Consider the following 57,272-nt stretch of genomic DNA (forward strand, 5'->3'; position numbering starts at 1 on the left):
GACGGGCACCTCCCCGAGCGGAGTGAGCGGCACGATGCTGTCCGGGGCGACCGAGTGGCCGGGCGCGCCGATCGGCAGCGCCGCCTCCCAGCCTTCCGGGCTGACCGCCTCCTGTACGTGCTTGCGCCAGCGGTCCGGCAATCCCCTCCGGCGGCCGGCGATGGCATCGGCCAGAATGGCCAGTGCCGTGACCTGTGGTGATACGGCTACCGTCACATGGGGCGTGGAGTCGATGCGCAGTTCGCTCCACACCCCGTTCTGTGTTCGCGTCTGTGTTCGCGGCACACTTCCCCCGGTGTTCTTACCGCCCTGAATCCCCTTTGATGACGTTAACGGCCCACCGTATTACCTCTCCAACATTTCTTGAAGCCTGGAAGTACCTAGAACCTTGCAGGTTCGGTGTAGGTGCCCCATTCCGTCCGGAGTGCGTCGCAGATCTCGCCGAGGGTGGCCTCCGCGCGGGCCGCGTCGAGCATCGGGGGGATCATGTTGCCGCTGCCGCGGGCCGCGGCCACCAGCCCGGCCATGGCGGCGTCGACCGCGGCCTGGTCGCGTCCGGTGCGGCGCTCGGCGAGCACGCGGTTCTGTTCCCGCTCCACCTCGTGGCTGACCCGCAGGATCGGCAGCGGCTCCTCCACCGAGGCGGTGTGGCAGTTGACGCCGACGATCTTCTTCTCGCCCTTCTCCAGCTTGCGCTGGTAGTCGAAGGCGGACTCGGCGATCTCCGACATGAACCAGCCGTCCTCGATGCCGCGCAGGATGCCGGAGGTCATCGTGCCGTCGGTGCCCATCTCGCGGATCCGCTTGAAGATCGCCTCCGCCTCGGCCTCCATCCGGTCGGTCAGCGCCTCGATGTACCAGGACCCGCCGAGAGGATCGGCCACGTTGGCGACCTCGGTCTCCTCCATGATCACCTGCTGGGTGCGCAGCGCGATCTCGGCGGCCTTCTCCGAGGGCAGCGCGAGCACCTCGTCCAAGGCGTTGGTGTGCAGCGAGTTGGTGCCGCCGAGCACGGCGGCCAGGGCCTCGATGGCGGTGCGGACGATGTTGTTGTCGGGCTGCTGCGCGGTCAGCGACACCCCGGCGGTCTGGGTGTGGAAGCGCAGCCATTGGGCCTTCTCGGTGCGCGCGCCGTAGGTGTCGCGCATCCAGCGCGCCCAGATCCGCCGCGCGGCCCGGAACTTGGCGATCTCCTCGAAGAAGTCGATGTGCGCGTCGAAGAAGAATGACAGCCCGGGACCGAACACGTCCACGTCGAGCCCGCGCGACAGCCCCAGCTCCACGTACCCGAACCCGTCGGCCAGCGTGAAGGCCAGCTCCTGGGCGGCGGTCGCGCCCGCCTCGCGGATGTGGTAGCCCGACACCGAGAGCGGCTTGTACGCCGGGATCTCCGCGACACAGAACTCCATCAGGTCGCCGATGAGCCGCAGGTGCGGCTCGGGCGCGAACAGCCACTCCTTCTGCGCGATGTACTCCTTGAAGATGTCGGTCTGGAGCGTGCCGTTGAGCCGCCCGATGGGCACGCCCTGGCGCTCGGCCGCGACGAGGTACATGCAGAAGATCGGCACGGCGGGCCCGCTGATCGTCATCGACGTGGTCACGTCGCCCAGCGGGATGCCGTCGAACAGGACGTCCATGTCCATCGCGGAGTCGACCGCGACGCCGCAGTGCCCGACCTCGCCGAGCGATCTCGCGTCGTCGGAGTCGCGGCCCATCAGGGTCGGCATGTCGAAGGCCACCGACAGCCCGCCGCCGCCCGCGCCGAGGATCATCTTGTAGCGCTCGTTGGTCTGCCGCGCGTTGCCGAACCCGGCGAACTGCCGGATCGTCCATGGCTTGCCCCGATAACCGGTGGGGTGCAGCCCGCGCGTGTAGGGGTACTCTCCCGGCCAGCCGATCCGCTCCATGCGCGGGTCGGCGGTGCCCTCGGGCGGCCCGTAGACGGGCTCGACCTCCAGGCCGGAAAGGGTGCGGAACTCCGCGTCACGCTTGCGCGCCTGGTCGAAACGCTCCTGCCAGCGCCTGCGGCCTTCGGCTGTCTGTTCTGCGTCCATACTGCTGCCTCCATGTTCCGGTACGGCAGTGCGCCTCGCCGAGCGGTCGCTCGGCGATCGACGGGTAAATACTAGGACGTCCTACTATTTTAGCCCAGGGCGGGGAAGTCTCCCGCGGCGACCCGGAGTGTGCGCAAAGCGGCGAACATCTCCTGCAACTCGGCCTCGTCGTACATGGACAGGCCGAAGTCGGCGGCCATCAGGTCGGCGGTGGCCGCGCGTACGACCTCACGTCCGGACGGCGTGATCTCGGCCAGCACGCCCCGGCCGTCCCTGGGGTTGCGCAGCCGGCGGACCAGGCCGGCCGTTTCGAGCCGGGTGACGGTGTTGGTGACGCTCGTCGGATGGACCATCAGCCGCTCGCCGAGCTTGGACAGTGGCAGCGAGCCGGTTTTGCTGAAGGTCAGAAGTACGAGTGCTTCGTACCGGGCGAAGGTCAAGTCATACGGTTTGAGCAGCGCGTCCAGTTGCGACAGCAGGATCTGGTGCGCTCTCATGATCGATGTGACGGCTGCCATCGCCGTGGACGGCCCGAACCGGACACGCCAGGTGGCCGCCGCGCGCTCGATCGGGTCGAACGGCAGGTTGAGAGGCTGACCGGTAGGCACAGCGCATACCGTAGCGCGGCCTCGTCCCATTTCGCCCGCTTACGATGAGTAATCGAATCCACGGAATACCCAAAGGAGCTGTCCACCAAACGTCACGCTCCGTTATGGTTCTCGCATCGGATGGTGAGACGGAAGCCAAAATGGCCAAGCGGCCGGGGCGGGCACAGCCCCACCGGCCGGGCCCGGCCCGGCGAGGGGACGCCGGCCGGCGCGCCACCGGCAGGTCGAGCGGTGGCGCGGGGGGCATCGGGGCTGGGGGGCCGGCTCGCACAGTGCACGGGGGGTGCTTGATGCATGGCAGCTCGACGTCGCCTTCGCGGCGTGAACGCAGGCGCGGCGCAGGCGGGCGGCGCGCCGCCCGCACCGACGACGCCGAAGGAGGCGAAGGCGACACCGGCGACGGACCAACCGCCCACAACGCCGGACCACACCACAAACGCCGACACGCAGACACACGGCCACGACACGAATCAGGTACGCCGGACCACGGGCGCGGAGACAGACGGCCCGTCACCGGAATACGCCTCGGGCGCGGGTGCGCGGGGACGGGGGCGGCGGGCGGTGGGTGTGGGGACAGACGGGCGCGTGCGTAAGCGGCGGCGCAGGCGGGGGTTCTCGCGGGCGGAGCTGACGCAGAGCGCCGCGATCACCGTGGCCCTGCTGCTGGTACTGGGCCTGCTCGCCGCGTGGAGCGTCCTGGTCCCCGGCGTGGACGCCTGGGAGAACATCGTGGTGGCCATCATCGGGTCGCTGCGGCTGACCGGCCCGGTCGCCGCCGCCTTCGCCGGCTGGGTCGCCATGCGCAAGCGCCGGGCGACCGCCAAACGCCCGCTGACTCCGTGGCGGGCGATGAAGGCCCCGCTCGCCATCATGGCCGTGGTGGCGGTGTCCTTCACGGTCACCGCGCTGCTGTTCGCGGTCAGGAGCGTGCTCACCGAGCAGGCCGGGCGGCTGCCGCCGAGCGCGCTCGCCATGGGCATGGCCGGGCTCGGGCTGTACGTCGCGATCGGCTGGGTCACCGGCTGGGCCCTGCCCTGGACGATCACGCCCGCGCTGGCGGCGCTCGGCTGCTACGGGCTGTTCACCTGGCTGATGGAGGGATCGACCTGGGCCGAGCGCCTGGCGCCCGCCACGCGCGAGCCGTACGACGTCTTCCAGGGCCTCAGCGGGGCCGCGTTCGCGGACCAGACGCTGTGGCTGATCGGCGCGAGCACCGCGCTGATGCTCGGCTGGGCGGCCACGGTCACCCGCCAGGGCGCGCTGCTCGGCGCGGCACTGGTCGCGGTGCTGGCGGCCGGGGCGGGGCTGGTCAGGCTGGCCGGCGGCCCGCCGGCGGGCGGCGCGTCACCGCCGGTCGCCTACAGTTGCCAGGAGTGGCCGATCACGATCTGCGTCCATCCCGGGATGCGCAACGGCCTCACCGACCTGGGCGCGACCTTCACCAAGATCGCATCCCGGCTGAGCGGCACGCCCGCCGAGTTCACCAGGGTCGAGCAGCGCCCGCGGCGCGCCGAGGGCGACCCAACGCCCGGCGTGGTCCCGGTCCACGTCGATGACCTGGAGTCGGGGTTCGCCGACAAGGCGGCGGAGGAGTTCCTGGAGACCCTGGCCGGAGACTGTGCCGACCGGCGGCCCGGCGGCTACCGCGAGATCGTGATGTCCTGGCTGCGCGGCGAACCACTGCCGGGCGGGCCGCTGCCCGAGCACCAGTACGCCGCGGCGTGGTTCTCCGGGCTCACCGAGGCCCAGCGCCGGGAGTGGCTGCGCATGTTCTACGCCGACTTCACCGCGTGCGCGCTGCGCGCCGAGCACTTCGGCGGGGGGCCGCAGCGGTTGCGGGCCGACGGCGGGCACGACGGCGGCGCCCGGCCCAAGCCCGCCTTCCCGGCCCCCGCACAGTCGCCGCGCGCCTACCTGGAGCGCCCGTCACCGGGGCCCGCCGGGCCGCCCCGGCCGTCGGGGGCGCCCACCCCACCGCCCGTCGCCGAGGCGAGAGGCGACCACGACCACGACCACGACGAGCGCCGTGATCGCGATGAACACGAGGAGCATGAGGCGCGTCATGATCGGGGCGATCGGGCCAGGCACGGCGAACGCCTCGCGGTGCCCCTGACGGACGAGGACCGAGCGGAGATCGCGGACCCCGCCGATCACCACGAGCTTCGCCAGGACCTGCAAGATCATTACCATGTCGGGCATGACGGTCCGGCCAGGGGAAACCCTCCTGAATGGCGTCCGCCGGCGGTCCGGGTACGGCCCGACGGGGCGGACGTCCGGTGATAAGCCCGCTCCCGGGGGAAGGACAAGCACGTGACTCGCCCCGCACCTCCCCCCGGCGCGCCGCCGCAGTCGCCGGACGCGCCACCGCGTCCCGCCCGCCGCCCCTGGCGGTTCCTGGTCGCCCTGCTCGTGACCGTCGCCCTGCTCGTGGTGGGCGCCCGGCTGGCCTGGGCCTGGCTCGATCCCTTCGGTGAGCGCGGGATCGACCGCAGCGGCCCGGCCATCCTCACCTCGATCCAGGACCTCAGCAGGTTCCAGGCCGCGACCGGCAACTTCCAGGTGGTGGTGGACCTTCAGAGGGACGCCGCGTTCCTGCCCGACGCGATCAAGGGCAGCCGCACGCTGTTCGTCGGAGCGGGCTCGGTCGACGCCTACGTCGACTTCGCCGCGATGCCGGGCGGCGCGCTGACCGTCTCCCCCGACCGCGCGGCGGTGACCGTACGCCTGCCGCGCGCCGCCCTGGCCAAGCCCAACCTGGACAACCGGCGTTCCTACGTCTACCACCAGCAACGCGGCATCCTGGACCGGGTGCAGGAGTTCCTGTCGTCCTCGCCGGGCGACCAGCGGGAGCTCTACGTGCTGGCGGAGCGGAAGATCGACGAGGCCGCCCGCGCGAGCGACCTCGCCCGCCGCGCCGAACAGAACACCCGGCTCATGCTGGAGGGCATGCTCAAGTCGCTCGGCTTCCAGCGCGTCACGGTCAAGTACGCCGACCAGCCGTGACCCCGCCGCGGCACGCGCTCACAGCGCCGCCACCAGCCGGTCGGCGGCGCTGTAGGGGTCGGTGTCCCCCGCGACCACCTGGGCGGCCAGCGACTCCAGGCGGTCGCCGCCGCGCACCCCGGTGAACCCGGCCCGCAGCGCGGTCAGCGCGATCGCCTCGATCTCGTCGCCCGCCCTGGCCAGGCGGCGGCGTTCCAGCTCGCCGGAGGCGGCCATGTGGTCGTGGTGCTTGGTCAGCGCGGCCACGACGTCCTCGCCGCCCTGGCCGCGCGCCGCCACCGTGGTCACGATGGGCGTCTTCCACGGCCGCTCGACCATGGCGATCATGTTGCGCAGCTCACGGACCGTCGCCTGGGCGCCCTCCCGGTCGGCCTTGTTCACCACGAAGACGTCGGCGACCTCCAGGATGCCCGCCTTGGCCGCCTGGACGCCGTCGCCCATCCCCGGGGCGAGCAGCACGATCGTGCTGTCGGCCAGCGAGGCGATGTCCACCTCGGCCTGACCGACCCCGACGGTCTCGATCAGGATCACGTCGCAGCCCGCCGCGTCCAGCACGCGCAGCGCCTGCGGGGTGGCCCAGGCCAGGCCGCCGAGGTGGCCCCGGCTGGCCATCGAGCGGATGAACACCTCGGGGTCGGTGGCGTGGTCCTGCATCCGCACCCGGTCGCCGAGCAGCGCGCCGCCGGTGAAGGGGCTGGAGGGGTCCACCGCGAGCACCCCGACCCGCTTGCCCAGCTCGCGGTAGGCCGCGACGAGCATCGCCGTCGTGGTGGACTTGCCGACCCCGGGCGAGCCGGTCAGGCCGATGACGTGCGCGGGCTCGGGCCTGCGGGCCGCGCACAGCTCGGCGGTGATCTGCCGGACCTCGGGGGCGGCGTTCTCGATGAGGGAGATCAGCCGGGCCACGGCGCGCGGCCCGGCGGAGCGGGCCTGCCGTACCAGGGCGGGGACGTCCACGGCGGCCCGCGGACGCGGCCCCGTCTCGGAGACCGCCATGCGGGCCGTCACGCCCGGGGCACGCGCAGCAGCAGCGCGTCGCCCTGGCCGCCGCCGCCGCACAGGCCGGCCGCGCCGAGGCCGCCGCCGCGGCGGCGCAGCTCGTACGCGAGGGTCAGCGCGATCCGCGCGCCGGAGGCGCCGATCGGGTGGCCCAGCGCGATGCCGCCGCCGTTGACGTTGACGCGGTCCATCGGCACGCCGAGGTCCTTGACGGACTGGAGCACGACGGCGGCGAACGCCTCGTTGATCTCCAGCAGGTCGAGGTCGGCGGCGCTCAGCCCGGCCTTGCCGAGCGCGTGCTTGATGGCGTTGGCGGGCTGCGACTGAAGCGAGTTGTCCGGGCCGGCGACGTTGCCGTGCGCGCCGATCTCGGCGAGCCAGGTCAGGCCCTCGCGCTCGGCGCGCTCGCGGGACATCACCACGACCGCGCAGGCCCCGTCGGAGATCTGCGAGGCGGAACCGGCGGTGATCGTGCCGTCCGGGCTGAACGCGGGCTTGAGCCTGGCCAGCGCCTCGATGGTGGTGTCGGCGCGCACGCCCTCGTCGGTGGTGACCAGCACCGGCTCGCCCCGCCGCTGCGGGACCGGCACCGGGACGATCTCCTCGTCGAAGACGCCGTTCTTGATCGCGGTGGCGGCCAGTTGGTGGGAACGGACGGAGAAGGCGTCCTGGTCCTCGCGGGTGAGCGACAGGCGGCGGTTGTGCCGGTCGGTGGACTCGCCCATCGGGATGTGGTCGTAGGCGTCGGTGAGGCCGTCGAGGGCCATCGAGTCGACCACCTCCGCGCCGCCGTACTTGACGCCCTTGCGCAGGCCCGGCAGCAGGTGCGGGGCGTTGGTCATGGACTCCATGCCGCCGGCCACCACGACCTCGAACTCGCCCGCCCTGATGAGCTGGTCGGCCAGAGCGATCGCGTCCAGACCGGAAAGGCATACCTTGTTGACGGTCAGCGACGGCACGGTCATGGGGATGCCCGCCTTGACGGCGGCCTGGCGGGAGGAGATCTGCCCCGCGCCCGCCTGGAGCACGTGGCCCATGATCACGTACTGCACCGCCTCGGGAGCGACCCCGGCGCGGTCGAGTGCGGCCTTGATCGCGATGGCGCCGAGATCGACGGCGGGCAATACGGACAGGGCTCCGAGGAGGCGACCGATGGGGGTGCGCGCTCCAGCGACGATGACAGAACCCGACATCTCAGACCTCCTGGGCACGATCAGCGAGCGGTTCTGTCACCATACCCACGATGGCCCGGACGCTCGCCATGGAGGTGGCCTATGTTCCTGCGCATCGATCACGTCGGGATCGCCTGTCACGACCTCGAAGCGAAAATCGCCTTTTTCGAGTCCACGTTCGGCATGACCGTGGTGAGCCGTGAGGTGAATGAGGAGCAAGGGGTACGCGAGGCGATGCTGCACGTCGCCGACGGCCCGAACGGCTCGTCATATGTTCAGCTTCTCGAACCGCTGAGCCCCGACACGCCGGTGGGCAAGTTCCTCGCCAAACGCGGCGAGGGCGTCCATCATGTGGCTTTCGGCGTGCCCGACGTCGCCGAGGCGATGACGGAACTCGGCGGAAAGGGAATCCGGCTGCTCGACGAGCGACCGAGGCACGGCTCGATGGGATCCTCGATCGCCTTCCTGCATCCCAAGGACGTGGGCGGGGTGCTGACCGAGCTCGTTCAGGCGCCGGATGCACGGCCTTGACCCGCTCTTCTAACGCAAGAAACGCTCATTCGTAACAAGTCGCGCATAACGCCTGAGGGGGCGGCCAACTCGGCAGTGGCAGAGTACGCTGGCGTATCACCGGACGTGGATTCCTCCGCCGACGCGCCAGCGCGGTCGCGTCGGCACGGGCTCCCGCCTCGGAAAGCCCCGACTCATCCCGTCCGGCCCGTGTAGCCGTCTCGACAACCCAGGATCGAGCCTCCATGCAGTCCGACATCGACGCCCAGCTCAACAATTTCTTCGAGGACGCCCCCGCGCGGGAGTTCGACGTGGTGCTCCGGGGCTATGACCGGCACCAGGTCCACGACCATCTCAAGACGCTCGACACCGAGTTGCGCCAGGCGAGGGAGCAGGCCGGCGCCCTCCAGCGCGAGCTGTCCGACTCCAAGCGGCAGCTCCAGGAGCAGGAACGGCCGACCTACTCCGGGTTGGGGGCCCGGATCGAGCAACTGCTCCGCCTGGCGGAGGAGCAGGCCACGGAGCTGGTGCAGGCGGCCAGGTCCGAGGCCAACGAGATCAAGGCTGCGGCCAAGGTGGAGGCCGCGGAGCTGCGCGCCGCCGCCGAGAACGAAGCCGCCGACAAGCGGGCGGTCGCCACCCGAGAGGCCGAAGAGACCCGTACCACCGCCGAGCGCGAGGCCGAGGAGATCCGCTCGACCGCGCGACGCGAGGCCGACGAACTCACCTCGACCACCGAGCGCGAGGTCTCCAAGCTGCGCGCCACCGCCGACCACGAGGTGGCGGAGAAGCGCGCCGACGCCGAGCGCGAGATCGCCAAGCTGCGCACCACCACCGAGCGCGAGGTCGCCCAGTTGCGCGCCTCCACCAAGCGCGAGCGCGACGAGGTGCTCACCACCGCCAAGCGCCAGGCCGACGAGATGCGCGCCCAGGCGCAGCGGGTGCTGGAGGAGTCCGAGGCCAAGCGCGCCCAGGACGAGGCCGAGTTCGAGATCCAGCTCGCCGCCCGCAGGGAGGAGGCCGAGCGCCAGGAGGCCGAGCGGCACGCCACCGCGCAGGCCGCCACCCAGAAGCTGGTCGCCGAGGCCGAGCAGCGGGCGGCCACCGCCGAGCAGCGGGCCGCCAAGGCCACCCAGCAGGCCGACCAGACCCGCCGCGACGCCGACACCCACGCCAAGCAGCTCCTGGCCAACGCCAAGAAGAACGCCGAGCAGGTCGTCGCCGACGCCAAGTCCAGCGCCGAGTCGATCGTGCACGAGGCCAAGACCGAGGCCAAGCGGTCCCTGTCGGCGGCCCAGCAGCAGGTGGACGAGCTGACCAGGCAGCGCGACAGCATCACCAGCCACCTCGCGCAGCTTCGCCAGTTGCTCGGCGGCGCGGCGCTGCCCGGCATGGAGCCGGCTCCCGAGCCCGCCATCGCGGCGGCTCCGGCCAAGCCGGCCCTGGCGCCCTCCAGCGCCGCCGAGAAGCCCGCCATACCGGCGCAGTCCCCCGCTCCGGCTCCGGCGGCGAGCAAGGACTCCGGCGACGAGTCGGAGTGGTGGCAGGAGTAGGCACCGCCCCGGCGCACGGGGACTGAATCACGGGGCGGCACGACGGCTATCGGGGAGAGCCTGGCGACCTGGGGTCGCTAGGCTCTCCTTTGCCTTTTGCCCGCCTTATGGAGGATCTGTGACCACCGGCCCGGCCCCCGCCGGACACACGCCCACCCCAGCCCCCGTGCCCAGTGCCGCCGAGAAGCCCGTACAGGCGTCCGCCTCCCCCACCGAGCCCGCCGAGCCCGCCGGGCCGAAGCCCGACGAGCGGTTCTTCGGCATTCCGGGCAAGGCCCTGGCCAAGAGCCCCTTCCTGTTCGGCCTGACCGCCGGGCTCGGCGTGCTGGTGGCGATCGGCCTGGCCCAGGCGGTGGTGAACACCCGCAGCGTGATCGTGCTGGTGCTGGTCGCCATGTTCCTGGCGGTGGGTCTCAACCCGGCCGTGGAGTGGCTGGCCAGGCGCGGGCTGAGCCGCCGACCGGCGATCTCGATCGTGTTCCTGGGCGTGATCGCCTTCTTCGCGCTGTTCGGGCTGGCGATCGTGCCACCGGTCGCCGAGCAGGTCAGCGACTTCGTGGCCGCGGTACCCGGGTACATCAACGAACTGCTCGCCAACCCCACGATCAGGCGGCTCGACGCCGACTACGGGCTGCTGGCGCAGCTCAAGGCGTACGTCACCAGCCCCGACCTGCCGCGCGTGATCGCCGGGGGCATCGTCGGCGCGGGCGCCGTGGTGTTCGGAGCGTTCTTCTCCGGGGTAACGCTGCTGGTGCTGACGCTCTACTTCCTGGGGTCGCTGGGCTCGATCAAGGAGTACCTGCTGGGCCTGGTGCCCGCCACCCGCCGGGAGCGCACCCGCGCGATGAGCGACGAGATCCTGGACGGCATCGGCGGCTACGTGGCGGGCAACGTGGTGATCTCGTTGATCGCGGGCGTGCTGTCGTACGCGTTCCTGGGCGTCGCCGGGGTGGAGTACGCGCTCGCGCTCGCGCTGGTGGTCGCGGTGACCGACCTGATCCCGCTGGTCGGCGCGACCATCGGGGCGGTGTTCGTGAGCGCCGTGGCGCTGTTGCAGTCGCTGCCGCTCGGCATCGCCTGCGCGGTGTTCTTCCTGATCTACCAGCAGGTCGAGAACTACGTGATATACCCGCGCGTGATGAAGCGCTCGGTGGACGTCGCCCCGGCGGTGACGGTGATCGCGGCGCTGTTCGGCGGCACGCTCCTCGGCATCGTCGGGGCGCTCATCGCGATTCCGGTGGCCGCGGCGATCGCCCTGGTCATCAGGGAGGTCGTGCTGCCCCGCCAGGCCCGTGTGTGAGGGTCAGGGCCACGAGATCTCGCCCACGAAGGCGGCGACCGCCCGGTTGAACGCCTCGGGCTGCTCCACCGCCGACAGGTGCCCGGCCGCCTCGATCACGGTGAGCCGGGAGTCGGGAACGGCCTCCGCCATCGCCTCGGCGTCGGCCGGGGTCGTCATCTGGTCCTCCTCCCCCACGATCACCAGGGCGGGGACCTTCAGGTCGCGCAGCGTGTCGAAGGAGTCGGCACGGCCGGCCATCGCCCGCTGGGCCCAGGCCACCGCGCCCGGTGGAGCGGCCTGCACCAGCCCGCGCACCCGGCCGAAGACCATGCCGCGGCGCTGCCTGGTGGTGGGCCCCACAAGGCCGGGAAGCACCTCGTCGAGCAGGATCGCGTTGCCGTTGGCGGAGACGGCGGCGGCGATCCGTTCGCGGTTGGCGCGCGCCTGCTCCTGGTCGGCGGCGGCCCTGGTATCGGCCAGGATGACGCCGAGCAGGCGGTCGGGGTGACGGCGGCAGAAGGCCATCGTCACGTAGCCGCCCATCGACAGACCACCGACCACGGCCCGCTCGACGCCCTCGGCGTCGAGCAGCGCGGCGACATCGTCGGCCATCACATCGATGGAGGGGGGCTCGTCGTTGAGCACCGAGCCGCCGAAACCACGGAGATCGGGTGTGATCACCCGGCAGGAGGCGGCGAGACCTTCCCGCTGGGCCAGCCACATGGCCGAGGAGAGCGGGAACGCGTGGAGGAGGACGACCGGCACTCCGCTGCCGGCCGATCGCGAGTACAGGTGCACGGAGAACAACCTAACCTGACGTTCGGCCGCTGCCACCCCTAGCGGGGTTAGCGGTCATACCCAGAGGGTCATCGTGCCGACCGAATACCCCCCGCCCCACTCGGCGGAGCCATGTTTCAGGGCAGCCGCTCCGGCAGCGGGTACGCTCCGGGGGCCACCCTGCGGACGATCTCGTTGAGCACGATCCGCACCGAGGGCTCGCCCACCCACAGGTGCTTGGCGCCCTCCACGCCGATCACCTCGGCCTGCGGCACGAGGGCGAAGCGTTCGGCGGCCTCGTCCGGGCGCAGGTAGTCGTCGAACTCGGGCACCAGCGCCACCAGCGGACGGCCGAACTCGCCCCACGCCGTGAGGTCGGCGTCAGAGGCTCGGCGCAGCGGCGGCGAGAGCAGGATCGCCCCCTCGATCAGCGGGTCGCGCCCCCAGCGCAGCGCCAGCTCGGTGCCGAACGACCAGCCGACCAGCCACGGCCGGGGCAGGTCGTGGAACTCGGCGTACTCCAGCGCGGCGGCCACGTCGAACCGCTCGCCCTCGCCGTCGCCGAACTCGCCCTGCGAGGTGCCGCGGTCGGAGGTGGTGCCCCGCGTGTTGAAGCGCAGCACGGCCAGATCGGCCAGCGCGGGCAGCCGGTAGGCGGCCTTGCGGAAGACATGGCTGTCCATCATGCCGCCGTGGGTGGGCAGCGGGTGCAGGCACACCAGCGTGGCCGCCGGGGGCCGTTCGGCGGGCAGGGCCAGCTCGCCCACGAGCGTCAGCCCGTCCGCGGTGTGCAGCTCGATCGGCTCCCTGCGGGCGGGCAACACCGTGGACGCCCGGATCTCCATCCCTGCGACTCCTTCAGTAACGATTTCTGCCGTGCCCGCGGTCGAGGCGCTTGCGCCAGCACGGAGTGTGCCAGTGCCGCCGCTCCTCCTCGCCCCCCGGCCAGTTGGGCCAGCTCACGATGTGCGGCATGCCGGCGCGGACCTCCTGGTCACAGCCCGGGCAGCGGTAGGCGCGATCGGCCGCGCCGCCGCGCAGGGCGCGGACCTTCCACTCGCCGTCAGGCCACTCCTCGACGCGGTCCATGCCCGCGGGAAAGCCGGTGATCGGCACCGGCGGCGGGCGGGAGGCGGAGTCGCCACGCCGCCCCCGGTCGAAGGGGTCCTTTCTGCGGGCACGTCGGGGGCTCACAACGGTAGGGTAATCGGTCATGCGGCTGGTCATCGCGCGGTGCAGCGTGGATTACGTGGGGCGGCTCACCGCCCATCTGCCCATGGCATCGCGGCTCTTGCTCTTCAAGGCCGACGGCTCGGTGTCGGTACACGCCGACGACCGCGCCTACAAACCGCTCAACTGGATGAATCCACCCTGCAAGCTCCGTGAGGACGAAAAGACCTGGACGGTCACCCACGGCAAGACGGGCGAGAAGCTGATCCTCACCATCGAGGAGATCATGCACGACTCCAGTCACGAGCTGGGCGTCGATCCCGGGCTGCGGAAGGACGGCGTGGAGGCCCACCTACAGGAGCTGCTGGCCGAGCACATCGGCACGCTCGGCGAGGGCTGGTCACTGATCCGCAGGGAGTACCCGACGGCGATCGGCCCGGTGGACATCCTGTGCCGTGACCACACCGGCGCCACGGTCGCCGTGGAGATCAAGCGCAGGGGCGAGATCGACGGGGTGGAGCAGCTGACCCGCTACCTGGAGCTGCTCAACCGCGACCCGCTGATCGCGCCGGTGCGCGGGGTCTTCGCGGCCCAGGAGATCAAGCCGCAGGCGCGGGTGCTGGCCACCGACCGCGGCATCGGCTGCGTCGTGCTCGACTACGACTCCCTGCGCGGCATCGCCCCGGAGAATCCGACGCTGTTCTAGGAGCCCGATGCTCCTCTACCGCGGCGTCCGGTTGTCCCGTGCCGGCGTGTCGGCGCGACCCTCGCGGGTTTATCGTGACGACATGACCGTGAGCGCCGGCAGCCGCAGTTTCGACTCACTCGACCCCGCCACCGGTGAGGTCGTCGGCACCCATCCGGTCCACTCGGCGGCCGACGTGCGCGCCGCCGTCGAGCGGGCCGCCGCGGCGGGGCGGTGGTGGGCGGGCCTCGGCCACGCCGCCCGCAAGACCCGGCTGCTCGACTTCAAGGCCGTGCTCACTCAGAACATCCGGCGGATCGCCGCGCTGGTGAGCGCCGAGACCGGTAAGCCGCGCGGCGATGCCACGCTGGAGATCGTGCTGGCCATCGCGCACACCGACTGGGCGGCCAGGCACGCGGCGAAGGTGCTCGGCCCGCGCCGGGTCTTCCCCGGCCTGCTGGGGGCCAACCTCTCGGCCACGCTGGAGTACCGGCCGCTGGGCGTGGTGGGCGTGATCGGGCCGTGGAACTACCCGGTGTTCACACCGGCCGGTTCGATCGTCTACGCGCTGGCGGCGGGCAACGCGGTGGTGTTCAAGCCCAGCGAGTACACCCCGGGCACGGGGGCGCTGCTCGCCGAGCTGTTCGCCGAATCGGTGCCTGAGCACCCGGTCCTTCAGGTGGTGACCGGGCTCGGCGAGACCGGCGCGGCGCTGGCGGGCGACCCGGGCATCGGCAAGATCGCGTTCACCGGCTCGACCCCGACCGCCAAGCGGGTGATGACGGCCTGCGCCCAAAACCTCACCCCGCTGGTCGCCGAGTGCGGCGGCAAGGACGCCATGATCGTGGCGGCCGACGCGGACCTGCGGGCCGCCGCCGACGCCGCGGTGTGGGGGGCGATGTCCAACGCGGGGCAGACGTGCGTGGGCGTCGAGCGGGTGTACGTGGTGGACACGGTGTACGAGCCGTTCATGCGCGAGCTGACCGAGATCGCCGGCCGGGTGCGCGCCGGGGAGCACTACGGCCCGATCACCATGCCGGGCCAGCTCGACGTGATCGACCGGCACATCGGCGCGGCGGTCGCGTCCGGCACGGCGGTGCTCGGCGGGCCCGGTTCGGTGCGTCGGCCGTACGTCGACCCGGTCGTGGTGGAGGACGTGCCGGCCGACAGTCCCGCGATGCGGGAGGAGACATTCGGGCCGACCGTAACCGTGAGCCGGGTGGCCGACGCCGAGGAGGCGCTGGCGCTGGCCAACGCCTCCGCCTACGGTCTGGGCGGCACGGTCTTCTCCCGCGACAAGAGGCGCGCGATGGACCTGGCGCGGCGGATGCGCGGCGGGATGACGGCGATCAACTCGATCATCTCGTTCGCCGGGGTGCCCGCCCTGCCCTTCGGGGGCGTGGGCGACTCCGGATTCGGCAGGATTCACGGGGCGGACGGGCTGCGGGAGTTCGCGCGGCCGAAGGCGATCTCCCGGCAGCGCTTCCCACTCCCCGGAATGAACCTGACGTCGTTCAGCCGTGGTCAGGCGGAACTTGACCGTCTAGTCAGGTTGGTGACCATCCTCCATGGGCGGCGAAAGCACTAATGTCCTGACTCTTCCCGAAAAAGGATCTTGCGTCCATAATGGTGGGCTCTGGGGGTCCGCGATCACGCTGGACGCGAGGTGAATAGTGACGGGTAGGGCGTACCGGGGACTGTCGGCAGAGCAACGCCTGGCCGACAGACGGGAACGGCTCATGATGGCGGCGTACACGCTGTTCGCCAACCCAGGGTTTCCCGCAACGACGATCGAGCGGCTCTGCACCATGGCCAGGGTGTCCAACCGGGCCTTCTATGAGTGCTTCTCCGGCCGGGAGGCGCTGATGGAGGCGGTCTACGACCGCTGTGTGGACGACACGCTCCAGGCGGTGGCCAAGGCCGTGGCCGCCGCGCCGAACACACTCGACGATCGGATCGAACATGGCATAGCCGAATATGTGGCATTCGCGACAAAGGACCTGCGCAGGGCGCACATCATGCACGTGGAGGTGCGCCGCGCCGGAGACTGCCTGATCACCGCACGGCAGCGGGCGGTGGCCGGTTTCACCCGGATCATGGAGGAGACCGTGGCGGCGTATCCGCAACGGACCCCGCCGAACACCCATCTGCTGATCCTCGGGCTGATCGGGGCCTTACAGGAGTTACTCATCGAATGGGTGCTCGCGGACGTACGGCCCGCCACCGGCGACCTGATCACCACGGCCGTGCACATCTTCCGGCGCTCGTTCAGCCCGGCCGGGGCGTGACCCTTCGCTCAGGCCACCGCCGCCGACGGCGGTAACTCCTCCACACGCAGCACCCGGTTCAGCCGGGTCACCGCCAGCACTCGCATGATCCTGGGCGGCACGCCGCGCAACACCAGGTGACGACCCGCGGAAAGCGCGCGCCGATGGGTGCCCACCAGCACCCCGAGACCGGTGGCGTCGATCATCTCCAGGCCGCTGAGATCGACGACCAGGTCACCATCCCCGGAGTCCACCGCTCGATGCAACCGGGGACGAACCCCCGCCACGGTGCCGACGTCGAGCCGCTGCCCGACGCGCACCACCTGTCCACCGGACCGTTCCCGGACGCGCATGCCACCTCCCCCTGCTGATGCGTACGAACTTCCCTGCCCGGCATTGCTCGATCCATGCCTAATAACCGCCGTTTCGTGCAAGCGGTGTAAATGGCAGCGGTAAAGCGGTGGTCAAGAACGCGCCTCAGAGCCAGCCCATTTCCTGTGCCGCCCGTATCGCGGTGATCCGGTTGGTCGCGTCCAGCTTGGTCATCGCGCTGGAAAGGTAGTTGCGGACGGTGCCCTCCGTGAGGCTGAGCGCCACCGCGATGTCGCCCACCGAAGCGCCGCGCGCGGCCAGCGCGAGCGCGTCGCGCTCCCGTCCGGTCAGCGGGCTGTCCCCCGCCATCATGGCGGAGGCCGCCATCTCCGGGTCCAGGTACCGCCCGCCGGTGTGGACCTTGCGGATCGCGGTCGCCAGTTCCTCCGCCGAGGCGTCCTTCGGGATGAACCCGCGCACTCCCGCGGCGAGCGCCCGCCGCAGATATCCGGGCCGTCCGAAACTGGTGAGGATCAGGATGGCCTGTCCCGGCAGTTCCTCCGCCACCGACAGCCCGTCCATCCCCGGCATCTCGATGTCGAGCACCACGACGTCGGGCCGGTGCTCCTGCACCGCCGCCCGCACCAGGTCGCCCGCCGCCACCTCGGCGACCACCTCGATGTCCGGCTCCAGGCCGAGCAGGGTGGCGATGGCCCGGCGGATCAGATGCTCGTCGTCCGCGAGCAGCACCTTGATCATTCCACTCCCCTCACCGGAACCGTGGCCGTGAGCGCGTACTCCCCCGGCTTGCCCGGCCCCGCGCAGAGCGTGCCGCCGTGCGCGGCCACCCGGTCGGCGAGCCCGGCGAGGCCGCTGCCGTCACCGGCCGGCCGGTCCTCGCCCGGCCGCTCCCCGGCGACCGGCCGCACGCCGTCGTTGGTCATCCGCAGCCGCACCCGGCCGCCGTCCGGTTCGACATCGATCCGGCAGAAGGTGGCCGAACTGTGCCGCAGCACATTGGTGGTGCCCTCCCTGACGACCCAGGCCAGCAGCGTGCTCACCTGGCCGGGCAGCGCGGACTCGGCGGGGGCGCGGACCTCGCAGCGGATGCCGGCCGCCACCAGAACCGCGCGTACGCTGCTCAACTCGGCCGGCAGGTCCACGGTGCGGTAGCCGCGTACCGCCGTACGGATCTCGTGCAGTGACTCCTTGGCCAGGTGGCGCACCTCGCCCATCTCGGCGACGGCGCGATCCAGGTCGGCGTGGGCCAGCTTGAGGGCCACCTCGCTCTTCACCGCGATCGCCGAAAGGCTGTGCCCGACCAGGTCGTGCAGGTCGCGGGAGAACCGCAGCCGCTCCTCGGTGACGGCCAGCCTGGTCTGCGCCTCCTTGCCCGCGATCGCATCCGCGAGCACATACCAAAACCACACCTGGAACCTGTTCCCCCAGGTGGTGACCACAATGACCAGGAGGAGCTGGAGGGCCGCCGGCACCATGCCCTTGTCGCTCGCGGTCAGCGCGGCGGCGGCGGCCGTCGTGCCCAGCGTGATGAGGACCGCCTGCGCGGTGGTCACGTTGAGCGCCGCCACGCCGGCCCAGGCCGCCGCCATGAGCCCCCAGCCCCACGGCGTCGGATCCTGGATCAGCAGCGCCACCACGCTGACCGCCCCCGCCGCCGCGATCTCCCGCCAAGGCGTCCGGCGGGTCATGGCGATCCGGGTGATCCGCAGGTACAAGACCACGAACACGACGAGACAGACCACGCCGGAGATCACCTTGACCGGTGACAGCGTCTCGGCGAGTGAGGAGACGGCGAACCCGTTCAGGGCGCCCGTGCCGGCGATGATCACACCGACCATGAGCGACCATCTGGTCACCCGGCGGACCCGCTCGTACGCGGCCCGTTCCCGCGCGCCCGAATTATCCGACATTTCGCATCACACGCTATCCGTGCCGCGGATCCCATCGGAACAGCCACCGAGCCAGCAGCGCCGACACGGCCACCCAGGCCAGCGCGATCCCGATCGCGGGCAGCGCGGCCACCCACTGCGCGGCCATGCCCAGCGGCTCACCGCCGGTCCCGACGAAGTCCCGTCCCAGGTAGGCCGTCCGCATGATCTCCACCACCGGCGTCACCGGGACCACCTCGGCGAGCACGCCGAGCGGGCCGGGCATCGCCGTGGTCGGGCCGATGATCGGCGCGCCGAGCATCACGACCAGCAACAGCGGCAGCACCGCCACCTGGGCCGTCTCGGCGTTCGGCGTGATCCCGGCGAAGGCCGCGGCGAGCAGCCCCATGATCGCGACGCCGAGCAGCGCGCCGAGCAGCATCAGCGGCAGGTTGGCGGGCGGCCCGCCGTCCTGCCAGCGCATGCTCCACACCACCACGAGCCCCACCTGGAGCGCGAAGACGGCCAGCGCCCCGAGCATCGCCCCGCCGAGGATCGCCGCCGCGGACGGCTGGGCCGCGCGCAGCCGCTTGAGCACCAGTTCCTCGCGCCGCGCGGTGAAGGTGTTGACCATGTTGACGAACACCGCGAACCCGAGCATCAGGCCGGGCAGCCCGGTGATCACGTACAACTGGCCGGGCACCCCCTCGATCTGACGGCCGGCCGCGACGTTGCTGAACAGCCAGCCCATCAGCAGCGGCAACAGCAGGACGTTGACCATGGCCGTCTGGTTGCGCCCGAGCAGCTTCAGGTCCACCCGCGCCAGCCGCACGGCGTGCAGGACATCCGTTCTCATCGCCCCTCCTCCACGACGCGCAGGAAGACGTCCTCAAGCGTCCCCCGGCGTACTTCCAGCCGTTCCAGGGTCAGTTCGTGCTTGTCGGCCCAGTCGAGCAGCGGGCGCAGCGCCGCGTGCGCGCGGCCGGCCTCGGGCGAGGCGGGCAGCACGTAGGTCACCCGCGTGCCGTCGCCGGAACGGGCGGTCGTGGCGGCGGTGCCGTCCAGGAACGGCAGGCCCTCGCGCAGCCGTTCGCGCAGTCCGGCGGGCGGCAGGGCGAGCCGGAAGTGGATCTGGTCGCCCGCCTTGGCCACCACCTCGTCCACCGTCCCGGACGTGGTGATCCGCCCCTGGTGCATGATCGCCAGCCGGTCCGCCAGCTTCTCGGCCTCCTCCAGGTAGTGCGTGGTCAGCAGCACCGTGACCCCCGCCGCCCGCAGATCGTGGATGATCTGCCAGGTGCCGCGGCGCGCCTCGGGGTCCATCCCGGTGCTCGGCTCGTCCAGGAACAGCACCTCCGGCTCGGCCAGTACGGCGAGCGCCAGGTCGAGCCTGCGCCGCTGTCCCCCGGAGAGCTGCCGGACCCTCGTGCGCTCCTTGGCGGCCAGCCCCACCATCTCCAGCGTCCCCGCCATGGAGGAGCGCCCCGCGTCGGCCGCCATTCCGCGCCACAGTCGCACGGTCTCACCGACCGTCAGGTCGCCGAGGAACCCGCCCTCCTGGAGCATCACGCCGATCCGGGGGCGCAGCGCGCGCCCGTCCTTGGCGGGGTCCAGGCCGAGCACCCGGACGCTGCCGGCCCGCGGCCGGGCGAAGCCGAGCAGCGACTCCATCGTGGTGGTCTTGCCCGCGCCGTTCGTGCCGAGCAGGGCGAACAGCTCGCCCCGCCGTACGGTGAACGAGACCCCGCGCACCGCCTCGAAGTCGCCGTACGCCTGCCGGAAGTCGTCCACCTCGATCGCGGTGGCGGCCCGTGCCGGTTCGTCTCTCATGTCGCCCAGCTTGGCCGCCAGGCCGTATCCGCAGGTAGTCGCCGATATCACCGGCTCAAGGTGGATCTCGCGCACGACCGGGATGACAACTGTCATCTACTGTGAAGCCATGACCCGCACTGACAAGGACAAGCCGGTCGTACTCTCCCGGATCTACACCCGGACCGGCGACGACGGCACGACCAACCTCGTCGACATGAGCCGCGCCCGCAAGACCGACACCCGGCTCGCCGCCTACGCCGACGTGGAGGAGGCCAACGCGGCCATCGGCCTGGCCATCGCCGCGGGGCTCGACCCCGCCATCGCCCGGGTCCTCGGCCGGATCCAGAACGAGCTGTTCGACCTCGGCGCCGACCTGGCCACTCCGGTCACCGAGAACCCGGAGTTCCCGCCGCTGCGCGTGGAGGAGTCCTACATCGCCTGGCTGGAACGCCGGTGCGATGAGTTCAACGAGCGCCTGGAGCCGCTGCGCAGTTTCATCCTGCCCGGCGGCACGCCCGCCACCGCGCACCTGCACCTGGCCCGCACGATCGTGCGGCGGGCCGAACGCTCGGCCTGGGCGGCGATCGAGACGTACGACGACGTCAACCCGCTGACCGCGAAGTATCTCAACCGGCTGAGCGACCTGCTGTTCATCTTGTGCCGGGTCGCCGCGGGCGGCCAGGAGATCCTCTGGCGGCCGGGCAACACCCGCGAGGAGTGAACGCTAGGTGAGGTCCAGGTGGGCACCGGGCGGGGCGGACTCCAGCCAGGCCAGGAAGCCGGTGAGCGCGTCCTCGGTCATCGCCAGGGAGATCGTGCCGCAGTCGACCGCCCACAGCTCGCCCTCCCGCCTGCGGGCAGAAACACGAAGGCCGCGCCTCGCGATCGCGTGGCGCGGCCGGAACCGCAGACTCAGGAAGGGGATCCAGTGCAACTCCCCGTCGGCATAGCGGGCCACCCCGTTCTTCCACCCGCTCACGCCGTCGCGCAGCCGACAGAGCACATGGCCCCGGGAGCGGGAGAGCACCACCCCCCGCAGCACGACAAGGGCGACGAGCGCCACGATGCCCCCACACACCACCAGCGTCGCCGACATCGCCCCGCCCCCGCCTTGTCCCAGTTGTACCGAGTCTAGATCATCGCCGCAGGCGCGATCACACGTCCTCGCCCGCCGCGCGGAGCCGTGCCGTGGCCCGCTTGGCCTCCAGAGCCGCCTCCATGTTCTCGGCGTCGGCATCGACCGACGCCAGCGCACGCTCCAGAGCGTCGCGCGCCGCCCGGACGTCCACCTCGGAGCCCAGCTCGGCCATCTCCGCGAGGACCGACACCTCGTTGTCGGCCACCGAGAAGAACCCGCCGTGGACGGCGGCGACCAGCTCGCCCTCGCCACCGGCGCGCTTCACCCGCAGCACGCCGCCCTCGACGAGAATGCCGAGCACGGGAGCGTGATTCGGCATGATACCGATCTCGCCTTCGACGGTCTTGGCGATGACCATATCGGCCTCACCGGACCAGATCTCCCGCTCCGGCGAGACCACTCCTACTCGCAGCTTCGCCACTTCATGGTCCTTTCTGCCGGGTGCCGGTACGGGCAGAGCCGTACCGGCACCGCGAGCGACGATTAGCGGGCGAGTTCCTTGGCCTTGGCCACCGCCTGCTCGATGCCGCCGACCATGAAGAAGGCCTGCTCGGGCAGGTGGTCGTACTCGCCGGCGCAAAGGCCCTTGAACGAGGCGATGGTCTCGTCGAGCGGCACGGTCTCGCCCGGCTGCCCGGTGAACGCCTCGGCGGCGTACATCGGGTGGGACAGGAAGCGCTCGATGCGCCGCGCCCGCTGGACGGTGACCTTGTCCTCTTCGGACAGCTCGTCGATGCCCAGGATCGCGATGATGTCCTGGAGCTCCTTGTACTTCTGCAGGATCCGCTTGGTCTCCTGGGCCACCGCGTAGTGCTCCTCGCCCACGATCTGCGGGTCGAGGATCCGGGAGGAGGAGTCCAGCGGGTCCACCGCCGGGTAGATGCCCTTCTCCGAGATCGGCCGGGACAACACCGTCTGGGCGTCGAGGTGCGCGAACGCGTTGTGCGGCGCCGGGTCGGTGATGTCGTCGGCGGGCACGTAGATCGCCTGCATGGAGGTGATCGAGTGGCCGCGGGTGGAGGTGATGCGCTCCTGCAGCACGCCCATCTCGTCGGCCAGCGTCGGCTGGTAACCCACCGCGGACGGCATACGGCCGAGCAGCGTGGAGACCTCGGATCCGGCCTGGGTGAACCGGAAGATGTTGTCGATGAACAGCAGCACGTCCTGCTTCTGCACATCGCGGAAGTACTCCGCCATGGTGAGGGCGGACAGCGCGACGCGCAGCCGGGTGCCCGGCGGCTCGTCCATCTGGCCGAAGACCAGGGCGGTGTCCTTCAGGACGTCCGCCTCGGCCATTTCCACCCACAGGTCGTTGCCCTCACGGGTGCGCTCACCCACGCCGGCGAAGCACGAGGTGCCACCGAAGTTACGGGCGACCCGGCGGATCATTTCCTGGATCAGCACGGTCTTGCCCACGCCCGCGCCGCCGAACAGGCCGATCTTGCCGCCCTGGACGTACGGGGTGAGCAGGTCGATGACCTTGATGCCGGTGACCAGCACCTCGGTACGCGACTCAAGCTGGTCGAACGGCGGCGACGGGCGGTGGATGCCCCAGCGCTCCTCGATCTTCACCGAGGAGGTCGGCACGTCCAGCGCCTCGCCGAGGGCGTTCCACACGTGGCCCTTGACCGCGTCGCCGACCGGCACCGAGATCGGGCCGCCGGAGTCGGTGACGGGGGTGCCGCGCACCACGCCGTCGGTGGGCTGCATGGAGATCGCCCTGACCAGGTTGTCGCCCAGGTGCTGGGCGACCTCCAGGGTCAGCGTCTTGGTCTCGCCGCCCAGGGCGACCTCGACGTTCAGCGCGTTGTAGATCTCGGGCATCGCCTCGGCGGGGAACTCCACGTCGACGACGGGGCCCGTGACCCGCGCGACCCGGCCCACGCCGGTCTCAACAATCTGTGCAGTCATTTCACTCTTTCCCCGCTGCGGCGTCGGCCAGCGCGTTGGCGCCACCGACGATCTCGCTGATTTCCTGGGTGATCTCAGCCTGACGCGCCTGGTTCATCTGCCGGGTGAAGACCCCGATGAGCTCGTTGGCGTTGTCGGTCGCCGCCTTCATCGCGCGCCGCCGGGATGCCTCCTCGGAGGCGGCGGACTGCAACAGCGCGGTGAAGATGCGCGACTCCACATAGCGTGGCAGCAGCGAGTCGAGCACCGCGCCGGCGCCCGGCTCGAACTCGAAGTACGGCAGCAGGGCCGTCTCCTCGGTCTGCTCGGCCTCCACGACCTCCAGCGGCAGAACCCGCTTGACCACGACGTTCTGGGTCAGCATCGAGACGAACTCGGTGGAGACGATGTGGATCTCGTCGATCCCCTCCTCCGCCTTGAACGACTCGATCAGCGTGCCCGCGATCTCCTTGGCGTCGGAGTAGGCCGGCCTGCGGGAGAAGCCCTCCCACTCACCGGCCATCTCCCGGCCGCGGAAGCGGTGCCAGCCGACGCCCTTGCTGCCGACCACGAAGGGCACGGCCCGGACGCCGCGCTCCTCCAGCAGCCCGCGCAGGGCCTCGGCCTCACGCAGCACGTTGGCGTTGAAGCCGCCGCAGAACCCGCCGTCGCTGGTGACGATCAGCACGCCGGCGCTGGCCGGACGCTCCTTCTCGACGGTCAGCGGGTGGTCGATGCTGGAGGTGTTGCTCACCACACCGGTCACCGCGCGGGTGATCTCCCGCTCGTACGGCAGCGCCTCGGCCATCCGCTGCTGGGCCTTGGCGATCCGCGAGGACGCGATGAGCTCCTGCGCGCGAGTGATCTTGGCGGTCGACTTGACCGACCTGATCCTGCGCCGCAGCAGCCGAAGCTGTGCTCCCATGACCTGCTACTTCTTCTCGGGGGTACGGACGACCTTGGTGATCTTCTCCTGGCCGACCTCACCGGCTTCGAGCGCGTCGACCGGCTCGTCCTTGACCAGCAGCTCGCCGGAGGAGGTCTCGAACCCCTTCTTGAAGTCGGTGATCGCGTCCTTGAGCGCGGTCACCGCGTCGTCGGCCAGCTCGTTGGTCTCCCGGATGCCGTCGTAGATGCCCTTGTGCTCGCGGGCCAGGTAGTCCAGGAACTCGGTCTCGAAGCGGCGGATGTCCTCGATCGGCACCTCGTCCAGCTCGCCGGTTGTACCGGCCCACACCGAGACGACCTGCCGCTCGACCGGGAACGGGCTGTACTGAGGCTGCTTGAGCAGCTCGACCAGGCGCGCGCCGCGTTCGAGCTGGGCGCGGGAGGCCGCGTCGAGGTCGGAGGCGAAGGAGGCGAACGCCTCCAGGTCTCGGTACTGGGACAGCGACAGCTTCAGCGTGCCCGCGACCTTGCGCATGGCCTTGACCTGCGCCGAGCCGCCGACTCGGGACACCGAGATACCGACGTTGATGGCCGGCCGCACACCCGCGTTGAACAGGTCGGTCTCCAGGAAGCACTGACCGTCGGTGATGGAGATGACGTTGGTCGGGATGAACGCCGAGACGTCGTTGCCCTTCGTCTCGATGATCGGCAGACCGGTCATCGAGCCGCCGCCCATGTCGTCGGAGAGCTTGGCACACCGCTCCAGGAGCCGCGAGTGCAGGTAGAAGACGTCGCCGGGGAATGCCTCACGGCCCGGCGGGCGGCGCAGCAGCAGCGAGACCGCGCGGTAGGCGTCGGCCTGCTTGGTGAGGTCGTCGAAGACGATCAGGACGTGCTTGCCCTGGTACATCCAGTGCTGGCCGATCGCGCTGCCGGTGTAGGGGGCCATGTACTTGAAGCCCGCGGCGTCGGACGCCGGCGCGGCGACGATGGTGGTGTACTCCAGCGCGCCCGCCTCTTCCAGCCGCGCCCGGACCTGCGCGATCGTGGAACCCTTCTGGCCGACCGCGACGTAGACGCAGCGGACCTGCCGCTGCGGGTCGCCGGAGGCCCAGTTGTCCCGCTGGTTGAGGATGGTGTCCACGGCGATCGCGGTCTTGCCGGTGCCACGGTCGCCGATGATGAGCTGGCGCTGGCCGCGCCCGATCGGCGTCATGGCGTCGATGGCCTTGATTCCGGTCTGCAGTGGCTGGCGCACCGACTGGCGCTGCACCACCGAGGGCGCCTGCAGCTCAAGGGCGCGGCGGCCCTCGGCCTCGATCGGGCCCTTGCCGTCGAGCGGGTTGCCCAGTGGGTCCACCACGCGGCCGAGGAAGGCGTCGCCGACCGGCGCCGACAGGACCTCGCCCGTGCGGCGGACCGTCTGGCCCTCCTCGATCTTGCTGTAGTCGCCCAGGATAACGACACCGATCTCCCGGACGTCCAGGTTCAGTGCCAGGCCACGCGTGCCGTCCTCGAACTCAAGCAGCTCGTTCGCCATCGCCGAGGGAAGGCCGGAGACATGGGCGATGCCGTCGCCGCAGTCGACGACGGTCCCGATCTCCTCACGCGCGGCGCCTTCCGGCTCGTACGCCTGGACGAAGCGCTCAAGCGCGTCCCGGATCTCATCCGGCCGGATCGTCAGCTCCGCCATCTCTCTCTGTCTCCCTATTGACTAAACAACCGACGTCGGTCAGCCGGCCAAGCGGCGGCGGACTTCTTCGATTCGCGCCGCGATGGTGGTGTCGATGACCTCGTCGCCGACACGAACCGAGAACCCGCCGATCACTCGGGGGTCGACCTCGACGTTCAGGTGAACGTCTCGGCCGTAGGAGTCGCGCAGCAGCGCGGCGAGCCGCTGCTTCTGCCCGTCACTGAGCGCGACCGCGCTGCGCACCACGGCCACCAGGCGCTGCCGCTGGGCGGCGACCAGGTGGCCGAAGTCGGCGAGCCCGGTCTCCAGGCTACGTCCTCGCGGGTGCGCGACAGCCTGAACCACCAGCAGCGATGTCACCGGGGCCACCTTGCCGCCGAGCAGGGAGCGCAGGAACTCCGCCTTGCGCTCGGCGGTCACGGCCGCGTCGCCCAGGAAGCGACGCAGCTCGGCGTTGCTCGCCACGATGCGGCCGAACCGGAACAGCTCGTCTTCCACATCGTCGATCTGCCTCGCCGCCTCGGCGGCAGCGGCTGCGGCGATCACCGCGACCCGCTCCAGAGCGTCGGCGACGTCTCCGGCGCGGGTCCACTTGGCGGCGACGGCGGCGATCGTGGTCTCCAGCGCGGCCTCACCGATCTTGCCTTCCAGCAGGACCCTGGCCGTCTGTGCCTTCTGCTCCGCCGGACGCGACGGGTCGGACAGGGCACGGCGCAGGCCGTGCTCCCGGTCCAGGAGCCCGGCGACCGCGAACAGGTCCTCCGACAGCGCGGTGAGATCCGCGCCGGCCGCCACGACGTTGAACCGCTCCTCCACCGAGGCCAGCGACGCCCTGCTCAGACCCATCATCGTCATCGTCAACGCACCGCCTGCCTGGCGTCGCTCTCCAGCTCCTCAAGGAACCGGTCGACGACACGGCGCTGGCGGGCCTCGTCCTCAAGGGACTCGCCGACGATCCGGCCGGCCAGATCGGTGGACAGCCGGCCGATCTCCGCCCGGAGCTGGGCGAACGCCTGCTGACGGTCGGCCTCGATCTGGGCGTGCGCCGCCTCGATGAGGCGGCGGGCCTCGGCCTGCGCCTCCTCACGGAGCTCGGCCTTGATCTGGGCGCCCTGCTCGCGCGCCTCCTCGCGCAGCCGCGCGGCCTCATGCCGGGCCTCGACGAGCTGCTCGCGGTATTCGTCCAGCGCCTGCTGGGCTTCCTTCTGGGCGTCGGCGGCCTTCTTCAGGCCGCCCTCGATCGCCTCCGCGCGGTCCGCGAGGGTCTTCTGGATGCGCGGGACCAGCATGCGCCCTACGAAGAACAGCACGAACAGGAACGCGAAGCCGCCGATGGCCATCTCGGCCGGGTGCGGAATGAGCGGGTTGTTGCCGCCCGCTTCGGCAAGGACATTCATGGCCTGGCCTCCCCTCGGGGGTCAGTCGCTCGTCAGGCTCGGAAGGCGAAGGCGAGGGCCACGCCGATCAGCGCGAGCGCCTCGGTGAACACGAAGCCGAGCAGCATGTTCTGGCGGATCAGGTTGTAAGCCTCGGGCTGGCGGGCGATCGCCTGCACACCTTGGCCGAAGATGATGCCCACGCCGATGCCCGGGCCGATGGCCGCGAGGCCGTAACCGATGGAGCCGAGGTTGCCGGTGACTTGAGCGAGCAGGCTCATGCTTTTCCGTTTCCTTTTCTATCGGCCGGTGGAGTGTCCACCGGAATCTCTTGAGTTCTCAGTGGGCCGGGTGCAGCGCGTCGTTGATGAACATCGCGGTCAGCATCGCGAACACGTAGGCCTGCAGGGCCTGGATGAAGAGCTCGAACGCGGTCAGCGCGATGGTCATCAGGACGCCGAGCACACCCAGCGGCGCGCCGAGCGGGCTGAGCTCCACGAACAGGAAGTGCCAGCCCACCTCGGAGAACAGCGCGATGATGAGGTGACCGGCCATCATGGTGGCGAAGAGCCGCACCGCGTGGGTGACGTGCCGCAGGATCACCGTGGAGGCGAACTCGATCGGCGCGACCAGCACGTACATCCAGCCGGGCAGCCCGGGCGGGAACATGATGTTCTTGAAGAAGCCCCAGGGCCCCTGGTGCTTCATGCCCAGGAAGAGGACCATCACCCAGACGCCCAGCGCGAGGATGGCCGGGTAGCCGATCAGCGCCATCACCGGGAACTGGATGAAGATGACCGACCCGAAGAGGTTCATGACCAGCACGAACAGGAACATGCTGAACAGCAGCGGCATCCAGCGGTCGCTGTCCTTGCCGAGGAACGGCCGCGCGCACTGCTCGCGGACGAACTCGTAGGCGTACTCGCCGAGGGCCTGCATGCCGCGCGGCACCAGCTTCGGGCGCGAGAAGGCCGCGAAGCAGAGCACGATCACCAGCAGCGCCGCCAGGAACGCGAGCAGAGCGGGCTTGTTGAACCACTCGGCACCCGACACCAGTGCCGGCCATTCGAAGAGGTTGAGTCCCGGGGCCTGGAACTCTTCGGCTGCGAGGGGCGCGGCGCTCACTCGGCGTTCCCTTCCTCGTAGTGGATCAGGGTGTCTTCCAGCGCCCGGTCACCGGATGGCGAGGGATCGGGAAGCTCAGTCAGGTGGGTGGTGCGGTCGGACGGAGACCAGGATCCGCGGGCGCCTATGGGCGCCCAGGCGGATCGGCGATCGCGCACGCGACGATAGCAGGCGGAAGCGTGACTAGTCATATCGGGCCACGAACTGCCTGCTGCGGTGAGTTTACGGGATGGGACCGCCGGTGGGTGAACGGCGGCCTGGCTGCGGCGCATCATTTCTCTCCGGCGTGTCCGGGAACCTTGACGTCCGGCTCGACGTACAGCATCCGCAGCTTCATGAACGCCCTGGCCTCTCCCACGGTCCAGGCGACCGTGCAGAGGATGACCGTCCAGGTGAACGTCATGGGGTGCCACGCGGTGACGTCGGAGAGGGAGCTCAGCGCGAGGGCCAGCGCGATGATCTTGACCAGGTAGGTGCCCAGCGCGGCGATCATCATCATCTGCGGCGACACGCGCGAGGCGTAGGCCACGGCGACCAGGCTGATGATGAAGAACCCGGCGACCACCACAACGCCGATCAACGCGGCGAGCGCTCCCGCGGCACCGACGGTGAACGTCGAGACGAGGGCCACGACCAGGCCCACCACGAGGGCGGGTATCGCGGCGTTTTTGAGGACGCGCACGTCGTTGGCCTGCATCGGTGCTCCAGAAACGGTTGTCAAGCGAGCATTTGCTGCCTCACACGGCCGAGCCGGTGAGGACCTCTGCTAGTGAAAGCTATCACAAGCTCCGGCAGAGCCGTTTTTACCTGCCGTTTCGAATGCGATGATCAAGGGGTGGCACGGGGTGAGAGCCCAGGTAGCGGCACGTCTCCCAGCGGGATCACGGCGGTGTCCTGGCCCATCTCGGCCGTCGGCGGGCGCTCGGCGGAGGGACCGCCACCGGGCCCTGCCGGGTGCGGACCGGCGGACGGGGGCTGGGGCGCCTCGCCCATCGAGGGGCGCGCGGGCGGGCCGCCGAACGGACCGGCCATCGGATCGGCCGCGTGATCGCCGGGCGCGTCGTCCTCCGGCCTGCGCCGACGTCCCGCTGCGTGCGCTCCGCCGCCACCGCCTCCCCCGCCACCGCCCTGCCAGCGCTCCCGCAACCGCGGCAACGCCATCAGGAACAGCGCGATCAGGGCCAGGATGACGATCCCGACGAACACGATCATCGGCACGCTGAAGATCGACGCGCCGACCACGGAGAACCCGAACAGGAACGTCCACGCGTACATGATCAGAACGGTCCGCCGGTGGGAGTGGCCGATGTCCAGCAGCCGGTGGTGCAGATGCCCGCGGTCGGGGGCGAACGGCGACATGCCATAGGAAGTGCGGCGGACCACCGCCGTCCATAGGTCCAGCAGGGGCAACACCATCACCGCGACCGGCAGCAGCAGCGGCAGGACCAGCGGGAACCGGTTGATCGTGGCGCTGAGCGCACTGGAGTCGATCGGGGTCACCGTGACCACCGAACTGGCCAGCACCAGGCCGAGCAACATCGCGCCGGTGTCGCCCATGAAGATCTTCGCGGGATGGAAGTTGTGCGGCAGGAAGCCGGCGCAGATGCCGATGAGCACCGAGGTGATCGCGGCCGTGGCGTTGATCCGGGTGTCGCCCATCGTGGTGGACAGCACGATCGAGTAGGCCCACATGGCCATGGCCGCGATGCCGACGATGCCCGCGGCCAGGCCGTCCAGGCCGTCGACGAAATTGACCGCGTTGATCGCGACCACCACGACCAGGATGGTGATCACCGTTCGCAACGTGCTGTCCAGGGACAGCGCGGCGGTGCCGGGCATGGGGATCCACTGCAGGTACAGGCCGAACGCGACGAGCAGGCCGGCCGCGGCGATCTGGCCGCCCAGCTTGATGAAGGGGTCCATGCCCCACCAGTCGTCGAGGAAGCCGGTGATGGTGATCAGGCCGCCGGCCGCGATCAGGGCCAGCACGGTCTGGCCGCCGGCCAGGTTGGGGTCGGCCAGCGACTGGGCGACCCAGGGCTGCCGGGTGGCGAACAGCAGACCGGCGACCAGCCCGCCGTACATCGCCAGGCCGCCCAGGCGGGGGGTGGGGGTGGTGTGCACGTCGCGTTCGCGTACCTCCGGCATGGCGCCGATGCGGATCGCGAACAGGCGGACGAGGGGCACGAGGAGATACGTGACCGCCGCCGCCACCAGTGCAATGAGGAAGTACTCGCGCACGGACCTAGTTTCCTGGATGCTCCGGCCTGCTGAGGCCGGAAATCGACACAGAACAGCTCATGATTCGCTGGGATAAACCTGATGGACGCCTACCAGCTCCGCCACCCGCCGCCTCACCTCCGGAGCGCCGCCGGGGTCGCGGACCGCCGCCGCCACCATCGTGGCGACCTCGGCCAGGTCGCCGGGCCCGAGGCCCTGCGTCGTCACGCACGGCGTGCCGACCCGCAGGCCCGAGGTCACCGTGGGCGGCTCGGGGTCGTAGGGGATCGCGTTGCGGTTCAGCGTGATCCCGGCGTCCGCGCACCTGCGCTCGGCCTCGCGCCCCGTGACGCCGAGCGGGCGCAGGTCGATGAGGGCCAGGTGGGTGTCCGTGCCGCCGGAGACCGGGCGCATCCCGGAGGCCGCCAGGCCGTCGGCGAGCGCGCGGGCGTTGTCCACGACCCGCTTGCCGTACTCGGCGAACTCCGGGCGCAGCGCCTCGCCGAACGCGACCGCCTTGGCCGCGATCACGTGCATCAGCGGGCCGCCCTGGGTGAACGGGAAGACCGCGCGGTCGATCCTGGCGGCCAGCTCGGCGGTGCACAGCAGCCCGCCACCGCGCGGGCCGCGCAGCGCCTTGTGCGTGGTGAAGGTGACCACGTCGGCGTAGGGCACCGCGGAGGGGATCGCCCCGCCCGCCATCAGCCCGATCGTGTGCGCCACATCGGCGAGCAGCCAGGCCCCCACCTCGTCGGCGATCCCGCGGAACGTGGCGAAATCGATCAGCCGGGGGTAGGCCGTGGCGCCACATATGATCATCTTAGGGCGGTGGCGGAGCGCGAGGTCCCGCACTTCGTCGTAGTCGATCAGTTCGGTGTCCCGGCGCACGCCGTACGCCGCGACGTCGAACCATCTTCCCGAGAAATTCACCTTCGAGCCGTGGGTGAGGTGCCCGCCGTGCGGCAGCGCCATCGCCAGCATCGTGTCACCGGGCCGCAGCAGGGCCGCGTAGGCCGCCAGGTTGGCCGACGCCCCCGAGTGCGGCTGAACGTTGGCGTGCTCGGCCCCGAACAGGCGTTTGGCGCGCTCCACGGCCAGCGCCTCGGCCCGGTCGACCACCTCGCAGCCGCCGTAGTAGCGGCGGCCGGGATAGCCCTCCGCGTACTTGTTGGTGAGCGTGGAGCCGAGTGCGGCGAGCACAGCGGGCGAGGTGAAGTTCTCGCTCGCGATCAGTTGCAGGCCGGTCCGCTCCCGGTCGAGCTCGTCCAGGACCACGGCGGCGATCTCCGGGTCCTCGCGCAGCAGCATGGCGAAGTCGGGACCGTAGTAAGGCGTCTCCTGGCCCGTCACCTCTGCTCGCCTCAATCCGCCTCGACCGTGCCGGCTGCGTCCGGTGGGCGCGGCGACGCGGCGACGCCGACCGGCCCATGGTTCACTTCATCCCACTGTAAGCCCGGCCGGGCCGGTTTTCCCATGTCATGCGGCCGGACACGGCCACGGATCAGGAGAAGGCGTGCGGCGCCCCCGCCTCGACCGGCACCCAGCGCGGGGTGTCGGCCGCCTGGTCACTGATCGCGCTGAGCACGGACTGCCGGTAGAGCGCCAGCCGTTTGTCCCACTCGCCGATGTCCTCGACGTAGCGCCGGCCCACGGGGGCGTCCCACACGTCGGGGCTCTCGGCCAGCCGCCGTGCCTCCTTGAGCGTGCCGGTCAGCGACTCCATCATCGGCATGACCTGGTTCCACAGCGTGACCAGCTTCTGGTATTCGGGGTTGAACTGCCAGGCGCGGGTCTGACCGTCGAGCCCGAGCGGGTCGCCGGTGGACGCCGGCGGGCTCTCTCCAGGCTGCAACGGCTGCGGCGCCGGTGGATCGGCGAACATCGAACATCTCCTCCCATCCGCGGTCGGATCGGCGATCGGTCAGGCCGGCCGGGCGGACCCGCCCGGTTGTACGACTCCCGGTCCTCCCTCGGGCCCGACGTCCTCGGGCACCCGCTCCACGCCGCTCCAGTGGTCTTCTCCGGACAGCGGGACGGTGGGCGGCTCGGCCGAATCGGCTTCACGCACGTCCTCGAACTCCTCTTCCAGGGACGACTGCTCCAGCGGCACGTCTCCACCCCCGCGGGCGCCGCCGGAATCCATGAACCCGGACCCGGGCACGGTGGTGGCGCCGTCATCGGCGCCACCGCCGCCGTCGCCCATGGAATCGGCGGGAGCGTCGTACCCGACGCCGGACACCGCGCCGCCGTCCTGGGTGGCGGTGGAGGCTTCATAGGCGACTCCGGACACGGTGGTGCCGCCGCCCACGCCGCCCTCGCCGGCCTTGTCCGCGCCCGAGCCGCTGGGTTCGAGGTCGGGGTTCTCGCCGCCGTCCGGGACGCGCTCGATCTGGGGGATCTTCTCGTCCTTGGGCTGGGAGTCGGAGTCGGGCAGGCTCGGGTCCACCTGGCCGGGAGGCCCGTCCGGTGTCGGGCCGTGTGGGCTGAGCTGCAGGTCGTCGGCGATCGGCATCTTGTGCGGCTCGGCGTTCTCGAAGTTCTCGATCATGTCGCGGAGCTCGTCCATGGTGGGCGGTTCCAGCGGGACCTGCATCATCTTGGTGCCGTTGGGCAGCTCGATGACCCGTGGGCCGTCCGGCGCGGAGTCGTCGGGGTGATCGATCCGGTCGGGGTGGTCGATGCGGTCGTCGTCGCCCTCGGGAGCCTCCGGGGACTCAGGCGACTCCGGAGACTGAGGATCGCGGTCCTTGGGTTGCTCGTCCTTCGGGTGCTCGTCCTTCGGGTCCTCGCCGTCGGGCTGCGGCTGGTCCGGTTTGTCGCCCTCCGGCTGCCCATCGGGACGCTCGCCCTTCGGCTGGTCGTCCTTGGGACGCTCGTCCTTGGGCTGCTCTTCCTGCGGCTGCTCGTCCTTGGGCTGATCCTGCTTGGGATCGTCCTGCTTCGGGTCGTCCTGCTTGGGCTCGTCGGGCTTCTCACCCTTGGGGTCATCACCCTTGGGTTGTTCGTCCTTGGGCTGATCCTGCTTCGGGTCGTCCTGCTTCGGGTCATCGCCCTTGGGCTGCTCGTCCCTGGGCTGATCCTGTTTGGGATCGTCCTGCCTGGGGTGGTCCTGCCGGGGCTCGTCGGACTTGTCGCCGTTCGGCTGGTCCTGCTGCTGCCTGGGCTCGGGGTCGTCGCGCGCCGGGGGCGGGACGTCCTGGGTCAGCTCCGGGCCGCCGCCCGGGGGCGGGCCCTCCTGCTGTTTCTCCTTCTTCTCCAAGACCGTGAGCCGCGAGTTGACGTCGGTCACCATCCGCTCGCAGGCGTCGGCGATCTGGACCGGGCGATGGCTCGCCTGAGCAGGCACGCCCGCCGCGCTCACCAGGCGGGTGACCTGGCCCTCCGTGGAGCGCATTCGCTCGGCAGCGCGCTCCACCTCGGTCAGTAACTGACGGACGAGCTTGGGATCCATGCCCTCGAACTTGCCCATGCGCGTCTCCCGGGGGGAAGGATATCGGCCGCCCACTTACCGTACCCGGGCACAGGCCGTCCGTCCTAGGGATCAGGACGAGGTATAACCGATCAATCCTGGTCGGGATCCGCCTTCGCCGCGCTCTCCGGCTTGGGCTCGGGCTCGGGACCCGAGGCCGCCGGCTGCGGGGCGCCGTCGGTGGCGATGTATCCGGCGATCGCGCGCAGCTTGTCCTCGCTGATCAGCCCGCGCCGCAGCAGCCGCGGTACCGCGCTGGTGAGATCGACGATCGTGGACGGCGCCCGGTCCGTGCACGGCCCGTCGTCGAGGTACACCTCCGCCGCCTCGCCGAGCTGCTTCTCGGCCTCCTCGACCGTGGTCGCCGGCTCCTGCCCGGAGCGGTTGGCGCTGCTGACCGCCATCGGGCCGATGTCCTTGAGCAGGTCGAGGGCCACCCCGTGCAACGGCATGCGCAGCGCCACCGTGCCCTTGGTGTCGCCGAGGTCCCAGGACAGGGAGCGGTTGGCCCGGCAGATCAGCGTCAGCGGCCCCGGCCAGAACGCGTCGATGAGGTCCTGCCCGTACGGCCCGAGGTTCTCCACCAGGGCGGTGGCCGCCCGGACGGTGCCTACCAGCACCGGCACCGGTATGTCCCGGCCCCGGCCCTTGGCCGCCAGCAGCGCGTTGACCGCGGACTGGACGAAGGCGTCGCAGCCGATGCCGTACACCGTGTCGGTGGGCAGCACCACGAGCTGGCTCATGCGCAGGGTGGACGCCGCGTCGGCCAGGCCGGCGGCCCGTTGCTCGGCGTCGGCGCAGTCGTAACGTCGGCTCACAGTCAGCATCCTTTCACTGCCGCTCACTCCTGGCCGAAGCGGGCGGTCACGAAACGGTCCCTGCGGGTCAGGTCCTGCTGGACGCGTACGTCGCGCCAGCCGTTCTCCTCACGGAAGATGAGATACACCGCCGAGCCCTGCACGTCGGCGTGTTCTACCACGACGAACCCGCCGGGCCGCAGCAGCCGCCTGGCCGTGCGCTCGACCGCGCGGACCTGGTCGAGGCCGTCGGCGCCCGAGCCGTACAGCGCCGGCGCAGGATCATAGTCACGGACCTCAGGATGCCGGGGGATCGCGCCGGGCGGGATGTAGGGCGGGTTGGAGATGACCAGATCGACCCGGCCGTCCAGCTCTCCCAGGGCCTCGGCGAGGTCTTCCGGATGCAGGGTGACCCGGCCCTGCCCCAGCTCGGAGATGTTGCGCTTGGCCCAGCCGTACGCCTCCGGGTCGATCTCCACCGCGTGCACCCTGGCCAGCGCGACCTCCTGGGCGATGGACAGCGCGATCACGCCCGAGCCGGTGCCGAGGTCCACGACGGTCGGGGAGGCGACGTCCATCTCGCGCAGCCGGTCGATGGCCCAGCCGACGACGACCTCGGTCTCCGGGCGCGGCACGAAGACGCCGGGACCGACCTCCAGGGACAGATAGCGGAAGTAGGCCCGGCCGGTGATGTGCTGCAACGGCTCGCGGGCCTCGCGGCGCGCGATGCCCTCCCAGAACAGCGCGTCGAACTCCGAGTCCTTGACGGTGTGCAGCTCACCGCGGCGCACGCCATGGACGAACGCCGCGATCTCCTCGGCGTCGGTGCGCGGCGAGGGCACTCCGGCTTCGGCCAGCCGGGCGGTGGCGAGGGCGATCTCGTCCAGGAGGAGGCTCATGACATGAGGTCTTGGGGCAGGCCGGGGTTCGGTGGTCGGCGGGATCAGGATGTTGAGGAGTGGGAGGCGAGCTTTTCCGCGGTCTCGGCGTCGAGCAACGCCTGGATCACCGCGGACAGCTCACCGTCCAGGACGTGATCGAGGTTATACGCCTTGAAGCCGACCCGGTGGTCGGAGATGCGGTTCTCCGGGAAGTTGTAGGTGCGGATCCGCTCGGACCGGTCGACGGTGCGGACCTGCGACTTGCGCTCGGCCGCGGCTTCGGCGGCGGCCTCCTCCTCGGCGATGGCCTGCAACCGGGCACGGAGCACGCGCATCGCGGTCTCCTTGTTCTGGAGCTGGCTCTTCTCGTTCTGGCAGGAGACCACGACCCCGGTCGGCAGGTGGGTGATGCGCACCGCCGAGTCGGTGGTGTTGACGCTCTGCCCGCCGGGCCCGCCGCTGCGGAAGACGTCGATGCGCAGGTCGTTGGGGTCGATCTGGACGTCGACCTCCTCGACCTCGGGGTAGACGAGCACCCCGGCGGCGCTGGTGTGGATGCGCCCCTGCGACTCGGTGGCGGGAACCCGCTGGACGCGGTGCACGCCGCCCTCGAACTTCAGCCGCGACCACACGCCCTCGTCGCCCTTGGACTTGATGGCGACCGTGACGTCCTTGTAGCCGCCGAGGTCGGACGGCTGGGAGTCGATGATCTCGGTCTTCCAGCCGGCCCGCTCGGCGTACCGGAGGTACATCCGCAGGAGGTCGCCCGCGAACAGGGCGGACTCCTCGCCGCCCTCGCCCGCCTTGATCTCCATCAGGATGTCCTTGGTGTCGTTGGGGTCACGCGGGATGAGCAGGTGCTTGAGGCGTTCTTCCAGCGCGGGCACCCGCGCGGCCAGCTCCTCGGCCTCCACCGCGAACGCCGGGTCCTCCCCGGCCAGCTCCCTGGCGGTGCCGAGGTCATCGCGCACCGTCTCAAGCTCGCGGTAGGTGGCCACGATGGGGCTCAACTGCGCGTAACGCCGGCCGATCGTGCGCGCCTTGTTCTGGTCGGCGTGCACGGCGGGATCGGCGAGCGTGGCCTCCAGCTCGGCGTACTCCTTGAGCAGTTCGTCCAGCTTCACCGCGTGATCCCTTCACCATCCTGCGAAAGCCCCGACCAGCAAGAACGCCGACCCAGGCACACCCCCGTCGGACGAGGGGGTGATTCCGAGCCGGCGCTGGTCGTTGGCTACTTGCCCGCGGTCTTCTTCCCGAAGCGCTTCTCGAAGCGCGCCACCCGGCCGCCGGTGTCGAGGATCTTCTGCTTGCCCGTGTAGAACGGGTGGCACTCGGAACACACGTCGGCGTGGATCACACCGTTCTTGGCGGTGCTGCGGGTGGTGAAGGAGTTGCCACAGGTGCAGCTCACCTGGGTGACGTTGTACTCAGGGTGAATGTCGCGCTTCATGTCGCTTCCTCTCGCATGTGGCGGTCGCCGGGTCGCCGTTTTGCCTCGCCTCACCCCGGACGGGGTGCGCGCGCCGCACACCGGGAAATGCGCGCGGGCGGGAACCGGTACCGCTGCGGTTCGGGTTCCAGTGTGCCAGATCCTGCAACCATCCCGGGCCATCCGAAATTCCCGGGGTCATCGGGCCGGTCGGGGCGCTCGGGCATGCCCGCAAGCGGCCCGCATGGCGCCCTGCGCGCTGCTTCCCGCCCGCTCCGGCCGCGATGAGTACGGCGGGCCGCGCGGGCCCGCCGTACGTGAGCACAGGGCTCGTCAGTCGCGGTCGTTGCTCACGGTCGTCTTCTGGACCTGGAGCAGGAACTCCGCGTTGGACTTGGTCTCCTTCATCTTCTCCAGCAGGAGCTCCAGAGCCTGCTGCATGTCCAGCGCGTGCAGCACCCGCCGCAGCTTCCAGACGATCTGCAGCTCGTCCTTGGCCATCAGGATCTCCTCCTTACGGGTGCTGGACGCGTCGACGTCCACCGCGGGGAAGATCCGCTTGTCGGCCAGGGACCGGCTGAGCTTGAGCTCCATGTTGCCGGTGCCCTTGAACTCCTCGAAGATGACCTCGTCCATCTTGGAGCCGGTCTCGACCAGGCCGGTGGCCAGGATGGTCAGCGAGCCGCCGTTCTCGATGTTGCGGGCGGCGCCGAAGAACCGCTTGGGCGGGTACAGCGCCGTGGAGTCGACACCGCCGGACAGGATCCGGCCGCTGGCGGGCGCCGCGAGGTTGTAGGCGCGGCCCAGGCGGGTGATCGAGTCGAGCAGCACCACGACGTCGTGGCCCAGCTCCACCAGCCGCTTGGCCCGCTCGATGGCCAGCTCGGCGACGGTGGTGTGGTCTTCGGCGGGACGGTCGAAGGTCGAGTGGATGACCTCGCCCTTGACCGACCGCTGCATGTCGGTGACCTCTTCAGGACGCTCGTCCACGAGGACGACCATGAGGTGGCACTCGGGGTTGTTCCTGGTGATGGCGTTGGCGATGGCCTGGAGCACCATCGTCTTGCCCGCCTTGGGCGGGGAGGCGATGAGGCCGCGCTGGCCCTTGCCGATCGGCGAGACCAGGTCGATGATCCGCGTGGTCAGGATGTTGGGCTCGGTCTCCAGACGCAGGCGCTCCTGCGGGTAGAGCGGGGTGAGCTTGTTGAAGTCCTGGCGGTTGCGGGCCTGGTCGGGGTCCATGCCGTTGACCGTGTCGAGGCGGACGAGCGCGTTGAACTTCTCGCGCCGCTCGCCTTCGCGCGGCTGGCGTACCGCGCCGGTGATCACGTCGCCCTTGCGCAGGCCGTTCCTGCGGATCTGGGCCAGCGACACGTAGACGTCGTTGGCACCGGGCAGGTAGCCGGTCGTGCGCACGAAGGCGTAGTTGTCGAGGATGTCGAGGATCCCGGCGATCGGGATCAGCACGTCGTCCTCGCCGATCACCGGCTCGTTGCTGTCGAAGCGGTCACGGCCGCGGCGGTTGCGCTCCCTGAACCGGCCGCGCCGGCCGCGGCGGCCGTCGTCGTCCTGGCCGCCGTCGCGCGGGTCGCGGTCACGGTCGCGCTGGTCGCGGTCACGCTGGTCGCCACGATCGCGCTGATCACGGCCGCCCTGGTCGCCGCGCTGGTCACGGCCGCCGTCCCGCTGGTCGCCACGGTCGCGCTGGTCGCCACGGTCGCGCTGGTCGCCACCGCGCGCCTGGTCGCGGCCCTGGCCGCCGTCGGTGGTGCGCTGCTCCCTGCTGTCGCCGCGCTCGCGGCGGCTGCGGCGCTCGCCACGCTCGCGGCGTCCCTCGCCGCGCTCGGGCTTGCCGTCCTGCTGCCCCTGCTCGGCGGGCTGCTCGGTCACCGGCGGGGCGGACGCCACCGCGGGCTCGGCGGCCTGGGCCACGGCCTCGGGCAGCGTCGGCTGGTCGGTGGCGGGCGCGCCCGCGCTCTCGGCCGCGCCGGTGCGGGTGCGCACCCGGCGGGTGCGCGCGGGCCGCTCGGGCTGGGGCTCGGGGTCCGCGGCGACAGGAGCCGGCGCAGAGGTGGCGGGCTTGGCGTCGGACGTCTGGGCCGCGCCGTCCGCGGAAACGCCCTGCTTCTCCTGGATGGCCGCGATGAGCTGGCTCTTGCGCATCCGCCCGGTCCCGCTGATGCCGAGGCTCGACGCGAGCTTCTGCAGCTCGGGGAGCACCATGGCGGACAGGCCGGTGCCGGAGCGACGGCGCGGCCGTGCCGCGGCGCGAGTGGGGGTGTCGCCGGCCGCCGACTGCTCAGGTGAGCCGGTGTCGGTGAGGAGTTCGGTGGTGTCGCTCACTAAGGGTCCTTCCCAGGGGTCGGGCGTCGGCGACTATCTGCCGACCGTCCCGGAGGTGCGATCGATCCGGCGGGACTGGCCGGATCGGGGTGCACGTTGCGTTCCTTGGCCGCCCCGAAGAGCGGTTGCCAGTGTCGGGGACAGGTGCGCCCACGCCGTCATCGCCGGGACTCGCCGACGATGGGGGCCTGGAGGCCACCCCCCGGATTGTTACCGCCAACCAGATGTCATCGAGATGGTTGGAGCCCGCATATCCCCGCGTGCGCCGCCCTTCACGGCGTATGCCGGATGTGGAGCAACCGGCAACGGCGCATTCAGGGAGGGTATGCTGCCCACTTCTGACGAGGTGGAGCATGACGCAGCGATGTGAGGCTGACAAGCACGCACCCATCATGGGGGCATCTGGTGCGGCTATAAGCCTAACATCACCAGCGCACACGGCTATTCCCTGAAGGTCGAAGAGGCATCAGCGTGTCTCGGGAAACTGGACTCTGGCACCGTCGGTATCGACGTCCAGTGGCTGGATGTGCCAGTCATTACCCACTTCAGACGCGATCGAATCCTGCGCCTCCGGTGTCGGAAACGCCAGAATCGTCGGACCCGCCCCGGAGACGACCGCGGGAACTCCGATTGCGCGGAGCCGTTTTACCAGACTCGCGGTCTGCGGCATTGCAGGCGCGCGGTATCGCTGGTGCAGCCGGTCTTCGGTCGCGGCGAGCAGCACCGGGGTCTCCGGTCGCATGGTCATCGCGGCCACCAGCAGCGCCGCGCGCCCCGCGTTGGCGGAGGCGTCGGCGTGCGGTACGTCCTTCGGCAGGTAGCCCCGCGCCACGTCGGTGGACAGCCGGTGAGCGGGGATGAACGCCACGGGCCGGATCGCGGCGTGCGGCGTCAGTTTCACCATACGCGCGATCCCCTCTTGGTCGCTCCAGGCGATGGTGAGCCCGCCTGCCAGGCAGGGGGCCACGTTGTCGGGATGGCCCTCCAGCTCGGTGGCCAGCGCGAACACCTCCTCATCCGGGAACGCCGCGGCCCCGGAGTCGTCGCCGGCGAGCGCCCGCGCGGCCAGCAGGCCCGCGCAGATGGCCGCCGACGACGAACCGAGCCCCCGCGCGTGCGGAATGCGGTTGTGACAGCGCAGCCGCAGGCCCGGCGGCTGCGCCACCCCCATCCGGCCGAACGCCGCGCGCATGGCCCGCACGACGAGATGGCCGTCGCCGAGGTCGAGTTCCCCCGCCCCCTCGCCGGTGACCTCCACCTGCGTGCTCTCCCCCGACAAGGCCGCCGTGACCTCGTCGTACAGGCCGAGCGCGAGGCCCAGCGAGTCGAAGCCGGGGCCGAGGTTGGCCGAAGTCGCGGGCACGCGAACGACGACCGTCGTGCTGTCGGGCATGGGCCACCTTCGGAAGATGCGTTCGGTGTCTGGGGTGTCGGGCCGGATGGCGCAGCGCCGCCCCCGGCTTCAGGCGAGTTCGAGCGCCATCGCGGCGGCGTGCGCGTCGATCGAGATCGTCACCGGCGCCGGGGCTCCGGAGATCGCCCAGTCGGGGTCCTTCAGGCCGTTACCGGTGACCGTACACACCACCCGCTCACCATCTTGCACCAGCCCCTGCTCGCGCGCCTGGAGCAGCCCGGCGACGCTCGCCGCCGACGCCAGCTCCACGAACACGCCCTCCTCCTGGGCGAGCAGCTTGTAGGCCGCGGCGATCTGCCGGTCGGTCACCGCCTGGATCGCGCCGCCGGACTCGTCGCGGGCCGCCTCGGCGAGCCGCCAGGAGGCGGGGTTGCCGATCCGGATCGCGGTGGCGATCGTGTGCGGGTGGGTCACCGGCGCGCCCTTCACGATCGGCGCGGCCCCGCTCGCCTGGAACCCCAGCATCCGCGGAGTCTTGGTGGCGGGCCCGTCGGCGGAGTATTCCTTGTAGCCCATCCAGTAGGCGGAGATGTTGCCCGCGTTGCCCACCGGCAGGCAGTGCACGTCGGGCGCGTCGCCGAGCGCGTCCACGATCTCGAAGGCCGCGGTCTTCTGGCCCTGGAGCCGGTACGGGTTGACCGAGTTGACCAGCGCGATCGGGTAGCTCTCCGAGAGCTTCCTGGTCATCTCCAGGCAGTCGTCGAAGGAGCCGTCGACCTGGAGCAGCTTGGCCCCGTGGACCAGCGCCTGGGCCAGCTTGCCCATCGCGATCTTGCCGCGTGGCACCAGGACGGCGCAGGTCAGCCCCGCGCGGACGGCGTAGGCGGCGGCGGAGGCGGAGGTGTTGCCGGTGGAGGCGCAGATCACCGCCTTGGCCCCGGCCTCGACCGCCTTGCTGATCGCCATGGTCATGCCGCGGTCTTTGAAGCTCCCCGTCGGGTTGAGCCCTTCGACCTTCAGGTGAACCTCGCAGCCGGTCAGCGCGGAGACCCTGCGCGCGGGGACCAGCGGCGTGCCCCCCTCCAGCAGCGTGACGACCGGCGTCGCCGTGGTCACCGGAAGCCGGTCACGGTACTCCTCGATGAGTCCACGCCACACCCTGGTCATGATCGCTCCTAGGCAGCCTTGCGGTGTCGAGCACCGAGTTTACGGGCAACCGGCCTGACCTGCGGACGCGATCCCGCTCCTGCGAGGTGAAGACGCGGTCGCGATAGGGTCTTCTGACATGACGGGTGAACATCACGGGGCGCCGGGCGACCGTCCGCGGATCCGGCGCAACGACCACTCCCCGCTCACCCCGCCCGGCCTGGGGGCCTTCACGCCGTCGCTGCCGGTGAGCGTCGTCATACCGGCCCACGGAGGGCAGAGCCGCCTCGATCTCACCCTGGCCGCGCTGGCCGCGCAGACCTACCCCGCGCACCTGCTCGAGGTCATCGTGGTGGACGACGGCAGCGACCCGCCGCTGCGCCTGCCGGAGATCGCGCCACCCGGCACACGGATCGTCACCGCCGACCCGTCGGGCTGGGGCATCGGGCACGCGGTCAACACCGGGGCGGCGGTCGCCGAGGGCACGCTGCTCCAGCGCCTGGACGCCGACATGGTGGTCTGCCGCGAGCACATCGAGGCGCTGGCCCGCTGGCACCACCTGACCGATTATGCGGTCACGATCGGCTACAAGCGGTTCCTGGCCGAGCCCGAGGGGCTTTCCGCGGCCCGCGTACGTGACGGCGTGTCGGGCGGCGGGCTGAGCACGCTGTTCGACCTGGCGGCGGCGGTGCCGAGTTCGACCGAGGCGACGATCGAGCGCCTGGACGGCCTGCGCGCCAGCCGCAACCCCTACCACTGCTGCACGGGCCCCACGCTGTGCCTGCACCGCGAGTTGTTCCGCGCCGCCGGCGGCATCGACGCGGGCGTGCCGCGCGGCGAGGACACCGAGTTCGCCTACCGGCTCGCCCAGGCCGGGGCCGTGTTCGTCCCCGATCCGCTGGCCCAGGCGGTCCATCTGGGGCTGCCGGCCCAGAAGCTGGAACGCGACCTGGCGGTCCGGGTGGTCTCGCCGTACCTGGCCCAGCGCATCCCGCTCCGCCGCGACCTGCGCAAGGACGCGGGGCGGCGGTGGCGCGTGCCGTACGTCGAGGTGGTGCTGGAGGTCGGCGGCGCGGCGGAGGAGACCGTGCGGGCCGCCGTGCGCGCGGCGCTGACCGGCAGCGTCGGCGACGTGGTGGTGACGCTGGTCGCGCCCTGGTCGCGGCTGACCGGCGTGCGGCGGGCCGTGCTCCGCGATCCCGACCTGGACCTGCGCCTGATGAGCGAGCACTTCGCGGGCGACGATCGGGTGCGCCTGGCCGACACCGTGCCGCCCTCCCCCGCGCCGATCCCCTTCAGGTACACCGGCCCGGTCGAGGCGCCGCTCGGCCGCGACACGCTGCGCCTGATGATCGAGGCCATGCAGGAGCACCGGCCGGGCCTGGTTCTGGTGGATCCGCCCTCCGGCGGAACCGCCCGCCTGGAGCGCACCGAGGCGCTGAGCCGGGCGTTGCTGCTGGCCAACCCGGGCGTGCCGCTCGGTGAGCTGGCCAGGGCGGGCCGGCTCGCCGCCGATCACAGGGACGAGCTGATCGAGGCCACCCACGGGGTGCTCAAGGGCGAGCACGCCGACTTCTGGCCCGCGCCCAAGAAGAAACCCGCTACGCCCGTGGCGGAACCCCGGAAACCTGCCCCGGCAGCGCCCGCACAGCCCTCCCGCCCGCGGAGCGTGTCACTGCTCGGCCGTCTGACCGGCCGCGGCCGGTCAGACGGCTGACCTCGGGCTCAGGGCGGTGTCGGGGGCAGTGGGGCAAGGCCGGGCCAGCAGGTGAGCATGCGCTCGCGTACCGCTCCGGCCAGGGCGGCCAGCGCGGCCAGATCGGGCTCCTCCGCCGCGGCGACCACGCCGAGCCGGTGCGCGAGCCGTTCTCGCGCGCTGGCCACGCCCCAGCTCCAGTCGTCCCGCAGCACGGCGGCGAGGTGGTCGGTGGTGTGCCTGCGGGCCCGTTCGACCAGCGCGTCGCCGCGCAGCAGCCAGCCCGCGCAGGCGTCGGCGAGCCGCCCCTGCACGTCGGTGCCGGTCAGCACGCGCCAGATCGCCTGGTAGCGCCGCTCGGCCTCGGCGAGCATCGCCGGGGCGATGCCCAGCGAACACCAGCAGGTCGGAAAGCCCGTCCGCAGATAGGCCAGCTCCATCAGGCCGTTGCCCAGCGACGCCTGCTCAAGGTCCACGAAGCGCAGGCCCTGGCCGGTCACGATGACGTTGTCGGGGCACGGGTCGCCGTGCAGCAGCGCGTGGTGGCCGCCCGCGCCCAGCCGCTCGACGAGCGCCGAGATCTCGGCGCGGGCCCGCGCGGGCACCGGCACGCCCAGCGCGCCGGCGAAGCCCGCGAACGCCTCGGCGTCGGCCTCCGTGGGGCCCTGCCATCTGGGCAGCGCGCCGGCGTCGGCGGGGCCGGTGGCGGCGTGCAGCCGCGCGAGCGCGTCGGCGTAACGGACCGCCCAGTCGGCTGGGGCGGGCACCTCGGCGAGGTGTTCCAGCACCATGACCCGGCAACCGGCGTCGGAGGCGATCACCTTGGCCACCGGTGGCACGCCGCCGCTTCTGGCGGCGAGGGTCAGCGCGGTGATCTCCCGCTCGAACCTGGCCTGGGCGTCGTCGCCGCCGGTGGCCTGCTTGACCACGACGGCGGCCCCGCCGTACTCCAGCCGCCACACGCTGGAGCGCGGGCTGCTCTGCACCTCGCGCGCGCCCGCCGCCTCGGGCAACGGCCTCACCCCTCCTTGCCGCGGCGACGGCGGGACAGCGCCCGCCTGAGCGCCCGGGCGAACCCGGTGCGCGGCACCGGCTGGGCCTTCTTGGCCGCGGCCAGCTCACGGCGCAGCGTGCCGATCTCCCTGCGGTACTCGACCGCGCCCTTGCGCCAGCGGCCGGACTCGTCGCGCCACTTGGCGATCTGCCCGCGCAGTCGTTCGGTCTCCTTCTTCAGCTTGGCGACCTCGGCCGCCGCCTCCGAGCGGGCCCGGTAGGCGCCGCGCCGGCCGACCGGGGGCGCGGCCTGTGCCGCGGACGCGAAGCCGTAGGTCTCGGCGTCCACCCAGAGCACCCCGAAGGTGTCGTCCACCGCGTCGTCGATGTCCTCGCCGGGCTCGGCCACGATCCGCGCTCTGGCGAAGGCGGCGGAGCGCTCCAACCGGGCCGCCACCACGCCGTCGGCGGTCTCGTCGAGCAGCACGTTGATCAGGCCGTAGCCCTGTTCGGAAGCCAGGTCGAGCAACCTGGCCAGGCTGTCCTCGCCGGGCGCCCAGCCGGCGGGCAGGTGCAGCCGGTACGGCTCGGCGGTGTCGGGCTCGGGCTCCTGACCGACCAGGCGCACCCGGGGCTCGTGGGCGTAGTGCCCCTGGATCAGGACCAGGTCGAGATCGGGGTCGGTCAGCGGGGTCCGCCGCTCGGGGGCCAGCCGCGCCCACGGGCCGGGCAGGTCCACCACGAGGTCGGGGATCGTGCCCGCGAGCAGCGCGTCCACCGTCGCGCGCACGTCGTCGTAGCCGCCGGGCTCGACGGTGGCCCGGATGTAGGGGACCTTCCACTGCCTGCCCGGGTGGGTGCGCAGCCAGCGGTAGGAGGGGATGCGGTCGGCGATGTAGGCGTGGCTGACCCGGTCGATCGGCTCCTTGTCGCGCATCCGCATGGAGGGGCCCAGGTGGTAGCCGCGGGCCTGCGGGTCGGGCACGAACACCGCGCCCGCCTGGCCCAGCCGGTAGCCCAGCTCGGTGTCCTGGCCGAGGATCAGCTCGGTGTCCATCGGGCCCGCCGCCTTGAGCAGTGTCGCCCCGACCGACGTCGCGCCGCCGACGTGCAGGCTGAACGCCCGGTGCGGGTCGCGTACCAGACCGCCGGTGCGCTCCACGAGGTCGACCAGCCACTCGTGCGGCTCGGCCGGCTCGAACAGCGCGCCCAAACCGCCCGTCCCGGCGGCGGCGGCCACCGCGCGCGGCTCGGGCAGCGGCGCGGTGGTGAAGCGCAGGTGGCTGGTGACCACCAGGTAGGGGGCGAGGTGGTGCCAGCGCAGGTGCGCCTCCACCTCGTCGGGGGCGAGCACCACGTCGGAGTCGAGCCAGTGGACGACGTCTCCGGTGGCGGCGGCCAGGCCCGCGTTGCGGGCGGCGGCCCTGCCCGGGGTCTCGCAGCCGACCAGCCGGGTCAGCTCCGGGCGGATGCCGCCGAGCCGCAGGGCGGGCTCGCTGCCGTTGTCGACCACCACGACCTCCAGCAGCTCCTGCGGGTAGGTCTGGGCGGCCAGGCCCGCGAGCGCGAGGTCGAGCTTGTCCTGCCCGTTGTAGGCCGGCACCACGACCGTGACGGTCAGCGTGGGCGTCCAGGTCCCGATGGCGGGCGGGCGCAGCACGGTGTAGTCGTTGCCCCTGATCCTGACGGTCACGTTCGGCTCACTTCGCTCACAAGCGCTCCCTGCCCGGTGCCGGGGCCGGCCTCCATGATCATACTGGGCCGGAATCCGCGCCACTGGTTTGCTGCGACCCGCAGAAAATGGGCCAGGGAAAGCCGCCAGGTGTGGTCGCCGGCCAGTGAACGGCGCAGCATGTAGCCGAGTCCGTGGGTGCGGTATATCCGGCCGCCCGCGGCGTGGATTCGTTTCAGGAGATCGGCGTCCACGGCGCTGGACAGGGCGCTGAAACCACCGGATTCTTGATATTTGGCGCGATCCATCAGGATCGTTCCGCCCGCGATGTAATCGCTCCACACTTCGCCGCTGTAGTCGATCCTGCGGACGGTGGCGCGCAGCGGCTCCAGGTAGAAGAACTCCGGGGGCACGCCGACCACGTCGGCCCCGGAGTGCTCCTTGGCGAGCAGCAGGTCGGCCAGGTGCTCGGGGCCGTACCAGTCGTCGTCGTCCCACTTGGCGATGTACTCGCCGCCGGCCCGGCCCGCCGCCAGGTGCAGCAGCTCACCGAACGGCCGGTCCGCGCCGGCCTCCACCATGGTGAGCGGGAGCGCGAAGCCGTCGGCCGCCCGGCGTACGTCGGGGTGGTCACGGCCGCCGGGCACGCCGTGCAGGCCGAGCACGACCTCGGCGCGCACGTGCCGCTGGCGGGCGATCTGGGCGAGCGCGCCGGGCAGGTGGTGCGGGCGCATGCTCGACATCACGACGCTGACCGTCGGCGGCTGGTCGCCGGGGGTACGACGGGCGCGCAGCCCGTGCCGCCGCAGCCGCACGCTGTGCTCCTCGCGGCGCAGGTCGGCCACCGAGCGGATGCCGGAAGGGCCCTCGGCGAACCGCGAGCCGTCCCATTCGGCGAGCAGGGCGGCGAGCCCGGAGTCGGCCTCCCGGGCCCAGGCGGGCGTCTCGGCGGCGAACAGCGGCACCCCGGCCGCGGCGAGGTCGAGGACGGGCGCGAGCGGGACCGGCGACTCCCCCGGCCACTCGACCCGCAGGCCGCGCAGCGGGCGCAGCGCCTCGGCGTCCGAAGCGGTCGCGACCCGGCCCAGCGGGCGATCACCGGCGACCCAGTGCTCACCGGCCCAGCGCAGCACTCCGTCGCCCTCGCTGGGAGTGCGGACGTATCCTCGCGGACCGGCCCGTTCCTCTGGCGCTCGCGGCGTGGCTGGATCGGCGGATGATTCCGGCGCGACACTCATACAGGACTCGTTCACATCCGTAATTCGCGGGGCGGTCGCCAACGAGCGTACCGATTGCGGGCGCTCTCCCGGCACGAACCCTGACAACAGGTCAGCACCGGGAGTGCGCTCCGGCCGGCCGCATGCCGGTCATTTACACTTTCCGCTGCCCCGGCATACGTGGCAGTTCTCCAATGAATTCACCCAAATGACGGAGCCATCCGGCTGCCGCTTCGGTCTCTCGTAGGTGAGCCGGCCGGTCCCGTTGCAGCATCCGCAGTCCGGAGCGGGCTTGGCCACGGGCCTCTCCCTGTGTGCGCGATCGGTATGCCGCGCACGAGTCACCCGACGCCGAACGTGCGCGTATCCCGTAGGGTAGTGCCCTTCGGCCGCCGCCCACGGGGCTTCTGGCCAGATGCCGCCACACCCGCCCCGGCGGGGCTCAGGACGACTCGTCGCCCTCCACCCGCATCACGCTCGCCACCGCGCGGACGATGTCGAGCTCGCGAAGACTGCCCAAGGTGGCCGACAGGGCGGCGTCGGCGGCCCGGTGGGAGACCAGGACGAGCTGCGCGTCGTCGCCGTGGCCCTCCTGGCGGACCGTCTGGATGGACACGTCGTGCTTGGCGAAGATGTCGGCCACCCGCGCGAGTACGCCCGGCTTGTCGGCGACATCGAGGGCGATGTGGTAGCGGGTCACGGTGTCGCCCATCGGGTGGACGGCGAGGTCGGCGTAGGTGGACTCGTCGGGGCCGTGCGCTCCGGCCAGCCGGTTGCGGGCGACCGCGACCAGGTCGCCGAGCACGGCCGAGGCGGTCGGGGCGCCGCCCGCGCCCTTGCCGTAGAACATCAGCTCGCCGGCCGAGCGCGCCTCGACGAAGACCGCGTTGTAGGCGTCGCGGACCCCGGCCAGCGGGTGCGACCTCGGGATCATGGCCGGATGCACGCGGACCCCGACCGTGCGGCCGTCGTCGGCGCGGGCGCAGATGGCCAGCAGCTTGATCACATAACCCATGGCCTTGGCGCTGGCGACGTCGGCGGCGCTGATCTCGGTGATGCCCTCGCGGTGGACGTCGGCCGCGGTGACCCGGCTGTGGAAGGCCAGCCCGGCCAGGATGGCGGCCTTGGCAGCGGCGTCGAAGCCCTCGACGTCGGCCGTGGGGTCGGCCTCGGCGTAGCCGAGCGCCTGGGCCTCCTCCAGCGCGTCGGTGAAGGACGCGCCCGTGGAGTCCATCTTGTCGAGGATGTAGTTGGTGGTGCCGTTGACGATGCCGAGCACGCGGTGGACGTGGTCGCCGCTCAGCGACTCGCGCAGCGGGCGCAGCAGCGGGATCGCCCCCGCCACGCTGGCCTCGAAGTAGAGGTCGCCGCCGCCCTGCCTGGCCGCGGCGTACAGGGCCGAGCCGTCTTCGGCGAGCAGCGCCTTGTTGGCGGTCACCACGGACTTGCCGCCGCGCAGCGCGGTCGTGATGAGCGACCTGGCGGGCTCGATGCCGCCGATCACCTCGACCACGATGTCGACGTCGTCGCGGGAGACCAGGGCCTCGGCGTCGGTGGTGAGCAGCCCCTGCTCGACGTCGGCGTCGCGCTTGCGGCCCAGCCGGCGCACGGCCACCCCGGCCAGCTCCAGCGGGGCGCCGATCCTGGCGGCGAGGTCGCCGGACTGCTCCCGCATCAGCCGTACGACCTGCGATCCGACGACGCCGCAGCCCAGCAGGGCCACTTTCAGCGGTTTCACGGTTGCCCCCTCAGCAGGTCCTCTTCCGTCTCCCCGCGCACGATCACTCGTGACGCGCCGTCCTTGACCGCGACGACGGCGGGCCTCGGCTGGTAGTTGTAGTTACTGGCGAGCGCGCGGCAGTAGGCGCCGGTGGCGGCCACCGCGATGAGGTCGCCGGGCGCGAGGTCGGCGGGCAGGTAGGTGTCGCGCACCACGATGTCGCCGCTCTCGCAGTGCTTGCCGACGACCCGGGACAGCATGGGCGCGGCCTCGCTGGTGCGGGAGGCCAGCACGCAGGTGTACTCGGCGCCGTACAGCGCGGTGCGGATGTTGTCGCTCATCCCGCCGTCCACGCTGACGTAGGTGCGCAGGCCCTCGACGTCCTTGACGGTGCCGACGTTGTAGAGGGTCACGCCGGCGGGGCCGATGATCGCCCGGCCGGGCTCGACGGTCAGCCGGGGCACCGGCAGCCCGGCGGCGGTGCAGACCCGCTCGACGATCTCGCGCAGCGCGTCGGCGACGACCTTGACGCCCGGGGCCTCGTCGGTCTCGGTGTAGGCGATGCCGTAGCCGCCGCCGAGGTCGAGCTCGGGCAGCACCACGTCGTGCTCCTGCTTGATCTGCACCAGCAGCCCGGCCAGCCGCTGGGCGGCCACCTCGAAGCCCGCGGAGTCGAGGATCTGCGAGCCGATGTGGGAGTGCAGGCCGGCCAGCCTGAGCTGCGGCAGCGCGAGCACCCGGCGGACCGCCTCGGCGGCCGACCCGCTGTTCAGCGAGAAGCCGAACTTCTGGTCGTCGTGGGCGGTGGCGATGAACTCGTGGGTGTGCGCCTCCACGCCGGTGGTGACCCGGATGAGGACGGTGGGCCGCGCCTCGTGCCGCTCGGCCAGGTGGCCCAGCCGGGCGATCTCCTCGAAGGAGTCGAGGACGATGTGGCCGACCCCGGCCTCGATCGCCCGCTCCAGCTCGGCGGCGGTCTTGTTGTTGCCGTGCAGGGTGATGCGCTCGGGCGGGAAGCCCACGCTGAGCGTGACGGCCAGCTCGCCGCCGGTGCAGACGTCGAGGCCCAGGCCCTCCTGATCGATCCAGCGGGCGAGCTCCCTGCACAGGAACGCCTTGCCCGCGTAGTGGACGTCGCTGTCGCCGAACGCGGCGGCGAACTCGCGGCAGCGGGAGCGCACGTCGTCTTCGTCGAGCACGTAGAGCGGCGTGCCGTACTGGGCGGCGAGGTCGCGGACGTCGATGCCGCCGACGGTGACCACGCCGTCGGCGCGCCCCGCGGTGCGGGGCCAGATGGCCGGGTCGAGGCTCCCGCGCGTCAGCTCACCCGGGTCGCCGGGCATGTGGGCGGGGCGGTCGTACGGCGGGGCCCCGGCATGCCGGTCGCCTGCGGGGTGGACGAAGGGACTCACCCGATCGAGGCTATCGGACCGGCTGATCCCATCGGCACGCCTGTCCACTCTCCGAGACACATGCTCTGCAATTTATCCTCCAAATCAGCGGAACCTGCGGATAAATCACGTCCAATACTCGCTATGACACCTGATCCTCCGGTGCGGCCCAGGTGTTGCACGCGCCGATCGTGCCCAGCCGCTCGCCCCGGCCGATCCACGCCGCGCTGTTCTTCGCCGAGCCGTGGGTCTTGCGGTGCGCCGCCCACTCCTCGTCCTCCGCCCCCGCCGAGCCCGCCGCCGCGCGCACCATCGCCAGCGCCTCGGGATCGACGTCCCGCATGGCCGCCGCCGCCATGCAGTCCGCCTGTAACTCCAGCCGCCGCGACCACGCCTCGTCGAAGATCTCCGAACCGCGCTGGTCGGCGATCCCACTGATCTCCTGTACGTGGTGGGCGTACTCGTGGGCCAGGGTGAACATGTCGGAGAAGGCCCAGCTCGCGTCGAGCAGCACGTTGACCGACCGGGACTCGGGGCAGTAGATGCCGGCCCAGCCCTCGTCGCCCTGGCCGCAGGAGGCGTCGCCGGGGGTCTCGACCAGGTTGACCTCGCGGGGCGGCTCGTAGCGGTAGCCGGCGGTCCGCAGGGAGGCCGTCCACATCCGGTCCAGGCAGCGGGCCAGCGCGTTCAGGGTCCGTCTGATGTCCTCGTCGCGGTCGCCGGGTAACTCGCAGCGGCTCGGCACCGGGGGCGTGGAGTACAGGGCGTGGGTCGCCGCTCCGGACCTCGGGGAGCCGGGCGCGGTGCCGAGGGCGTCTCTGAGGTCGGGGTAGAAGAATGCGAGGGCACCGAGCACGAGCGCGAACACCGCGGCGGCCGGTAGTGACCGCCTGATCACCCCGCGTTTTTCGTCCACCACCACTCCCTTTTTCCGTCTCGGGAGGGTGTATCACAGTCTGTCGGGCGCTGTTCGTCCATTGGCGGCCAGCCCTTCGGCGAGTATCAGGCGGACCGCCCCGGCCAGCCGTACGCGGGCCGTGTGGACGGGCTCGGCGGCCCGGTCCCCCATCGGCACGGCGGGCGCCCCCTCGTGCGCGTCGTGGTAGGCCAGGGCCAGCCGTTCCAGGTAGCCCGCCCAGCCGGGCTCGGCGCGTTCACGCCTGCTGGGCAGCTCGGCCAGCACCCGCAGCACGGCCCGGTCCAGCGCCCCGCACAAGGTCTCGGGGCGGAAGCCGCCGAGCGGCACGCCGAGGTCGCGCGCCCAGTGTCCGGAGGCCACCGCCCGCGCGTGCGCGTAACGGACGACGAAGCCGGGGTTGTCCCACGTCCGCGGGAAATCCGGCCATCGGGCCTGGAAGGCGTTCAGCCCCAGCGCCCCCGGCCGGAACTCGGTGACGATCTCGCCCGGCGTCGTCACCACGATCTCCAGGAGCCGGCCCGGGCCGGGCCGTACGCCGGCGATCCCGGGCACTTCGCGCAACCGCTCGGCCGCGAGCGGGTCAGGGGCCGGGGCCAGGTAGACCGCCTCGCGCTCCCAGCTTCCCGAGGGCCTCGGCGTACCTCCGAGCAGCCGCGCCAGCAGGGCGATCCTCACCCTGAAAACGATAGTCGGCGTGTTCAGGCCATCGCGTGCGGGATCGCCGGGCCGTACTCCACCAGCCGGGCCGACGCCAGCAGCGAGGGGTCCTCGCGGCGGACCCGGACGTATCCGAACCTGTCCGAGGAGAACACCCGGATGTTGTCGGCGCGGCACTGGCGCATCAGCACCTCGTCCCAGCCCTCCGCCACGTCGGCGATGCCCAGCCCGCGCAGCACGGTGCGGCGGGCCAGCAGCGTCCCCCCGGTGATCTCCGGCAGGTAGGCGTGCTCCGCGCCGGGCTGGCGCAGCAGCGCCGCCCCGGCGTCCTCCAGGTAGGCGTAGTAGGACGCCTTCCCCACCACGTCGGCCGTGGTGTAGAGGAAGGCCCGGCTCAGATCGCTCAGGTAGTGCTCGCCGTACAGGTCGCGCGGGTCCATCACCGCGACCAGGTCGCCCTCGCACAGGTCCAGCGCCCGGTTCAGCGCGCCGCCGGCGCTCAGCCGGGGGTCGGCGGTCCTGGCCACCACGTCCACGGAACCGGGCAGCAGCTCTCCCGCCCGCTTGGCGGCCACGTCGCCGTCGGGCGCGAGAAGTACCGCCTGGCGGACCCCGGCCTGCCCCGCGAGCTGGGCGAGCGCGCGCTCAAGGTCGCCGGTCGGCGGCACGATCACCGAGACGTGCAGGGTGGCGCGGGCGGCGGGCAGGCCGATGGCCTCCAGGAAGTCGTCCACCCGCTCGGTCATCGTGCCCTCGGCGTACGCCTGGCGCATCGCCGCGTGGGCGCGCCGGTCGTCGGGCAGGCTGCCGATCGGGGTGGCGCAGGCGGCGATCTCGGCCAGCCGCCAGGGCTCGGTCCCCGGCGGGACCGACACGCCCTTGGGCCAGCGGTAGGAGGTGAGCAGGTCGGGGTAGGTCAGGTGCTCGGGCAGCAGCTCGGCCAGCGTGAGCACGCGGTCGAAGCGTCCCCCTGCCAGCGGCAGCGGGTTGTGCACCCGGGGCTGGATCGCGTACCGCAGCACGCCCGCGCGGGGGTGGGCAGACCGCCACGCGGGCAGCGCCTCGGGCAGCGCCGTGAAGACGTACTCGAACAGCGACGCCGCCTCCCGGAACTCGGCCACGTCGCCGCCGGTGTGCCAGAAGACCGTGCGGACGCCGCGCTCCGAGCACCAGGCGAGCAGGGCCCGCAGGTCCTCGCCCGGCTCACGGACCTCCCCCGCCCACGGTCCGCCGGTGACCGATTCGACCACCAGCAGGTGCGGCACCTCCTGGGCGAGCACCCGGGCGAAGTCGCGCGGGGTGAAGCCGACCGTCTGGCGCCACTCGTAGCGCAGCAGCGCCTCGGCGTGCGGATCGGCGATCACCGCCGCTGTCAGGTGCGGGCGGGTGTTCGGCCCGGTGGGCACCCGGAAGGGCTTGAGCTTGAAGGAGGCGCCCTCGATGGTCCGGCTGGACTCCTTAGCCTGGAATGCGGCTCCCGGCTTCTCTTCGGCCGTCTGGGGGACGGCGGGGGCCGGTCCGCGCTTGGGGGCGGCGGGGCGCTTGACGGGCTTGGCGGCGCGGCGCAGGCCGCGGGCCAGCCGGACCGGGTTGCGCTTGCCGGACTTGATCGCGTCGCCGAGCCTGGACCAGCGGGCGACCTGCATGGACGACAGCTTCCAGCGGGCGACCTCGGTCTGGTAGCGCTGCTCGGAGAGTTCGCGGCGCAGTTTGTCCTCGCTCGCCCGCGCGTCGGCGAGTTCCCGCTCGACCTCGCGCAACCGCGTGTTGACCTCGCGCAACTCCTGTGTGGCGCGTTCGGCCTCGGCGAGCTTGGCCTGTGCGGCGTCCAGGAGCCGCGCCAGCTCGGCGGCCCGTTCCGCCTGCGCCATGGCGTCTCGCAGTGCCCGCCGGGTGCCGTCCAGTCGCTCGCCAGCCACGTCGTCCTCCGATCACTGAGCGGTGCAAAAGGATACTCTTTCGGCTAATCGCGACAGTGGCGAACCGAATGCGATTCAAGACCGGGAAGGGATGAGTCCGTGCGTGAGGGGGACTGGCCTGCGTTCAACGTCCGGCCGTACGTGTGCGGTGCGATCGGCGGCGTGGACCCGGCGCTCCTGGCGGACCTGTGCGCCGCCGGGCCCAAGACGCGCGCGGCCCTGCAGACCGACGGCGCGGCGCTGTTCAGCAGCGGGCCGCTGGCCCCCTACCACCGCGACGGGCACGGATACGCGTTCGCCTGGGGGGAGCGCAGGCCGCTGGTCGCCGACCGCTGGATGTCGATCGCCGAGACCTATGAGACCCCCGGGCTCATCGACGACGGACACCAGGTGACGCTGCACGCCGGCGGGCTCGGGCTGGTGGACGTCTACTACGTGCGCACCCCCGGGGCGGTCTACTTCTCCTCGCTGCTCGAACCGCTGCTCGCGCTGGCGGGCGAGCGGCGCGAGATGGACTGGGACGCCTGGGCGTCCATCCTGCGGGTCACCTTCCCGCTGGGCGACGGCACGCCGTACGACGCGGTCAAGCGGCTCTCCGGCGCGAGCGCGCTGGTCTACGACCGTGCCGCGCGGCGGGTGAGCGTCGATCGGCGGCTGCCCCGCTGGGTGCGCGAGGAGCCCTACGAGGCGTGGCGCGGCGCGGGCGAACTGCTGTCGATCCTGCACGAGGTCTACAAGGAGTTCGAGGACCGGCCGCTGCTCGTGCCGGTCAGCGGCGGCTACGACTCCCGGCTGCTGTGCTCGGTGGCGGTGGCCAGGGGCGCGGACGTGGAGTCCTGGACGACGAGCCCGGACGACGGCACCGACACCGACATCGCCTTCGCCCGCGCGATCACCCGCGAACTCGGCGTACGGCACCGCGTGGTCGAGCAGGACCCCGCCCGCTACCCCGCCGACGCGCTGGAGGTGGCCCGCAGGCTGGAGTACCTCACCCCGCACCACGCCTGGTACGCCCCCTTCGCCAAGGAGGTCCACCGCTCCGGGCGCACCCTGGTGGACGGCCTGGCCGGCGGCCCCCTGCTGAAGAACTTCATGGTCAGCGGCGAGGCGATGCACGCGGGCACAGCCGCGGACCGCCAGGCCGCGGTGCTCAGGTCGCTCGCCCTGGGCGCGCCCTCGATGCCCTTCCTGTCCGAGCCGGCGGGCGAGTGGATCGAGCAGACCGTCCGCGAGTCGTTCACCCGATCCACGTCCATGCTGCACGGCCACCGGGCCGAACTTCCGCTCTCGGTGCTGCACACGCGCACGGTCAGGGGCATCGCCCGCTCGCCGGTCAACCTGGTGGGCCCGGAGGCGTCGTTCGCCGCGCCGTTCATCCACCCGGCCTTCTTCGACGCCGCGCTGTCGGTCGGGGTGGCCCGCAAGGACAAGGGGCGCTTCTACCGCGAACTGCTGCACGAGGCCAACCCCAGGGTGGCGGCGCTGCCGTCCACCAACGTGGTCAAGCAGCCGCTCACCCGCGTGCCGCTGCGCTCGGCCGCCGCGCCCGCCCGCGCCCACGGGCACCGGATGCTGACCTCCCTGGCCGCGCGGGTGCCCGGGCTGCTCTCGCCGGAGCTGCACGACATGATCGGCCAGGGGCCGGACGCGCTGGCCAGGTTCAACGGGTGGAACGACCGGTTCTGGGTGCGCGGTCTCGTGCTGTTCGGGTCCTGGATCATCGACAACGAGGGAAAACTACGGGATCTCACGCCGCCGTGGGCGTGATGACCTCGCCGTTTCGGTCGTACCAACTCAAGGTAACGGCGTAATTACGGGCCTTGCGCACGGAGTCGCCGAAGATTCCCCGGCGCACCCTTGATATCCCGCTTCAGCAGGGGCGGGCCGCTGCTAATGTGTGGCCTGGAAAGCGCGCTGATGGACAGACCGAATCTACGATTCGGCCCGGGAGCGCATGGGGATGACTAGGGCTCCAGGCGGCGCGCGCTCACCCACAACCACAGCCGGGCGACCGGTGGGCCGGCTTCGCCTTTCCTGCATTGTGAGCGAGAATGATTGATGCATCCCCCTGCCCGGAACCGGTTTCCGAGGACTTCGTCTCGGCCGATCCGCAGTGGTACAAGCGCGCGGTCTTCTACGAAGTCCTCGTTCGCGGATACAAGGACTCCAACGCCGACGGCACCGGCGACCTTCGCGGGCTGATCGACCGGCTGGACTATCTGGAGTGGCTGGGCGTCGACTGCCTGTGGCTGCTGCCGCTATATGAGTCCCCGTTGCGGGACGGCGGTTATGACATCGCCGACTACATGAAGATTCTTTCGGATTTCGGGGATCTAGGGGACTTCGTGGCCCTGGTCGAGGAGGCCCACCGGCGCGGCATCCGCATCATCACCGACCTGGTGATGAACCACACCAGCGACCGGCACCCGTGGTTCCAGGCGTCCAGGCACGACCCGGAGGGGCCGTTCGGCGACTTCTACGTGTGGTCCGACCATCCGGAGGGCTTCCCCGACGCCCCGATCATCTTCGTCGGCGCGGAGGAGTCCAACTGGACCTACGACCCCGTGCGCAAGCAGTACTACTGGCACCGGTTCTTCCACCACCAGCCCGACCTCAACTATGACAACCCGGCGGTCCAGGAGGCCATGCTGGAGGTCCTGCGCTTCTGGCTCGACCTCGGCATCGACGGGTTCCGGCTGGACGCCGTGCCGTACCTGTTCGAGCGGGAGGGCACGCTGTGCAGCGGCCTGCCGGAGACTCACGCCTACCTGAAGAAGGTCCGTGCCGAGGTCGACCGCCTCTACCCCGACCGGGTGCTGCTCGCCGAGGCCAACGGCTGGCCCGAAGACGTCGTCGAGTACTTCGGCGACCCCACCACCGGCGGTGACGAATGCCACATGGCCTTCCACTTCCCGCTGATGCCGCGGATCTTCATGGCGGTACGGCGGGGCAGCCGCGAGCCGATCTCCGAGATCATGTCGCGCACCCCCAAGATCCCAGAAAAGGCGCAGTGGGGCATCTTCCTCCGCAACCATGACGAGCTCACCCTGGAGACCGTCACCGAGGAAGAGCGCGACTACATGCACGCGGAGTACGCCAAGGACCCGCGGATGCGGGCCTACCTCGGCATCCGCCGCCGCCTCGCGCCGCTGCTGGACAACGACAGAGACCAGATCGAGCTGTTCACCGCACTGCTGCTGTCCCTGCCAGGTTCGCCGGTCATGTACTACGGCGACGAGATCGGCA

54 protein-coding genes (2 of these 54 only partly in view) are annotated in these 57,272 nt (G+C 71.3%); 12 read left to right on the top strand and 42 right to left on the bottom strand.

Translation table 11 applies throughout. The features are described 5' to 3' along the window. The 3 genes from ACH34R_RS27965 to ACH34R_RS27975 all read right to left on the bottom strand — a co-directional run. Positions 1-285 carry the 5' portion of a hypothetical protein gene (locus ACH34R_RS27965; RefSeq protein WP_397564509.1) on the bottom strand. It extends 723 nt beyond the left edge of the window, so the window shows 285 of its 1,008 coding nt (coding positions 1-285); its start codon is at positions 283-285; the stop codon falls past the left edge of the window. A gap of 95 nt (positions 286-380) precedes the next feature. Continuing rightward, positions 381-2,054, bottom strand: a complete 1,674-nt coding sequence (locus ACH34R_RS27970; RefSeq protein WP_397564510.1) for a methylmalonyl-CoA mutase — start codon at positions 2,052-2,054, stop codon at positions 381-383. 89 nt (positions 2,055-2,143) lie between these two features. Further along, positions 2,144-2,662: a MarR family winged helix-turn-helix transcriptional regulator gene (locus ACH34R_RS27975; RefSeq protein ID WP_397564511.1), complete on the bottom strand. Its 519-nt coding sequence runs from the start codon at positions 2,660-2,662 to the stop codon at positions 2,144-2,146. 585 nt (positions 2,663-3,247) lie between these two features. Here ACH34R_RS27975 and ACH34R_RS27980 point away from each other — a divergent pair. Both ACH34R_RS27980 and ACH34R_RS27985 read left to right on the top strand, forming a co-directional pair. Then, positions 3,248-4,942, top strand: a complete 1,695-nt coding sequence (locus tag ACH34R_RS27980; RefSeq protein ID WP_397564512.1) for a hypothetical protein — start codon at positions 3,248-3,250, stop codon at positions 4,940-4,942. A gap of 30 nt (positions 4,943-4,972) precedes the next feature. Continuing rightward, positions 4,973-5,665, top strand: coding sequence for a DUF4230 domain-containing protein (locus ACH34R_RS27985; RefSeq protein ID WP_397564513.1), 693 nt, complete (start codon positions 4,973-4,975; stop codon positions 5,663-5,665). An 18-nt stretch (positions 5,666-5,683) separates the two neighbouring features. Here the strand turns inward: ACH34R_RS27985 and meaB are convergent, their stop codons facing one another. Beyond that, a complete protein-coding gene (gene meaB / locus ACH34R_RS27990; protein WP_397564617.1) occupies positions 5,684-6,622 on the bottom strand; it encodes a methylmalonyl Co-A mutase-associated GTPase MeaB in 939 nt (312 codons plus the stop codon). Positions 6,623-6,669: 47 nt separating this feature from the next. Beyond that, complete coding sequence (locus ACH34R_RS27995) at positions 6,670-7,857, bottom strand: acetyl-CoA C-acetyltransferase (protein WP_397564514.1); 1,188 nt, start codon at positions 7,855-7,857, stop codon at positions 6,670-6,672. An 81-nt stretch (positions 7,858-7,938) separates the two neighbouring features. Between ACH34R_RS27995 and mce the strand changes: the two genes are divergently transcribed. The 3 genes from mce (at position 7,939) to ACH34R_RS28010 (ending at position 11,199) form a co-directional block, all read left to right on the top strand. After that, positions 7,939-8,367: a methylmalonyl-CoA epimerase gene (gene mce / locus ACH34R_RS28000; RefSeq protein WP_397564515.1), complete on the top strand. Its 429-nt coding sequence runs from the start codon at positions 7,939-7,941 to the stop codon at positions 8,365-8,367. 224 nt (positions 8,368-8,591) lie between these two features. After that, positions 8,592-9,899: a DivIVA domain-containing protein gene (locus ACH34R_RS28005; protein WP_397564516.1), complete on the top strand. Its 1,308-nt coding sequence runs from the start codon at positions 8,592-8,594 to the stop codon at positions 9,897-9,899. Positions 9,900-10,017: 118 nt separating this feature from the next. Next, positions 10,018-11,199 (top strand): AI-2E family transporter, encoded by a 1,182-nt coding sequence (locus ACH34R_RS28010; RefSeq protein WP_397564517.1) that lies wholly within the window; start codon positions 10,018-10,020, stop codon positions 11,197-11,199. 3 nt (positions 11,200-11,202) lie between these two features. On the opposite strand, the gene ACH34R_RS28015 is transcribed toward ACH34R_RS28010, so the two are convergent. The 3 genes from ACH34R_RS28015 to ACH34R_RS28025 all read right to left on the bottom strand — a co-directional run bounded on the left by ACH34R_RS28015 (position 11,203) and on the right by ACH34R_RS28025 (position 13,152). Then, on the bottom strand, positions 11,203-11,979 hold the full coding sequence (locus tag ACH34R_RS28015; RefSeq protein WP_397564518.1) for an alpha/beta fold hydrolase: 777 nt from the start codon (positions 11,977-11,979) through the stop codon (positions 11,203-11,205). 116 nt (positions 11,980-12,095) lie between these two features. After that, complete coding sequence (locus ACH34R_RS28020) at positions 12,096-12,803, bottom strand: alpha/beta hydrolase (RefSeq protein ID WP_397564519.1); 708 nt, start codon at positions 12,801-12,803, stop codon at positions 12,096-12,098. Between the two features lie 13 nt (positions 12,804-12,816). Further along, on the bottom strand, positions 12,817-13,152 hold the full coding sequence (locus tag ACH34R_RS28025) for an ATP/GTP-binding protein (protein WP_111168394.1): 336 nt from the start codon (positions 13,150-13,152) through the stop codon (positions 12,817-12,819). 19 nt (positions 13,153-13,171) lie between these two features. On the opposite strand from ACH34R_RS28025, the gene nucS reads away from it, so the two are divergent. From nucS to ACH34R_RS28040, 3 genes are all read left to right on the top strand, one after another. After that, the gene (nucS, locus tag ACH34R_RS28030; protein WP_397564520.1) at positions 13,172-13,834 is read left to right on the top strand and encodes an endonuclease NucS; all 663 of its coding nucleotides are present in this window, start codon (positions 13,172-13,174) and stop codon (positions 13,832-13,834) included. 82 nt (positions 13,835-13,916) lie between these two features. Beyond that, on the top strand, positions 13,917-15,401 hold the full coding sequence (locus tag ACH34R_RS28035; RefSeq protein ID WP_397564521.1) for an aldehyde dehydrogenase family protein: 1,485 nt from the start codon (positions 13,917-13,919) through the stop codon (positions 15,399-15,401). A gap of 85 nt (positions 15,402-15,486) precedes the next feature. Next, the gene (locus ACH34R_RS28040; protein WP_225878738.1) at positions 15,487-16,101 is read left to right on the top strand and encodes a TetR/AcrR family transcriptional regulator; all 615 of its coding nucleotides are present in this window, start codon (positions 15,487-15,489) and stop codon (positions 16,099-16,101) included. Positions 16,102-16,109: 8 nt separating this feature from the next. On the opposite strand, the gene ACH34R_RS28045 is transcribed toward ACH34R_RS28040, so the two are convergent. From ACH34R_RS28045 to ACH34R_RS28065, 5 genes are all read right to left on the bottom strand, one after another. Then, the gene (locus ACH34R_RS28045) at positions 16,110-16,433 is read right to left on the bottom strand and encodes an STAS domain-containing protein (RefSeq protein WP_111168392.1); all 324 of its coding nucleotides are present in this window, start codon (positions 16,431-16,433) and stop codon (positions 16,110-16,112) included. A 124-nt stretch (positions 16,434-16,557) separates the two neighbouring features. Beyond that, positions 16,558-17,151 (bottom strand): DNA-binding response regulator, encoded by a 594-nt coding sequence (locus ACH34R_RS28050; protein WP_397564522.1) that lies wholly within the window; start codon positions 17,149-17,151, stop codon positions 16,558-16,560. Continuing rightward, complete coding sequence (locus tag ACH34R_RS28055; RefSeq protein WP_397564523.1) at positions 17,148-18,323, bottom strand: sensor histidine kinase; 1,176 nt, start codon at positions 18,321-18,323, stop codon at positions 17,148-17,150. The genes ACH34R_RS28050 and ACH34R_RS28055 overlap by 4 nt, the downstream gene beginning before the upstream one ends. Positions 18,324-18,336: 13 nt before the next feature. Continuing rightward, entirely contained in the window at positions 18,337-19,137 is an 801-nt protein-coding gene (locus tag ACH34R_RS28060; RefSeq protein ID WP_397564524.1) for an ABC transporter permease, read from the bottom strand. Continuing rightward, positions 19,134-20,207: an ABC transporter ATP-binding protein gene (locus tag ACH34R_RS28065; RefSeq protein WP_397564525.1), complete on the bottom strand. Its 1,074-nt coding sequence runs from the start codon at positions 20,205-20,207 to the stop codon at positions 19,134-19,136. The genes ACH34R_RS28060 and ACH34R_RS28065 overlap by 4 nt, the downstream gene beginning before the upstream one ends. Positions 20,208-20,220: 13 nt before the next feature. Here ACH34R_RS28065 and ACH34R_RS28070 point away from each other — a divergent pair, with 13 nt between their 5' ends. Next, on the top strand, positions 20,221-20,814 hold the full coding sequence (locus ACH34R_RS28070) for a cob(I)yrinic acid a,c-diamide adenosyltransferase (RefSeq protein WP_397564526.1): 594 nt from the start codon (positions 20,221-20,223) through the stop codon (positions 20,812-20,814). Positions 20,815-20,817: 3 nt separating this feature from the next. Here the strand turns inward: ACH34R_RS28070 and ACH34R_RS28075 are convergent, their stop codons facing one another. The 21 genes from ACH34R_RS28075 to thrC all read right to left on the bottom strand — a co-directional run bounded on the left by ACH34R_RS28075 (position 20,818) and on the right by thrC (position 41,863). Continuing rightward, positions 20,818-21,189, bottom strand: coding sequence for a DUF2550 domain-containing protein (locus ACH34R_RS28075; protein WP_397564527.1), 372 nt, complete (start codon positions 21,187-21,189; stop codon positions 20,818-20,820). A 58-nt stretch (positions 21,190-21,247) separates the two neighbouring features. Next, positions 21,248-21,652 (bottom strand): F0F1 ATP synthase subunit epsilon, encoded by a 405-nt coding sequence (locus ACH34R_RS28080; RefSeq protein ID WP_397564528.1) that lies wholly within the window; start codon positions 21,650-21,652, stop codon positions 21,248-21,250. Positions 21,653-21,714: 62 nt separating this feature from the next. Then, positions 21,715-23,142 (bottom strand): F0F1 ATP synthase subunit beta, encoded by a 1,428-nt coding sequence (gene atpD, locus ACH34R_RS28085; RefSeq protein ID WP_397564529.1) that lies wholly within the window; start codon positions 23,140-23,142, stop codon positions 21,715-21,717. 1 nt (position 23,143) lies between these two features. Further along, a complete protein-coding gene (locus tag ACH34R_RS28090; protein WP_397564530.1) occupies positions 23,144-24,046 on the bottom strand; it encodes a F0F1 ATP synthase subunit gamma in 903 nt (300 codons plus the stop codon). 6 nt (positions 24,047-24,052) lie between these two features. After that, positions 24,053-25,702 (bottom strand): F0F1 ATP synthase subunit alpha, encoded by a 1,650-nt coding sequence (gene atpA, locus ACH34R_RS28095; RefSeq protein WP_397564531.1) that lies wholly within the window; start codon positions 25,700-25,702, stop codon positions 24,053-24,055. Positions 25,703-25,741: 39 nt separating this feature from the next. Next, positions 25,742-26,557, bottom strand: coding sequence for a F0F1 ATP synthase subunit delta (locus tag ACH34R_RS28100; protein WP_397564532.1), 816 nt, complete (start codon positions 26,555-26,557; stop codon positions 25,742-25,744). 2 nt (positions 26,558-26,559) lie between these two features. Next, positions 26,560-27,099: a F0F1 ATP synthase subunit B gene (locus ACH34R_RS28105; protein WP_111168382.1), complete on the bottom strand. Its 540-nt coding sequence runs from the start codon at positions 27,097-27,099 to the stop codon at positions 26,560-26,562. 32 nt (positions 27,100-27,131) lie between these two features. After that, positions 27,132-27,359 carry an ATP synthase F0 subunit C gene (gene atpE, locus ACH34R_RS28110; protein ID WP_111168381.1) on the bottom strand — a complete coding sequence of 76 codons (228 nt, stop codon included), beginning with the start codon at positions 27,357-27,359 and terminating at the stop codon, positions 27,132-27,134. Positions 27,360-27,417: 58 nt separating this feature from the next. Then, positions 27,418-28,203 carry a F0F1 ATP synthase subunit A gene (gene atpB / locus ACH34R_RS28115; protein WP_397564533.1) on the bottom strand — a complete coding sequence of 262 codons (786 nt, stop codon included), beginning with the start codon at positions 28,201-28,203 and terminating at the stop codon, positions 27,418-27,420. Between the two features lie 271 nt (positions 28,204-28,474). Next, complete coding sequence (locus ACH34R_RS28120) at positions 28,475-28,900, bottom strand: hypothetical protein (protein ID WP_397564534.1); 426 nt, start codon at positions 28,898-28,900, stop codon at positions 28,475-28,477. Positions 28,901-29,031: 131 nt separating this feature from the next. Continuing rightward, entirely contained in the window at positions 29,032-30,444 is a 1,413-nt protein-coding gene (locus tag ACH34R_RS28125; protein ID WP_397564535.1) for a glycosyltransferase family 4 protein, read from the bottom strand. A 57-nt stretch (positions 30,445-30,501) separates the two neighbouring features. Continuing rightward, positions 30,502-31,731, bottom strand: coding sequence for a serine hydroxymethyltransferase (glyA, locus tag ACH34R_RS28130; protein WP_397564618.1), 1,230 nt, complete (start codon positions 31,729-31,731; stop codon positions 30,502-30,504). A 193-nt stretch (positions 31,732-31,924) separates the two neighbouring features. After that, on the bottom strand, positions 31,925-32,305 hold the full coding sequence (locus ACH34R_RS28135) for a hypothetical protein (protein ID WP_111171813.1): 381 nt from the start codon (positions 32,303-32,305) through the stop codon (positions 31,925-31,927). A gap of 39 nt (positions 32,306-32,344) precedes the next feature. After that, positions 32,345-33,892, bottom strand: coding sequence for a hypothetical protein (locus tag ACH34R_RS28140; protein ID WP_397564536.1), 1,548 nt, complete (start codon positions 33,890-33,892; stop codon positions 32,345-32,347). Between the two features lie 92 nt (positions 33,893-33,984). Beyond that, on the bottom strand, positions 33,985-34,710 hold the full coding sequence (locus ACH34R_RS28145) for an L-threonylcarbamoyladenylate synthase (protein WP_397564537.1): 726 nt from the start codon (positions 34,708-34,710) through the stop codon (positions 33,985-33,987). Between the two features lie 23 nt (positions 34,711-34,733). Then, positions 34,734-35,588, bottom strand: coding sequence for a peptide chain release factor N(5)-glutamine methyltransferase (gene prmC, locus ACH34R_RS28150; RefSeq protein ID WP_397564538.1), 855 nt, complete (start codon positions 35,586-35,588; stop codon positions 34,734-34,736). Positions 35,589-35,632: 44 nt separating this feature from the next. Continuing rightward, a complete protein-coding gene (gene prfA, locus ACH34R_RS28155; protein ID WP_397564539.1) occupies positions 35,633-36,694 on the bottom strand; it encodes a peptide chain release factor 1 in 1,062 nt (353 codons plus the stop codon). Positions 36,695-36,801: 107 nt separating this feature from the next. Continuing rightward, positions 36,802-37,020, bottom strand: coding sequence for a 50S ribosomal protein L31 (gene rpmE, locus ACH34R_RS28160; protein WP_397564540.1), 219 nt, complete (start codon positions 37,018-37,020; stop codon positions 36,802-36,804). 312 nt (positions 37,021-37,332) lie between these two features. Further along, positions 37,333-39,342 (bottom strand): transcription termination factor Rho, encoded by a 2,010-nt coding sequence (gene rho, locus ACH34R_RS28165; RefSeq protein ID WP_397564541.1) that lies wholly within the window; start codon positions 39,340-39,342, stop codon positions 37,333-37,335. 466 nt (positions 39,343-39,808) lie between these two features. Next, positions 39,809-40,735 (bottom strand): homoserine kinase, encoded by a 927-nt coding sequence (gene thrB, locus ACH34R_RS28170; protein ID WP_397564542.1) that lies wholly within the window; start codon positions 40,733-40,735, stop codon positions 39,809-39,811. A 69-nt stretch (positions 40,736-40,804) separates the two neighbouring features. After that, entirely contained in the window at positions 40,805-41,863 is a 1,059-nt protein-coding gene (thrC, locus tag ACH34R_RS28175; RefSeq protein ID WP_397564543.1) for a threonine synthase, read from the bottom strand. A 118-nt stretch (positions 41,864-41,981) separates the two neighbouring features. On the opposite strand from thrC, the gene ACH34R_RS28180 reads away from it, so the two are divergent. Then, a complete protein-coding gene (locus ACH34R_RS28180) occupies positions 41,982-43,559 on the top strand; it encodes a glycosyltransferase (protein WP_397564544.1) in 1,578 nt (525 codons plus the stop codon). 8 nt (positions 43,560-43,567) lie between these two features. Here the strand turns inward: ACH34R_RS28180 and ACH34R_RS28185 are convergent, their stop codons facing one another. The 8 genes from ACH34R_RS28185 to ACH34R_RS28220 all read right to left on the bottom strand — a co-directional run bounded on the left by ACH34R_RS28185 (position 43,568) and on the right by ACH34R_RS28220 (position 54,026). After that, the gene (locus ACH34R_RS28185) at positions 43,568-44,560 is read right to left on the bottom strand and encodes a phosphotransferase family protein (RefSeq protein WP_397564545.1); all 993 of its coding nucleotides are present in this window, start codon (positions 44,558-44,560) and stop codon (positions 43,568-43,570) included. Continuing rightward, positions 44,557-46,224, bottom strand: coding sequence for a glycosyltransferase (locus ACH34R_RS28190; protein WP_397564546.1), 1,668 nt, complete (start codon positions 46,222-46,224; stop codon positions 44,557-44,559). Before ACH34R_RS28190 ends, ACH34R_RS28185 begins: the two co-directional genes overlap by 4 nt. Beyond that, a complete protein-coding gene (locus ACH34R_RS28195) occupies positions 46,221-47,441 on the bottom strand; it encodes a glycosyltransferase (RefSeq protein ID WP_397564547.1) in 1,221 nt (406 codons plus the stop codon). Before ACH34R_RS28195 ends, ACH34R_RS28190 begins: the two co-directional genes overlap by 4 nt. A 421-nt stretch (positions 47,442-47,862) precedes the next feature. Further along, entirely contained in the window at positions 47,863-49,158 is a 1,296-nt protein-coding gene (locus ACH34R_RS28200; protein WP_397564548.1) for a homoserine dehydrogenase, read from the bottom strand. Beyond that, positions 49,155-50,552 (bottom strand): diaminopimelate decarboxylase, encoded by a 1,398-nt coding sequence (gene lysA, locus ACH34R_RS28205; RefSeq protein WP_397564549.1) that lies wholly within the window; start codon positions 50,550-50,552, stop codon positions 49,155-49,157. The genes ACH34R_RS28200 and lysA overlap by 4 nt, the downstream gene beginning before the upstream one ends. Positions 50,553-50,673: 121 nt before the next feature. Continuing rightward, on the bottom strand, positions 50,674-51,447 hold the full coding sequence (locus tag ACH34R_RS28210; protein ID WP_397564550.1) for a neutral zinc metallopeptidase: 774 nt from the start codon (positions 51,445-51,447) through the stop codon (positions 50,674-50,676). A gap of 33 nt (positions 51,448-51,480) precedes the next feature. Beyond that, complete coding sequence (locus tag ACH34R_RS28215) at positions 51,481-52,125, bottom strand: anticodon-binding protein (RefSeq protein WP_397564551.1); 645 nt, start codon at positions 52,123-52,125, stop codon at positions 51,481-51,483. 23 nt (positions 52,126-52,148) lie between these two features. After that, complete coding sequence (locus ACH34R_RS28220) at positions 52,149-54,026, bottom strand: hypothetical protein (RefSeq protein ID WP_397564552.1); 1,878 nt, start codon at positions 54,024-54,026, stop codon at positions 52,149-52,151. Positions 54,027-54,125: 99 nt separating this feature from the next. On the opposite strand from ACH34R_RS28220, the gene ACH34R_RS28225 reads away from it, so the two are divergent. Together ACH34R_RS28225 and treS are read left to right on the top strand one after the other, a co-directional pair. Continuing rightward, on the top strand, positions 54,126-55,793 hold the full coding sequence (locus ACH34R_RS28225) for an asparagine synthetase B family protein (protein ID WP_397564553.1): 1,668 nt from the start codon (positions 54,126-54,128) through the stop codon (positions 55,791-55,793). Between the two features lie 284 nt (positions 55,794-56,077). After that, positions 56,078-57,272, top strand: the 5' portion of a protein-coding gene (gene treS, locus ACH34R_RS28230) for a maltose alpha-D-glucosyltransferase (protein ID WP_397564554.1). 491 nt of this gene lie beyond the right edge of the window; only the first 1,195 of its 1,686 coding nucleotides appear in the window; it begins with the start codon at positions 56,078-56,080; its stop codon lies beyond the right edge, outside the window.

It is taken from the genome of Spongiactinospora sp. 9N601, assembly GCF_044326295.1.
GTDB classification, from domain to species: domain Bacteria; phylum Actinomycetota; class Actinomycetes; order Streptosporangiales; family Streptosporangiaceae; genus Spongiactinospora; species Spongiactinospora gelatinilytica.

Coding starts and splice junctions, on each gene's coding strand:
- ACH34R_RS27970 (WP_397564510.1), bottom strand. CDS start 2,054: ATGGACGCAGAACAGACAGCCGAAGGCCGCAGGCGCTGGCAGGAGCGT.
- ACH34R_RS27995 (WP_397564514.1), bottom strand. CDS start 7,857: ATGTCGGGTTCTGTCATCGTCGCTGGAGCGCGCACCCCCATCGGTCGC.
- mce (WP_397564515.1), top strand. CDS start 7,939: ATGTTCCTGCGCATCGATCACGTCGGGATCGCCTGTCACGACCTCGAA.
- ACH34R_RS28005 (WP_397564516.1), top strand. CDS start 8,592: ATGCAGTCCGACATCGACGCCCAGCTCAACAATTTCTTCGAGGACGCC.
- ACH34R_RS28020 (WP_397564519.1), bottom strand. CDS start 12,803: ATGGAGATCCGGGCGTCCACGGTGTTGCCCGCCCGCAGGGAGCCGATC.
- nucS (WP_397564520.1), top strand. CDS start 13,172: ATGCGGCTGGTCATCGCGCGGTGCAGCGTGGATTACGTGGGGCGGCTC.
- ACH34R_RS28035 (WP_397564521.1), top strand. CDS start 13,917: ATGACCGTGAGCGCCGGCAGCCGCAGTTTCGACTCACTCGACCCCGCC.
- ACH34R_RS28045 (WP_111168392.1), bottom strand. CDS start 16,433: ATGCGCGTCCGGGAACGGTCCGGTGGACAGGTGGTGCGCGTCGGGCAG.
- ACH34R_RS28050 (WP_397564522.1), bottom strand. CDS start 17,151: ATGATCAAGGTGCTGCTCGCGGACGACGAGCATCTGATCCGCCGGGCC.
- ACH34R_RS28055 (WP_397564523.1), bottom strand. CDS start 18,323: ATGTCGGATAATTCGGGCGCGCGGGAACGGGCCGCGTACGAGCGGGTC.
- ACH34R_RS28060 (WP_397564524.1), bottom strand. CDS start 19,137: ATGAGAACGGATGTCCTGCACGCCGTGCGGCTGGCGCGGGTGGACCTG.
- ACH34R_RS28065 (WP_397564525.1), bottom strand. CDS start 20,207: ATGACAGTTGTCATCCCGGTCGTGCGCGAGATCCACCTTGAGCCGGTG.
- ACH34R_RS28070 (WP_397564526.1), top strand. CDS start 20,221: ATGACCCGCACTGACAAGGACAAGCCGGTCGTACTCTCCCGGATCTAC.
- ACH34R_RS28075 (WP_397564527.1), bottom strand. CDS start 21,189: ATGTCGGCGACGCTGGTGGTGTGTGGGGGCATCGTGGCGCTCGTCGCC.
- atpD (WP_397564529.1), bottom strand. CDS start 23,142: ATGACTGCACAGATTGTTGAGACCGGCGTGGGCCGGGTCGCGCGGGTC.
- ACH34R_RS28090 (WP_397564530.1), bottom strand. CDS start 24,046: ATGGGAGCACAGCTTCGGCTGCTGCGGCGCAGGATCAGGTCGGTCAAG.
- atpA (WP_397564531.1), bottom strand. CDS start 25,702: ATGGCGGAGCTGACGATCCGGCCGGATGAGATCCGGGACGCGCTTGAG.
- ACH34R_RS28100 (WP_397564532.1), bottom strand. CDS start 26,557: ATGACGATGATGGGTCTGAGCAGGGCGTCGCTGGCCTCGGTGGAGGAG.
- ACH34R_RS28105 (WP_111168382.1), bottom strand. CDS start 27,099: ATGAATGTCCTTGCCGAAGCGGGCGGCAACAACCCGCTCATTCCGCAC.
- atpE (WP_111168381.1), bottom strand. CDS start 27,359: ATGAGCCTGCTCGCTCAAGTCACCGGCAACCTCGGCTCCATCGGTTAC.
- ACH34R_RS28120 (WP_397564534.1), bottom strand. CDS start 28,900: ATGCAGGCCAACGACGTGCGCGTCCTCAAAAACGCCGCGATACCCGCC.
- glyA (WP_397564618.1), bottom strand. CDS start 31,731: ATGCTGCTGCGCGAGGACCCGGAGATCGCCGCCGTGGTCCTGGACGAG.
- ACH34R_RS28135 (WP_111171813.1), bottom strand. CDS start 32,305: ATGTTCGCCGATCCACCGGCGCCGCAGCCGTTGCAGCCTGGAGAGAGC.
- ACH34R_RS28140 (WP_397564536.1), bottom strand. CDS start 33,892: ATGGGCAAGTTCGAGGGCATGGATCCCAAGCTCGTCCGTCAGTTACTG.
- prmC (WP_397564538.1), bottom strand. CDS start 35,588: ATGAGCCTCCTCCTGGACGAGATCGCCCTCGCCACCGCCCGGCTGGCC.
- rpmE (WP_397564540.1), bottom strand. CDS start 37,020: ATGAAGCGCGACATTCACCCTGAGTACAACGTCACCCAGGTGAGCTGC.
- thrB (WP_397564542.1), bottom strand. CDS start 40,735: ATGCCCGACAGCACGACGGTCGTCGTTCGCGTGCCCGCGACTTCGGCC.
- thrC (WP_397564543.1), bottom strand. CDS start 41,863: ATGACCAGGGTGTGGCGTGGACTCATCGAGGAGTACCGTGACCGGCTT.
- ACH34R_RS28180 (WP_397564544.1), top strand. CDS start 41,982: ATGACGGGTGAACATCACGGGGCGCCGGGCGACCGTCCGCGGATCCGG.
- ACH34R_RS28195 (WP_397564547.1), bottom strand. CDS start 47,441: ATGAGTGTCGCGCCGGAATCATCCGCCGATCCAGCCACGCCGCGAGCG.